The organism is Sphingomonas faeni (genome assembly GCF_003053745.1).
Lineage (GTDB): Bacteria > Pseudomonadota > Alphaproteobacteria > Sphingomonadales > Sphingomonadaceae > Sphingomonas > Sphingomonas faeni.
Window position 1 is genome coordinate 113,439 of sequence record NZ_QAYE01000008.1, and the last position, 57,122, is coordinate 170,560.

51 protein-coding genes and 2 tRNA genes (2 of these 53 cut by a window edge) are annotated in these 57,122 nt (G+C 65.2%); 24 read left to right on the plus strand and 29 right to left on the minus strand.

Going from position 1 to position 57,122, the window contains the following annotated elements:
- Positions 1 to 322: the end of a TonB-dependent receptor gene (locus C8J25_RS14985; protein ID WP_107955355.1), read on the plus strand. The gene continues 2,210 nt to the left of window position 1, outside the view; 322 of the gene's 2,532 nt are visible here — the last part of the coding sequence; the start codon falls outside the window, past its left edge; the stop codon is at positions 320 to 322.
- 63 nt (positions 323 to 385) lie between these two features.
- Here C8J25_RS14985 and C8J25_RS14990 read toward each other — a convergent pair whose 3' ends face one another.
- From C8J25_RS14990 to C8J25_RS15000, 3 genes are all read right to left on the minus strand, one after another.
- Positions 386 to 1,726, minus strand: coding sequence for a sensor histidine kinase (locus C8J25_RS14990; protein WP_107955202.1), 1,341 nt, complete (start codon positions 1,724 to 1,726; stop codon positions 386 to 388).
- Positions 1,723 to 2,403, minus strand: a complete 681-nt coding sequence (locus C8J25_RS14995) for a response regulator transcription factor (protein WP_208622614.1) — start codon at positions 2,401 to 2,403, stop codon at positions 1,723 to 1,725. Before C8J25_RS14995 ends, C8J25_RS14990 begins: the two co-directional genes overlap by 4 nt.
- A 349-nt stretch (positions 2,404 to 2,752) precedes the next feature.
- Complete coding sequence (locus C8J25_RS15000) at positions 2,753 to 3,727, minus strand: quinone oxidoreductase family protein (RefSeq protein WP_107955204.1); 975 nt, start codon at positions 3,725 to 3,727, stop codon at positions 2,753 to 2,755.
- 106 nt (positions 3,728 to 3,833) lie between these two features.
- Between C8J25_RS15000 and C8J25_RS15005 the strand changes: the two genes are divergently transcribed.
- A complete protein-coding gene (locus C8J25_RS15005; RefSeq protein ID WP_107955357.1) occupies positions 3,834 to 5,294 on the plus strand; it encodes an aldehyde dehydrogenase family protein in 1,461 nt (486 codons plus the stop codon).
- Positions 5,295 to 5,329: 35 nt separating this feature from the next.
- Here C8J25_RS15005 and metH read toward each other — a convergent pair whose 3' ends face one another.
- The 4 genes from metH to C8J25_RS15025 all read right to left on the minus strand — a co-directional run bounded on the left by metH (position 5,330) and on the right by C8J25_RS15025 (position 11,235).
- A complete protein-coding gene (metH, locus tag C8J25_RS15010) occupies positions 5,330 to 8,038 on the minus strand; it encodes a methionine synthase (protein ID WP_107955206.1) in 2,709 nt (902 codons plus the stop codon).
- A 128-nt stretch (positions 8,039 to 8,166) separates the two neighbouring features.
- Positions 8,167 to 9,225 (minus strand): homocysteine S-methyltransferase family protein, encoded by a 1,059-nt coding sequence (locus C8J25_RS15015; protein ID WP_107955208.1) that lies wholly within the window; start codon positions 9,223 to 9,225, stop codon positions 8,167 to 8,169.
- 115 nt (positions 9,226 to 9,340) lie between these two features.
- Positions 9,341 to 10,285, minus strand: a complete 945-nt coding sequence (gene metF, locus C8J25_RS15020) for a methylenetetrahydrofolate reductase (protein ID WP_107955210.1) — start codon at positions 10,283 to 10,285, stop codon at positions 9,341 to 9,343.
- On the minus strand, positions 10,282 to 11,235 hold the full coding sequence (locus C8J25_RS15025) for an ArsR/SmtB family transcription factor (RefSeq protein ID WP_107955212.1): 954 nt from the start codon (positions 11,233 to 11,235) through the stop codon (positions 10,282 to 10,284). The genes metF and C8J25_RS15025 overlap by 4 nt, the downstream gene beginning before the upstream one ends.
- A 192-nt stretch (positions 11,236 to 11,427) precedes the next feature.
- On the opposite strand from C8J25_RS15025, the gene C8J25_RS15030 reads away from it, so the two are divergent.
- From C8J25_RS15030 to C8J25_RS15040, 3 genes are all read left to right on the plus strand, one after another.
- Positions 11,428 to 11,799 (plus strand): hypothetical protein, encoded by a 372-nt coding sequence (locus C8J25_RS15030; protein ID WP_107955214.1) that lies wholly within the window; start codon positions 11,428 to 11,430, stop codon positions 11,797 to 11,799.
- Between the two features lie 117 nt (positions 11,800 to 11,916).
- Positions 11,917 to 12,114: a hypothetical protein gene (locus tag C8J25_RS15035; RefSeq protein WP_244187133.1), complete on the plus strand. Its 198-nt coding sequence runs from the start codon at positions 11,917 to 11,919 to the stop codon at positions 12,112 to 12,114.
- Complete coding sequence (locus tag C8J25_RS15040; RefSeq protein ID WP_107955218.1) at positions 12,111 to 13,058, plus strand: aldo/keto reductase; 948 nt, start codon at positions 12,111 to 12,113, stop codon at positions 13,056 to 13,058. The genes C8J25_RS15035 and C8J25_RS15040 overlap by 4 nt, the downstream gene beginning before the upstream one ends.
- 134 nt (positions 13,059 to 13,192) lie before the next feature.
- Here C8J25_RS15040 and C8J25_RS15045 read toward each other — a convergent pair whose 3' ends face one another.
- On the minus strand, positions 13,193 to 14,575 hold the full coding sequence (locus C8J25_RS15045; protein WP_107955358.1) for a helix-turn-helix domain-containing protein: 1,383 nt from the start codon (positions 14,573 to 14,575) through the stop codon (positions 13,193 to 13,195).
- A 192-nt stretch (positions 14,576 to 14,767) separates the two neighbouring features.
- On the opposite strand from C8J25_RS15045, the gene C8J25_RS20785 reads away from it, so the two are divergent.
- From C8J25_RS20785 to C8J25_RS15055, 3 genes are all read left to right on the plus strand, one after another.
- Entirely contained in the window at positions 14,768 to 14,932 is a 165-nt protein-coding gene (locus C8J25_RS20785) for a hypothetical protein (protein ID WP_164913371.1), read from the plus strand.
- 257 nt (positions 14,933 to 15,189) lie between these two features.
- The gene (locus C8J25_RS15050) at positions 15,190 to 16,176 is read left to right on the plus strand and encodes a cation diffusion facilitator family transporter (RefSeq protein WP_107955219.1); all 987 of its coding nucleotides are present in this window, start codon (positions 15,190 to 15,192) and stop codon (positions 16,174 to 16,176) included.
- A gap of 56 nt (positions 16,177 to 16,232) precedes the next feature.
- A complete protein-coding gene (locus C8J25_RS15055; protein ID WP_107955220.1) occupies positions 16,233 to 16,865 on the plus strand; it encodes a hypothetical protein in 633 nt (210 codons plus the stop codon).
- Here the strand turns inward: C8J25_RS15055 and C8J25_RS15060 are convergent.
- Positions 16,862 to 17,416, minus strand: a complete 555-nt coding sequence (locus C8J25_RS15060; RefSeq protein ID WP_107955359.1) for a DUF4893 domain-containing protein — start codon at positions 17,414 to 17,416, stop codon at positions 16,862 to 16,864. The two genes, C8J25_RS15055 and C8J25_RS15060, sit on opposite strands and share 4 nt — an antisense overlap.
- Before the next feature lie 172 nt (positions 17,417 to 17,588).
- The gene (locus tag C8J25_RS15065) at positions 17,589 to 18,374 is read right to left on the minus strand and encodes a 3-hydroxybutyrate dehydrogenase (protein ID WP_107955221.1); all 786 of its coding nucleotides are present in this window, start codon (positions 18,372 to 18,374) and stop codon (positions 17,589 to 17,591) included.
- A gap of 100 nt (positions 18,375 to 18,474) precedes the next feature.
- Between C8J25_RS15065 and ypfJ the strand changes: the two genes are divergently transcribed.
- Complete coding sequence (ypfJ, locus tag C8J25_RS15070; protein WP_107955222.1) at positions 18,475 to 19,389, plus strand: KPN_02809 family neutral zinc metallopeptidase; 915 nt, start codon at positions 18,475 to 18,477, stop codon at positions 19,387 to 19,389.
- Between the two features lie 156 nt (positions 19,390 to 19,545).
- Here the strand turns inward: ypfJ and C8J25_RS15075 are convergent, their stop codons facing one another.
- Positions 19,546 to 19,827, minus strand: a complete 282-nt coding sequence (locus C8J25_RS15075; RefSeq protein WP_107955223.1) for a DUF427 domain-containing protein — start codon at positions 19,825 to 19,827, stop codon at positions 19,546 to 19,548.
- An 11-nt stretch (positions 19,828 to 19,838) separates the two neighbouring features.
- Complete coding sequence (locus C8J25_RS15080) at positions 19,839 to 20,195, minus strand: ArsC family reductase (protein WP_107955224.1); 357 nt, start codon at positions 20,193 to 20,195, stop codon at positions 19,839 to 19,841.
- 118 nt (positions 20,196 to 20,313) lie between these two features.
- Here C8J25_RS15080 and C8J25_RS15085 point away from each other — a divergent pair, with 118 nt between their 5' ends.
- Genes C8J25_RS15085 through C8J25_RS15105 form a run of 5 tightly spaced genes read left to right on the plus strand, consistent with a single transcriptional unit; the run spans position 20,314 to position 25,631 of the window.
- Complete coding sequence (locus C8J25_RS15085; protein WP_107955225.1) at positions 20,314 to 20,781, plus strand: DUF1203 domain-containing protein; 468 nt, start codon at positions 20,314 to 20,316, stop codon at positions 20,779 to 20,781.
- A gap of 49 nt (positions 20,782 to 20,830) precedes the next feature.
- Entirely contained in the window at positions 20,831 to 22,876 is a 2,046-nt protein-coding gene (locus C8J25_RS15090) for an NAD(+) synthase (RefSeq protein ID WP_107955226.1), read from the plus strand.
- A gap of 54 nt (positions 22,877 to 22,930) precedes the next feature.
- Entirely contained in the window at positions 22,931 to 23,791 is an 861-nt protein-coding gene (locus C8J25_RS15095) for a CDP-alcohol phosphatidyltransferase family protein (RefSeq protein ID WP_107955227.1), read from the plus strand.
- Between the two features lie 15 nt (positions 23,792 to 23,806).
- Positions 23,807 to 24,898, plus strand: coding sequence for an inositol-3-phosphate synthase (locus C8J25_RS15100; RefSeq protein ID WP_056050788.1), 1,092 nt, complete (start codon positions 23,807 to 23,809; stop codon positions 24,896 to 24,898).
- 1 nt (position 24,899) lies between these two features.
- Positions 24,900 to 25,631: a phosphocholine cytidylyltransferase family protein gene (locus C8J25_RS15105; RefSeq protein WP_107955228.1), complete on the plus strand. Its 732-nt coding sequence runs from the start codon at positions 24,900 to 24,902 to the stop codon at positions 25,629 to 25,631.
- 182 nt (positions 25,632 to 25,813) lie between these two features.
- Here the strand turns inward: C8J25_RS15105 and C8J25_RS15110 are convergent, their stop codons facing one another.
- From C8J25_RS15110 to ettA, 3 genes are read right to left on the minus strand one after another with little or no spacing between them, the layout of a single operon-like run.
- A complete protein-coding gene (locus tag C8J25_RS15110; RefSeq protein WP_107955229.1) occupies positions 25,814 to 27,013 on the minus strand; it encodes a sensor histidine kinase in 1,200 nt (399 codons plus the stop codon).
- A gap of 2 nt (positions 27,014 to 27,015) precedes the next feature.
- Entirely contained in the window at positions 27,016 to 27,558 is a 543-nt protein-coding gene (locus C8J25_RS15115) for a CYTH domain-containing protein (RefSeq protein ID WP_107955230.1), read from the minus strand.
- A gap of 4 nt (positions 27,559 to 27,562) precedes the next feature.
- The gene (gene ettA / locus C8J25_RS15120; protein ID WP_107955231.1) at positions 27,563 to 29,242 is read right to left on the minus strand and encodes an energy-dependent translational throttle protein EttA; all 1,680 of its coding nucleotides are present in this window, start codon (positions 29,240 to 29,242) and stop codon (positions 27,563 to 27,565) included.
- A 123-nt stretch (positions 29,243 to 29,365) separates the two neighbouring features.
- Here ettA and C8J25_RS15125 point away from each other — a divergent pair, with 123 nt between their 5' ends.
- The 3 genes from C8J25_RS15125 to C8J25_RS15135 all read left to right on the plus strand — a co-directional run bounded on the left by C8J25_RS15125 (position 29,366) and on the right by C8J25_RS15135 (position 31,401).
- Positions 29,366 to 30,769, plus strand: coding sequence for a M20/M25/M40 family metallo-hydrolase (locus C8J25_RS15125; RefSeq protein ID WP_107955232.1), 1,404 nt, complete (start codon positions 29,366 to 29,368; stop codon positions 30,767 to 30,769).
- Positions 30,770 to 30,923: 154 nt separating this feature from the next.
- Complete coding sequence (locus C8J25_RS15130) at positions 30,924 to 31,190, plus strand: hypothetical protein (RefSeq protein WP_031393308.1); 267 nt, start codon at positions 30,924 to 30,926, stop codon at positions 31,188 to 31,190.
- A 135-nt stretch (positions 31,191 to 31,325) separates the two neighbouring features.
- Positions 31,326 to 31,401, plus strand: a tRNA-Ile gene (locus tag C8J25_RS15135).
- A gap of 113 nt (positions 31,402 to 31,514) precedes the next feature.
- Here C8J25_RS15135 and C8J25_RS15140 read toward each other — a convergent pair.
- The 6 genes from C8J25_RS15140 to C8J25_RS15165 all read right to left on the minus strand — a co-directional run bounded on the left by C8J25_RS15140 (position 31,515) and on the right by C8J25_RS15165 (position 39,915).
- Entirely contained in the window at positions 31,515 to 32,558 is a 1,044-nt protein-coding gene (locus C8J25_RS15140; protein WP_107955233.1) for a rod shape-determining protein, read from the minus strand.
- Positions 32,559 to 32,824: 266 nt separating this feature from the next.
- The gene (locus C8J25_RS15145) at positions 32,825 to 34,603 is read right to left on the minus strand and encodes a DUF885 domain-containing protein (protein ID WP_107955360.1); all 1,779 of its coding nucleotides are present in this window, start codon (positions 34,601 to 34,603) and stop codon (positions 32,825 to 32,827) included.
- A gap of 16 nt (positions 34,604 to 34,619) precedes the next feature.
- The gene (locus C8J25_RS15150; protein ID WP_244187134.1) at positions 34,620 to 36,734 is read right to left on the minus strand and encodes a prolyl oligopeptidase family serine peptidase; all 2,115 of its coding nucleotides are present in this window, start codon (positions 36,732 to 36,734) and stop codon (positions 34,620 to 34,622) included.
- 69 nt (positions 36,735 to 36,803) lie between these two features.
- Positions 36,804 to 37,790 carry a DUF2891 domain-containing protein gene (locus C8J25_RS15155; RefSeq protein ID WP_107955362.1) on the minus strand — a complete coding sequence of 329 codons (987 nt, stop codon included), beginning with the start codon at positions 37,788 to 37,790 and terminating at the stop codon, positions 36,804 to 36,806.
- Positions 37,791 to 37,819: 29 nt separating this feature from the next.
- Positions 37,820 to 38,233 carry a YybH family protein gene (locus C8J25_RS15160; RefSeq protein ID WP_244187135.1) on the minus strand — a complete coding sequence of 138 codons (414 nt, stop codon included), beginning with the start codon at positions 38,231 to 38,233 and terminating at the stop codon, positions 37,820 to 37,822.
- A gap of 8 nt (positions 38,234 to 38,241) precedes the next feature.
- Positions 38,242 to 39,915: an EAL domain-containing response regulator gene (locus C8J25_RS15165; protein WP_244187136.1), complete on the minus strand. Its 1,674-nt coding sequence runs from the start codon at positions 39,913 to 39,915 to the stop codon at positions 38,242 to 38,244.
- A gap of 124 nt (positions 39,916 to 40,039) precedes the next feature.
- Between C8J25_RS15165 and moaA the strand changes: the two genes are divergently transcribed.
- The 5 genes from moaA to C8J25_RS15190 all read left to right on the plus strand — a co-directional run bounded on the left by moaA (position 40,040) and on the right by C8J25_RS15190 (position 44,308).
- Positions 40,040 to 41,068, plus strand: coding sequence for a GTP 3',8-cyclase MoaA (gene moaA / locus C8J25_RS15170; RefSeq protein ID WP_107955234.1), 1,029 nt, complete (start codon positions 40,040 to 40,042; stop codon positions 41,066 to 41,068).
- A complete protein-coding gene (locus C8J25_RS15175; protein ID WP_107955235.1) occupies positions 41,065 to 41,844 on the plus strand; it encodes an NAD kinase in 780 nt (259 codons plus the stop codon). The genes moaA and C8J25_RS15175 overlap by 4 nt, the downstream gene beginning before the upstream one ends.
- A gap of 88 nt (positions 41,845 to 41,932) precedes the next feature.
- Positions 41,933 to 42,007 (plus strand) — tRNA-Asn (locus C8J25_RS15180).
- A 158-nt stretch (positions 42,008 to 42,165) separates the two neighbouring features.
- Positions 42,166 to 43,431 carry a tyrosine-type recombinase/integrase gene (locus C8J25_RS15185; RefSeq protein WP_107955236.1) on the plus strand — a complete coding sequence of 422 codons (1,266 nt, stop codon included), beginning with the start codon at positions 42,166 to 42,168 and terminating at the stop codon, positions 43,429 to 43,431.
- Positions 43,432 to 43,441: 10 nt separating this feature from the next.
- On the plus strand, positions 43,442 to 44,308 hold the full coding sequence (locus C8J25_RS15190; RefSeq protein ID WP_146173343.1) for a helix-turn-helix domain-containing protein: 867 nt from the start codon (positions 43,442 to 43,444) through the stop codon (positions 44,306 to 44,308).
- 226 nt (positions 44,309 to 44,534) lie between these two features.
- On the opposite strand, the gene C8J25_RS15195 is transcribed toward C8J25_RS15190, so the two are convergent.
- The gene (locus tag C8J25_RS15195; protein WP_107955238.1) at positions 44,535 to 45,761 is read right to left on the minus strand and encodes a tyrosine-type recombinase/integrase; all 1,227 of its coding nucleotides are present in this window, start codon (positions 45,759 to 45,761) and stop codon (positions 44,535 to 44,537) included.
- Between the two features lie 26 nt (positions 45,762 to 45,787).
- Here C8J25_RS15195 and C8J25_RS20310 point away from each other — a divergent pair, with 26 nt between their 5' ends.
- Together C8J25_RS20310 and C8J25_RS15205 are read left to right on the plus strand one after the other, a co-directional pair.
- Positions 45,788 to 46,471: a hypothetical protein gene (locus C8J25_RS20310; RefSeq protein WP_146173344.1), complete on the plus strand. Its 684-nt coding sequence runs from the start codon at positions 45,788 to 45,790 to the stop codon at positions 46,469 to 46,471.
- A gap of 148 nt (positions 46,472 to 46,619) precedes the next feature.
- Entirely contained in the window at positions 46,620 to 47,414 is a 795-nt protein-coding gene (locus C8J25_RS15205; RefSeq protein ID WP_107955240.1) for a hypothetical protein, read from the plus strand.
- A gap of 590 nt (positions 47,415 to 48,004) precedes the next feature.
- Here C8J25_RS15205 and C8J25_RS15210 read toward each other — a convergent pair.
- The 7 genes from C8J25_RS15210 to C8J25_RS15240 form a co-directional block, all read right to left on the minus strand.
- Complete coding sequence (locus C8J25_RS15210; RefSeq protein WP_167397730.1) at positions 48,005 to 48,820, minus strand: DNA adenine methylase; 816 nt, start codon at positions 48,818 to 48,820, stop codon at positions 48,005 to 48,007.
- A 308-nt stretch (positions 48,821 to 49,128) separates the two neighbouring features.
- On the minus strand, positions 49,129 to 49,674 hold the full coding sequence (locus C8J25_RS15215) for a lysozyme (protein WP_107955241.1): 546 nt from the start codon (positions 49,672 to 49,674) through the stop codon (positions 49,129 to 49,131).
- On the minus strand, positions 49,664 to 49,912 hold the full coding sequence (locus C8J25_RS15220; protein WP_107955242.1) for a DUF7940 domain-containing protein: 249 nt from the start codon (positions 49,910 to 49,912) through the stop codon (positions 49,664 to 49,666). Before C8J25_RS15220 ends, C8J25_RS15215 begins: the two co-directional genes overlap by 11 nt.
- 39 nt (positions 49,913 to 49,951) lie before the next feature.
- The gene (locus C8J25_RS15225; protein ID WP_146173345.1) at positions 49,952 to 50,332 is read right to left on the minus strand and encodes a hypothetical protein; all 381 of its coding nucleotides are present in this window, start codon (positions 50,330 to 50,332) and stop codon (positions 49,952 to 49,954) included.
- A gap of 141 nt (positions 50,333 to 50,473) precedes the next feature.
- Positions 50,474 to 53,161, minus strand: a complete 2,688-nt coding sequence (locus C8J25_RS15230) for a hypothetical protein (protein WP_146173346.1) — start codon at positions 53,159 to 53,161, stop codon at positions 50,474 to 50,476.
- A gap of 224 nt (positions 53,162 to 53,385) precedes the next feature.
- The gene (locus tag C8J25_RS15235; protein WP_107955245.1) at positions 53,386 to 56,601 is read right to left on the minus strand and encodes a hypothetical protein; all 3,216 of its coding nucleotides are present in this window, start codon (positions 56,599 to 56,601) and stop codon (positions 53,386 to 53,388) included.
- On the minus strand, positions 56,598 to 57,122 hold the 3' end of the coding sequence (locus C8J25_RS15240) for a phage tail length tape measure family protein (RefSeq protein WP_107955246.1). Its footprint extends 4,464 nt past the window's final position; only the last 525 of its 4,989 coding nucleotides appear in the window; the start codon falls outside the window, past its right edge — the gene reads right to left on this strand; its stop codon occupies positions 56,598 to 56,600. The genes C8J25_RS15235 and C8J25_RS15240 overlap by 4 nt, the downstream gene beginning before the upstream one ends.

Genomic DNA, 57,122 nt, shown 5'->3' on the forward strand with positions numbered 1-57,122 from the left:
GAAGTTCCACCTCGACGGCAACTACTCGCAGGCGACGCAGACCTTCGATCAGTTTGCGACCAAGAACGACCCTGCGTTCATCGCCAACGCCCGCCTCGCCTTGGCGAACATCCACGTCGGCGGCAGCAACGCGGTGACGATCTCGGCCTGGGTCCGCAACTTGTTCGACAAGCAATACGTGTTCCGCCGCGATCCGTCGAACAGCCTGCCGGGCGCACCGACGACCAACCTCACATCGGGCAGCGTCAACAACGTCCTCGGCGACTACGGCAATTTCAACGCGCCGCGCACCTACGGCATGGAGGCTTCGGTCAAGTTCTGATCGCGGTGACCGTGTAGAAAGACGAACCCGGACCGGCGTCGAGCCTGTCCGGGTTTCGTCGTTTCAGCCCTTGGGCAGCGCAATGACGACACGGAGTCCGGGGGCCGCGTCTTCGAGCAGGATGGTGCCGCGGTGAAGCCGGACTATCGCCTGGATCAGGGGCAGTCCGAGGCCGTGCCCGTCGTTGTGGCGGCTAGCGTCGAGCCGCCCGAACCGCCGCAACGCCAGCTTGCGCTGATCCGCCGGAATGCCGGGGCCGGTATCCGTCACCGTGAGCGTGGCAGTCTTGCCGGTGGTCGTGACGCCAATCTCGATGCGGCTGCCGGGTGGGGTGTGGCGAAGCGCATTCTCGATGAGGTTCACGAGCATCTGGCCGAGCAGTTGGCGATCGCCAACGATCTCCGCCACGGGCGATGGTTCCAGCGTCAGCGTCCGGTCGACATCGACGACTACCGGCTGCATCATCGTCGCGATATCGTCGGCCAACGCCGCAAGATCGAGCGTCGCGAACGCCGCGCGCCGATCGCCGCCTTCGATCTCGGCGATCCGCAGCATCGCCGCAAACATCTCGAGCAGTTCGTCGCTCATCGCGATCGCGGTTTCGAGATCGTCGCGTTGGCTGTCCGTCTGGGCCCGACGCAACGCCAGCGCCAACTGGCTGCGCAAGCGTGCCAAGGGCGTGCGAAGATCGTGGGCGATATCGTTGGAGACGTTGCTGATGCTGGCCATCAGCTCCGAAATACGGTCGAGCATGCGGTTGAAGGCCATCGCCTGGTGCGCGAATTCGCCGCCCGATCGATCGACCGGTACGCGCCGCGACATGTCACCGTCGATGATCGCGTCGACCGTCCGCCGGGTCTCGCCGATCCGCCGTCCGATCGTGATGACGAAGAACAACAGGCCACCGATGACGACCAGCAGGATCGATCCGAAGCCGACGAGGTAGATCCGGACACGTGCCGCATTATAGTCGTCGAACGGTTCGGTCTCGGCGATCGTCACCAGCGTCATGCCGTGCCCGACGTCGCGGACCAGCGCACGCCCGGCGGACAGCCCAGCGATCTGGTCCTTCAACGCGACCGTCGAGAACCCCATCGGCAGGCGGCGCGGCAAGGCGATGTTGCCGCCGAGCCTGCGACCGGTCGCGTCGAGCAGCAGGAAGCCGATATCGCCGGTATCACGTTCGCGGGTCGCGGCGTTGATCCGCCGGACGAGCTCTTCGGGGCTGCGGTCGCCGGAGATGCCGGCGGCGGCATCGCTCACGACCAGAATGCGACGATCGACCAGCCGCTCGATCGTGCGTTGCGTCGCGGTGTAGATCGCGAACCCGGTGCCGAGCGTCGCGACGAGGAACGCGATCAGGAACGCGAGCGTCAACGCGCGCAGCGACCGCAGCCGGGTCATCCGCGCAGCATGTATCCAACGCCGCGCACCGTGCGGATGGGATCGTCTCCGCCCGCCGCGGTCAATTTGACGCGCAGGTGGCGGACATAGACGTCGACGATGTTGGTGGTCGGTGCGAAGTCATATCCCCAGACCCGCTCGACCAGCATCGCGCGCGTCAGTACCGCATCGGCATTGGCGACGAACTCGGCCAGCAGCTTGAACTCGAGCTTGCCAAGATCGAGCGCGATGCCGTCGCGCCACGCGCGGAACTTGGTAGGGCTGACGACGATATCGCCGGCGTGGATCGTGTCGCCTGCGCTACCGGTCCAGCCGCGCCCGCGCATCAAGGCGAGCAGGCGTGCGTTCAGTTCGACCGCGGCGATCGGCTTGACCACATAGTCGTCCGCACCAGCCTCCAGCCCCTCGACCTTCTCGACCGAGCGACCGAGCGCGCTGAGCATGATGACCGGCATCGTGATGTTCGCGCTCCGCAGCCGCTGCAGCACGGAGATGCCGTCGATCTTCGGGAGCATCCGATCGAGAATCACCGCGTCGAACGCCTGGCTGTCCACTGCGGCGAGCGCATCGCGGCCATCGGGTGCGACCGTCACGCCGTGATCGAACCCGCGTAGTTCCTCGGCCATCGCCTGCGCGAACACGGCATCGTCCTCGACCAGCAGAATGTTCAGGCTCATCACGGTCTCACTTGGGCAAGCGTCTGTCCTATCGTGGATCGTCGCCCGTACAAGCGTCTTGCGGGCTCAGGCGGAGGCCACAATGCCGTCCGTCGCCAAGCGAGAGCGTCGCATTGGTTCACGCGAAGGCGCGAAGGCGCGAAGAGATGAGAAGAATGGGTTCACGCGGAGACGCGGAGACGCGGAGAGTTCTCCGGGACCAACGGTCCCTTCATCATCGCCGCAAGATGATGAACGAGACGCCCGTACCGCTCGCAACACCTCCGCGTCTCCGCGTCTCCGCGCGAACAAATCTTCTTTGCGCCTTAGCGCCTTCGCGTGAACACACCTTCTTAAATCCGCCCACCCGTTACGGCAGCAGGATCGTGCTCCCCGAAGTCTCACCCGCCTCGATCGCGCGATGGGCGGCGGCCGCCTCTTCGAGCGAAAAGGTCCGGCCGATCTCCGGTGTGACCGCGCCGCTGTCGAGCATGGCGAACAGGCGGGCGATGCCGGCCTGCCTCTCGTCCGACGTGACGTAGTAATCGAACAGCGTCGGCCGCGTGACGAACAGCGAGCCTTTCCGCGCAAGGACGCCGATATTGACGCCGTCGACCACCCCGCCCGCATTGCCGTAGCTGACGATCAGCCCGCGCTTCGCCGCGCTATCCAGCGACGCGTCCCACGTCGCACGACCGACACCGTCGAGCACCACAGGCACGCCCTTGCCGTCCGTGATCTCGCGGACTCGCGCGGCAATGTCCTCGGATTTGTGGAGGATGACGTGATCGGCGCCGGCTTTACGCGTCCGTGCGGCCTTGACCTCGCTGCCGACGCTGGCGATGACGGTCGCGCCGATCGCCTTCAGCCAGCCGACGAGGATGTGGCCGACTCCGCCCGCCGCGGCGTGGACGAGCACGGTCTGGCCCGCCTGCACCTTGGCGCAGCGCTCGACCAGGAACTCGGCGGTGCAGCCTTTGAGCAGGATCGCCGCGGCGGTTCGGTCGTCGAGCGTATCGGGAAGCTTGAACAGCTGGTTCGCGGGCACGTTGCGCTCGGTCGCGTAGGCGCCGCGCGAGGGGCCGAAGGTGCCTACGCGGTCACCGGGCGCGAAATCGGTCACGCCCTCGCCGACCGCCATCACCACGCCCGCCGCCTCGCTGCCGAGCCCCGAGGGCAGGTCGATCGGGTACACGCCGCTGCGGTGGTACGTGTCGATATAGTTTAGCCCGACCGCAGTGTTGCGCATCCACGCCTCGCCCTTGCCCGGGGGTGGCAACTCGACGTCGCGCCATTGAATGACTTCGGGGCCGCCGGTCTTCTCAATGAATGCCACTCTCGCCATGCCGGCCTCCTGATGAATTTCCCGGTCAACCTACGGCATGCGTTTCGGGTTGCAACCGATCTCCGGCGAGCCCATTCCTGCGCAAGACAAGATGCGGAGAGGCACGATGAAAAGCTATCTGAACCAGTACATTGACGGCGCATGGGTCGAGAGCGAGGGCGGCACCGTCTATCAGGTGATCGACCCGTCGACGGAGCAGCCCTGCACCGAGATCACGCTGGGCACCGCCGCCGACGTCGACAAGGCCGTGGCTGCGGCGCGCGCCGCGTTCGAAAGCTGGAGCCAGACCAGCGTGCAGGAGCGCCTCGACGTGCTCGGCCGGATCATGACCGAGTACAAGGCGCGGATGCCCGATCTGGCCAAGGCGATGTCGCAGGAGATGGGCGCACCGATGGCACTCGCCTCGATGGCGCAAGCGCCCACCGGGCTCGCGCACTTCTCGGCGACCGCGAAGGCGCTGGGGGCGTTCGAGTTCTCCGAAACGATCGGCAAGGCGACCGTCGTGCACGAGCCGCTTGGCGTCGTCGCGATGATCACGCCGTGGAACTGGCCGCTGAACCAGATCTGCGCGAAAGTCGCGCCTGCGCTGGCCGCGGGCGACACGATGATCCTGAAGCCGTCCGAGGAAGCGCCGTCCTGTGCGGTGATCCTGGCGGAGATCATGGACGCTGCGGGCGTGCCGGCGGGTGTGTTCAACCTCGTCAACGGTGACGGTCCAGGCGTCGGCGCAGCATTGTGCGCGCACCGCGATGTCGACATGGTGAGCTTCACCGGGTCCACGCGCGCCGGCATTGCGGTCGCTCTCGCAGCGGCGCCGACCGTAAAGCGCGTGCATCAGGAGCTTGGCGGCAAGGCGGCGAACCTCGTGCTTGAGGGCTCGGACCTAGCGGCAGTGTTGCCGCCCACCGTGGCGGGCGTGCTCGCCAATTCGGGCCAGAGCTGCATCGCGCCGACCCGGCTGCTGGTGCATGCGAGCCAGGTCGCCGAGGCGACCGCCATCGTGAAGTCGATGATGGAGCAGACCAAGGTCGGCGATCCCGCCGAGATGGGCCAGCACATCGGCCCGGTCGTCAACAAGGCGCAGTTCGACAAGATCCAGGGGCTGATCCAGTCGGCGATCGACGAAGGCGCGACCTTGGTTACGGGCGGTGTCGGGCGACCGGACGGGCGCAATGCGGGGTATTACATCCAGCCGACGCTGTTCACCGACGTCCGCCCGGACATGCGGATCGCGCAGGAGGAGACGTTCGGCCCGGTCGCGACGATCACGTCGTACGCGGATCAGGACGAGGGCATTCGCATTGCCAACGCGACCGAATACGGGCTGTCTGCGACGATCTCGGGCGATCCAGCGGCGGCGGCGAAAGTCGCGCCGCGGTTGCGCGCGGGGCTGGTGACGATCAATTCGTGGAGCCCGGACATCGGCGCGCCGTTCGGCGGGTACAAGCAGTCGGGCAATGGTCGCGAGAACGGGCGCTATGGGCTGACCGACTTCATGGAGGTGAAGACGATCACTGGCCTTCCGGGTGACGTGCGCCAGGGGAAGCCGGCCGAAGCTGGGGCTTAACCCCGTCTCCCTCCCTCTCCCGATGGGAGAGGGAGTTAGTCGAGGTTTGGACGGAGCCAGCGTTCGGCGGTCTTGAGGTCCGCGCCACGGCGTGCAGCGTAGTCCTCGAGCTGGTCGCGCCCCACGCGGGCGACGCCGAAATACTCTGCTTGCGGGTGGCCGAAATAGAAGCCTGATACCGCTGCGGTCGGGAACATCGCGAAGCTCTCGGTCAGTTCGAGGCCGGTCGCGGTCGGCGCGTCGAGCAGGTCGAACAGGATCGGCTTGAGGCTGTGATCCGGGCACGCGGGATACCCCGGCGCAGGGCGGATGCCGCGATACTGTTCCTTGATCATCGCCTCGTTGGTGAGCTGTTCGTCGGGTGCGTAGCCCCAGAGATCGGTGCGGACATGCTTGTGGAGGCGTTCGGCGAAGGCTTCGGCGAAGCGGTCGGCAAGCGCCTTCAAGAGGATGTCGTTGTAATCGTCGTTGTCCGCCTTGAAGCGGGCGGTGTGGTCGTTGATCCCGTGGATGCCGACCGCGAAGCCGCCGAACCAGTCGTCTTGGGTGTCGACGAAATCGGCGAGACACATGTTGGCGCGGCCTTCGCGCTTGGCAATCTGCTGGCGCAGCATGGGGAGCCTTACCTCCTTCTGCTCCCTCTCCCCTGCGGGGAGAGGGTCGGGGTGAGGGGCTGTTCCGGGCGCAGCACTGCTTGGCTGCCCCTCACCCCAGCCCTCTCCCCGCAGGGGAGAGGGAGCAGTGACCACCACGTCATCGCCTTCACGCCGTGCCGGCCACAGCCCCGCGACGCCGCGCGGGGTCAGCCACTTCTCCGCGACAATCGTATCGAGCATCGCCTGCGCATCCGCATACAGCGAACTCGCGCTTTCGCCGACAACCTCGTCGGTCAGGATCGCCGGGAAATTCCCCGCCAGTTCCCACGCGCGAAAGAACGGCGTCCAGTCGATATAGTCGCGCAGATCCGACAAGTCCCAGTCCGCAAACACGTGCACGCCAGGCTTCACCGGCGCGGGCGGCTTCATCGCGAAGTCCGCCACGAACCCGCGCGCGCGCGCCGTCTCCAGCGGCAAAAGCTCGCTCTGTCCCTTGTTCGCACGCGAGATCCGCACAGCCTCGTATTCGTCCGCGGTCTTCGTCACGAACTCGTCGCGGATCGTGTCCGACACCAACGTCGACGCGACGCCCACCGCGCGGCTCGCATCAAGCACATGCACGACCGGGCCATCATAGGCCGGCGCGATCCTGAGCGCGGTGTGCACCTTCGAGGTCGTCGCGCCGCCGATCAGCAGCGGCATCGTCATCCCTGCCCGCTTCATCTCCTCGGCGACCGTCACCATCTCGTCGAGCGACGGCGTGATCAGACCCGAGAGCCCGATCATGTCCGCATCGTTCTCGTTCGCCGATTCCAAGATCTTCGACCACGGCACCATCACGCCGAGATCGACCACGTCGAAGCCGTTGCACTGGAGCACCACGCCGACGATATTCTTGCCGATATCATGCACGTCGCCCTTGACGGTCGCCATGATGATCTTGCCCTTGCCGCGCGCGCCGGGCTCCTTGGCCGCCTCGATATACGGCAGCAGATGCGCGACCGCCTTCTTCATCACGCGCGCCGACTTGACGACCTGCGGCAGGAACATCTTGCCCGAACCAAACAGGTCGCCGACCACGTTCATGCCGTCCATCAGCGGCCCTTCGATGACCTCGATCGGACGCCCGCCATTGCCCGCGATGATCAGCCGCGCTTCCTCGGTATCCTCGACGACGTGCAGGTCGATACCCTTGACCAGCGCATATTCGAGCCGCTTGTTGACGCCGAGCGAGCGCCATTCCGCCGCCGCCTTCTCCGCGACCACGTCGGTGCCGCGATAGCGTTCGGCGAGCGCGACGAGGCGGTCGCCGGCCTCGGGATCCTTGTTGAGCACGACGTCCTCGACCGCCTGGCGCAGCTCGGGATCGATGTCGTCATAGATGTCGAGCTGGCCGGCGTTGACGATCGCCATGTCCATACCCGCGGGGATCGCGTAGTACAGGAACACGCTGTGCATCGCCCGGCGCACCGGCTCATTGCCGCGGAACGAAAAGCTGAAGTTCGACAGCCCGCCCGAGATATGGACGTGCGGGCAGCGTGCCTTGATCTCCTTGCACGCCTCGATGAAGTCGACGCCGTAGTTGTTATGCTCCTCGATCCCCGTCGCGACCGCGAACACGTTGGGATCGAAGATGATGTCCTCGAGCGGGAAGCCGATCCCGACGAGCAGCTTGTAGGCGCGCTCGCAGATCTCGACTTTCCGATCCTTGGTGTCGGCCTGGCCGACCTCGTCGAACGCCATGACGACCACCGCCGCGCCGTACGCCATGCATTTCTTGGCCTGCGCCAGGAACTGCTCCTCGCCTTCCTTCATGCTGATCGAGTTGACGATCGGCTTGCCGCTGACGCACTTCAGCCCGGCCTCGATCACGCTCCATTTGGAGCTGTCGACCATGAACGGGATGCGCGCGATGTCGGGTTCGGCGGCGATCAGCTTCAGGAACGTCGTCATCGCGTGGTGCGCGTCGAGCAGCCCCTCGTCCATGTTGACGTCGAGCACCTGCGCGCCGCTCTCGACCTGCTGGCGCGCGACCTCGACCGCGGCGGGGTAGTCGCCCGCCATGATCAGCTTCTTGAAGCGCGCCGAGCCGGTGACGTTGGTGCGCTCGCCGATGTTGACGAAGGAGGTGGAGGAGGAGGTGGTCATCGGTTCGCTTCTTCTAGCCCCCTCTCCCCTCCGGGGAGAGGGTTGGGGTGAGGGGTAGTTCCAGGCGGTAGCGCTCGTGGCGCCCCTCACCCCGGCCCTTCTCCCCGACGGGGAGAGGGAGCGGTGGCCTAAGCGGCCATCGTGAATGGTTCGAGGCCGGCGAGCTTGGTCCGCACTTCAGGCCGAGCCACAGCCCGCGGCTCGAGCCCGCGGACACCGTCGGCCATCGCCTTGATATGCGCCGGCGTCGAGCCGCAGCACCCGCCGAGCACGTTGACCTGCTTGGCCACCGCCCACTCGCCGACCAGCCCGGCCGTCGTCTCGGGCTGCTCGTCATACTCGCCGAGTTCGTTCGGAAGCCCCGCGTTCGGATACACCATGATCAGCGTATCCGCGATCGCCGACAACGTCTTTACGTGCGGCCGCAGCTGCTCCGCGCCGAACGAGCAGTTCAACCCGATCGTGATCGGCTTGGCGTGCCGCACCGCGTGCCAGAACGCCTCGACCGTATGCCCCGAGAGGTTGCGCCCGCTAAGATCGGTCAGCGTCATCGACATCATGATCGGCACGTCGCGCCCGAGCGCGTCGCCCGCCTCGATCGCCGCCATGATCCCGGCCTTGGCGTTGAGCGTATCGAACACCGTCTCGATCAGGATGAAGTCTACGCCGACCCCCTCGCCGCCCTCAAGCAGCGCGTCGATCTGCTCGCGGTACACCCCCTTGAGATAATCGAAGTCGATCTCGCGGAAGCCGGGATCGTTGACGTCGGGCGACAGCGACAGCGTCTTGTTGGTCGGCCCGATCGCGCCCGCCACGAAGCGCGGACGGCCGTCCTTGGCCTCGTACTCGGTTGCGAGCGCCCGCGCGATCCGCGCGGACTCGACGTTGATCTCGCGCACAAGATGCTCGGCGCCGTAATCGGCCTGCGAAATGACGTTCGCGCTGAACGTGTTGGTCGAGACGATGTCCGACCCCGCCTCGAGATATTCGCGGGTGATCGTCTCGGGGACGTCCGGCTTGGTGATCGCCAGGATGTCGTTGTTGCCCTTCTGGTCGTGGCTCAGGCCGAGCGACCCTGCGTAAGCCGCCTCGTCGAGCTTCCAGTTCTGGATCTCGGTGCCGAACGCGCCGTCGGTGATCAGGATGCGCTTGGCGGCTTCCGCGTTGAAACGTTCACGTGGTGTCATCGTCAATCTCCTCCCCTCCCGCTGGCGGGAGGGGTCGGGGGAGGGAAGTGCCGCAAACGAGACGGTCGGGTTGGGCCACGCCCTCCCCCGACCCCTCCCGCCAGCGGGAGGGGAGTTACGCCGCGGCGACCTTTTCAGTCGGCTTCGCGCGCACACCGAGCATGTGGCAGATCGCGTAGGCCAGTTCCGCGCGGTTGAGCGTGTAGAAGTGGAAATCCTTCACCCCGCCCGCATATAAGCGCCGGCACATCTCCGCCGCGATCGTCGCCGCGACGAGCTGCCGAGCCGAGGGATGATCGTCAAGCCCCTCGAACAGCCGGTCCATCCACGCCGGGATCTCCGCGCCGCAGAGCCCCGCGAACTTCCGCGTCTGCGCGACGTTCGACACCGGAAGGATTCCCGGCAAGATCTGCGCAGTGATCCCGGCGGCTGCGACCCGGTCGCGGAACCGAAAATACGCTTCTGGCGAGAAGAAGAACTGCGTGATCGCACGGGTCGCACCGGCATCGATCTTGCGCTTCAGATTGTCGATGTCGGCGTCATGTCCGCCCGATTCCGGATGGCATTCGGGATAGGCCGCGACCGAGATCTCGAACGGGTGCAGCTTCCGCAGACCTGCGACCAGAGCCGCCGCATTCTCATACCCGCCCGGATGCGCCTGATACGGCTGGCCGAGCGTCGGCATGTCGCCGCGGAGCGCGACGATGTGACGCACGCCCGCCGCCCAATATTCCTCGGCGACCTGGTCGATCTCGGCCTTGGTCGCCTCGACGCAGGTCAGATGCGCAGCGGCGTTCATCGACGTCTCGCGCTGGATCCGCGCCACTGTCGCGTGCGTCCGCTCGCGGGTCGAGCCACCAGCGCCATAGGTCACCGACACGAAGTCCGGGCCAAGCGGCTCAAGCGTACGGATCGCCTCCCAGAGCTGCGCGTCCATCTTCTCGCTCTTCGGCGGGAAGAATTCGAAGCTGATGCCCACATCGCCCGCAAGATCCGCGAACAGCGGTTCTTCGAGCGCGCGGCGCGCTTCGGCCAGTTGGGGGATCGAAATGTTCGTCATGCCGCCTTCACCTCACGCAAGCTCGCGCCGATCTTTCGACCGAGCCATAATTTCACCGTCAACTCGCCGCCCTCGAGCGTTTCCACGCGCGCCGTCTGCAAGCCCGCCGCCTCGAACCACGCCGCCATCTGCTCGTCCGCGAACCCGAGACGCGTATGCGCATCGCGCACCCGCAATTCCTCGCGGTCGTGGCTCGCGAAGTCGGCGATCAGCAACCGTCCGCCAGGAGCCAGCACTCGCGCCGCTTCACTCACCGCCGCACCCGGCTGCTGCGCGAAGTGCAACACATGATGCAGGATGGCGACGTCCGCTGCGGCATCAGCCATCGGCAACGCGTACAGATCGGCCTGGCGCAGTTCGGCATGCGTCATGTCATGCAGCTTGGCCCGCGCGAGCCGCAGCATCTCCGAACTGCGATCGATCCCGAGCGCGACCGTCGCGCGTCCGCCGAACAGTTCGAGCATCCGCCCGGTGCCCGTACCGATGTCGATCAGCGTGCCGACCGGCGCGTCGCCAAGCACGATGGCCATCGCCGCCTCGACCTCGCTGTCGGCGACGTGCAGCGACCGGATCGCGTCCCACTCGTCGGCATGCCCCTCGAACCACGCCGCGGCACTCGCTGCCCGGTCCGCGCGCACCGCCGCAAGCCGCGCTGCATCCGCTACCGCCCAGTGATCCGGCTCGGCCTTCGCCCAGACGTCGAGTGCGCCCGCGACCGGCTCGACCACGTCCGCAGACCCCAGCGCGACGAACACCCAGCTGCCTTCCTTGCGACGCTCGGCAAGCCCGGCGTCGCACAGGATCTTCACATGGCGCGAGACACGCGGCTGGCTCTGCCCGAGTACCTGCGCGAGCTCGCCGACAGACAGCTCCATCCGCCGCAACAGCGCGAGGATCCGCAACCGGGTCGCGTCCGCCAGAGCACGGAAGATTTCGAGCGCCATCGTCATGCGAGGACATATAAAGAATTCTTTATATGAGGTCAACGCAGGCGTGCGCGTCCTCGATATCGGCATATGTGCCCGCGACTTATCGCATCGCGCGAGATCGTGACGGATCGGAAACGCTTTGTCCGCGTTCGATTGCGCTATGGGCTGGGCATTACCCGGTCCACAAGACGACATCCACGGGAGTAGATACCTATGAAGAAGTTCCTGATCCCCGCCCTCGCCCTGACCGCCGGCCTCGCAGCCTGCAGCAACAACGCGCAGGACCAGACTGCGCAAGCCGCCAACGCGATCGCCGCCGATGCGAGCGCGACCACGGCCAATGCCGTCGACGACGTCAGCGCCGCCAGCGATCGCGCGCTTGGCTCGGCCGAGCGTTCGCTCGACAATGCCGGTGCCAAGATCGACAACTCGACCGATCACCTCGACGCCAAGGCCGACCGCGCCGGTGACCGGATCGAAGCCGGTGCAGACCGTGCGGGTGCTGCCATCAGCAACGGTGCGGACCGTGCCGCCGACGCCACCGGCAACGCGCTGACCCGCGCCGGCAACGCGATCAAGGACTAAGCCTTGCCAAGGCGCCCCCACTTATCCGTCACCCCAGCTAACGCTGGGGACTCCCGGTTCGGATCACGACGACCGTTCCGGGGGAACGCTAGCGTTCGCTGGCACGACGGCGTGATGGTGGGGGCGCTGCTTGCTATCTCAGCGCTCGCGGCGTGTTCGCCCGCGAGCGAACCCGGCGCAGTCACCGCCGACGAAGCGCACCAGTTGAACGAAGCCGCCGCGATGCTCGATGCGAACAGTGTCGACCTGAACGCGGTCGCCGCCGCTCCTGAAGATACCGAACTCCCCTCGAATCAAAGCGATCAGACCCGATGACCCTCCGCCGCCTCGGCTCGACCGATCTGAAGATCGCCCCGCTCGTCCTCGGCGGCAACGTGTTCGGCTGGACCGCCGACCGCGCCGCCAGCTTCGCCGTGCTCGATGCATTTGTCGCGGGCGGCGGCACGATGATCGACACCGCGGACGTCTATTCGGCCTGGGTCGACGGCCATCAGGGCGGCGAATCCGAAAGCATGATCGGCGAATGGCTGAAGGCCAGCGGCAAGCGCGACGATGTCCTGATCGCGACCAAGGTCGGCATGCTCCCCGGCGAAGGCGGCGAGAAGCTCGCCCCCGCGCGCATCGCCGCCGCCGCCGAAGCCTCGCTGAAGCGCCTCGGTACCGATCGCATCGACCTCTATTACGCGCACCAGGACGACGAGTCGCAGAAGCAGGAGGCTGTCCTCGAAGCGTTCGGCAAGCTGGTCGATGCGGGGAAAGTGCGCGTGATCGGCGCATCGAACTTCCATGCCGCTCGCCTGAAGTCGGCGGTCGAGGCTGCCAAGACGTCGGACCTGCCGCGCTATCATGTGCTCCAGCCCGAATATAACCTCGTCAGCCGCACCAAGTTCGAGGGCGAATTGCAGGATTACTGCGTCACCGAGAACATCGGTGTGCTGCCCTATTACGGACTCGCCTCGGGCTTTCTCACCGGCAAGTACCGGACGAAGGACGATCTGGGCCAGAGCGTTCGCGGCGGTCGGATGGGCGAGTTGCTCGAAGGTACCGGCAAGGCAGTTCTCGACGCGATGGACTCGGTCGTCGAAGCCACCGGCGCGACCCACGCGCAGGTAGCGCTGGCGTGGCTGATCGCACAGCCCGGCGTGACGGCGCCGATCGCAAGCGCCACGAGCGTGAAGCAGGTCGAAGACCTGTTGCCTGCGATGACGTTGGAACTGTCGAAGGACCAGCTGGACGCGCTGATGGTCTCTGGCGCCTGACCACTTGATCCTCCCCCGGCAGGGGGAGGTGTCGTTGAAGGTGACGGAGGGGGAGGACACGGAACGGTAGTTTCCCTTTCCTCCCCCTCCGTCAGGCAAGCGCCTACCACCTCCCCCTTGCGGGGGAGGATCGTTTAATCCCCCGCAAACGTCAGCGCGGACGTCTTTCGCTCCCGCTCGTTGATCAGCAGCGCCCGGCCGGCCGGCGCGACCGAACGCTGCGGGCAATCGTTGCGGAAACAGGCGCGACAGCCGAGCCCGATCGGCATCGCCCTCCCCGCCAGATCGAAGCCACTCGCCGCCGCCAGCACACCCGCCTGCGCCGCCGCGACGCCGAGGCCGATCGCGAACTCTGCATGCACTGCGCCAAAGCGGCTGCCCTGCGGCGTCACGGTGCGCGCCATCGTCAGCCAGCGCGCACCGTCCTCCAGTTCGACCAGCTGCACCATCAGGCTGCCCGGGCGGTCGAACGCATGATGCAGCCGCCACAGCGGACAGCGCCCGTCCGCCTCGACCAGCGCCGCGCCGCTGGCGCCGGGATAGCGCTTCGACGCCTGCCCCGCGCGGTCGATCCGGATCATGAAGAAGGGCAAGCCGCGTGCGCCGACGCGCTGCAACGTCGTCAGCCGGTGCGCGACCTGTTCGAAGCCAGCACCGAACCGGCGTTGCAACAGCTCGATGTCGTACCCCGTAGTCTCGCATCCACGGAGGAACCGGGCGTAGGGCATCATCAGCGCGGCGGCGAAATACCCGAGGAGGTGACGGCGATAGAGCCTTTCCGCCGCGCGATCGGTGAACCCTGCGCCTTTGGCGAGCGCATCGATCTCCGCCTTCGCCTCGATCTGGCCGAGCTGGAACGCGACCGCGAACGTGCGCGAGGCCGGGTCGAGCATCTCGCTCAGCTGCAACTGGCGCGCGTGCAGATCGAGGCGGCGCAACGTGTCGGGGAGCACGTCGGCGGGCAGCACCCGGATCGTCAGGCCGTGCTTGGCGCGTAACCGCTCGGCGATAGCGCCGTAGAGATCGCCTGCGCCGAGCCGCAATTCGTCGGCCAGCGCTTCGGCCGCCGCGTCGAGATCGGCAAAATGATTGCGCCAACGCTCGATCTCGCGACGGACGAGCGTGACCGGATCGTCGCCCGCCTCGACCACCGCGCCGCCGCCGATTCGGTCGAACACGCGGGCGAACGCCGCCGCACCGCCGGGGGCACTGGCGAGCCATTCCTCGACTTCGTTGCGGTCGATCTCCAGGTCGGCGAACATCGGGTCGGCCAGCCGTCGCCGGATCGCATCCGCGCCGCCACCCGGTTCGCCCGCCGCGAGCGAGCGCGGATCGAAGTCGAAGCTCTCGGCGAGCTTGATCAGCAGCGTCGCGGAGATCGGCCGCTGGTTGCGCTCGACGAGGTTGAGATAGCTCGGGCTGATCGCCAGCATGTCGGCCATCGCCGCCTGCGTCAGCCCCGCCCCGCGCCGCAAGCGACGGATTGCATGCCCCGCCAGCAATTTCCGTTCCGCCACCAGCAAACCCTCCTGTCACGATGTTTACAGAACGACACTGGTTGCACAAGCTCGGCGGACAGCACGACGTTGTTGCGGCTCGGGACGGACTTCCAACGTACCGACCTCGAACGCTATTGCCTGTGCATCGCCTCTCTCGGCGCACGATCGGTGTAAAGAGAGAGACAAGACGATCATTGAAGGAGGCAAGCCATGCAGACGACCACCGAACAACCCCGCGCCCGCGCCGTCTTCTCGACCAACGATTTCGCGCTGATGAAGGAAGTGCTCGGCGAGATGATCAGCAAGACCTCGATCGACGACGAACGGCTGACGCGGATGAGTGCGCTGTACCACCGCCTCGGCCGGCTCGGCTAAACCGCTTCACACAGTTTCCTGGGGAGGAAAGGATCCCGCCGGTGGCTCGTCCACCGGCGGGTATTCCTGTTTCTTCCGACTTCACCCCTCCCTGAAAGGGAGGGGTTGGGGGTGGGTCGGCCAGCTCGTGTCGCGCCGGGTCGAGAAATGCGGAAACCTACCCACCCCCAGCCCCTCCCTTTCAGGGAGGGGGGAAGGGAGATTTGCGTTCAAATTCCGCCCCTTTCCAACCGCATCCCCTCGTGTAGGACGGCCACATGGCCAAGACACTGACCGCTCGCATCAAGGACGACATCGTCCTCTATGGCGCCCTCGCCGCCAATCTCGGGATCGGCGTGGCGAAATTCGTCGCCGCCGGGATGACCGGATCGTCGTCGATGCTGACCGAAGGCTTCCACTCGGTGGTCGACAGCGGCAACCAGGTGTTGCTGCTCTACGGCCAGAAAAAGGCCAAGCGCCCCGCTGACGAAGCGCACCCGTTCGGCTATGGTCGCGAATTGTATTTCTGGGCGTTCGTCGTCGCAATCCTGATCTTCGCGATAGGCGCGGGCGTGTCGATCTTCGAGGGCTGGCGACACATCCAGGAGCCCGAGCCGCTTACCAGTCCGACCGTTAACTATGTCGTCCTCGTGATCTCGTTCGCGCTCGAGGGCAGCAGCTGGACGATTGCGGTGCGGGAGTTCTCGAAGTCGAAGGGCGACATGGGCTGGTGGCAGGCGATCCACCGGTCGAAGGACCCCGCCGGTTTCATCGTGCTGTTCGAGGATTCCGCGGCGCTGGCGGGACTCGTCATCGCCGGGATCGGCATCTGGGCGAGCCATGCGTTCAACGATCCGCGGATCGACGGTGCCGCCTCGATCGCGATCGGCCTGATCCTCGCGCTGGTCGCGGTGCTGCTCGCGCGCGAATCTAAGGGCCTGCTGATCGGCGAGCGCGCCGACCCGGCCGTGATCGCGACGATCCGCAAGATCGTGTCCGCGCATCCGGCGATCGTCTCGGTCAACCACGTCCGCACGATCCACACCGCGCCCGAAAGCATCTTCGCGGCGATCAGCGCGGACTTCGACGATTCGGTGACGATGGGCGACGGCGAGACGCTGATCGAGGCGATGGAGAGCGAATTGCGGGTGGCTATCCCGATGCTCTCCTCGATCTATATTCGACCAGAGAAGCGCGAGAACGCGACGCTTGCCGCATCCGCTTCGCCTGCCCCGGCGACCGCACAAAATACTACGCAAATCTGATCTAAATCAGACTCATCACACTGGTAAGGCTCGACATTCCAAAATAATATTGGGGGATGAGACCGCTACTTCGGCTGATCGCCCTGCTCTGCCTGTGCCTGGGATACGCGCTCCCCGCACAGGCGGCCGTCACCATCACCTTCTGGAGCCACGAGCTCGGCAACAGCTTCCCGCACGCGTTCTTCACGTTGCGCGGGATACCCGATGCAGGCGGCCCACCGGTCGACGCCAACGCCGGCTTCACCGCGAAATCGGTTTCGCCGGCGCTGTTGATGGGTCCGGTAGCAGGCAAGCTCGACATCGCCAGGCCGGGATATGTCGCGAGCAGCGATGCGCAATTCTCGGTCGTGATGAGCGACACGCAATACAACGCGGTGTTGCGGCTGGTCGACGCCTGGAGTGAAGGCAAGCCCGACAGCGTCTACCGCCTATCGGATCACAATTGCGTGACGTTCGTGAAGGAAGCGGCGCGGATCGTCGGGCTGTCGGGGCTGGACCAACCCAAGCTGATGAAGAAGCCACGTTCGTACCTGAAGGCCGTCGGCGCCGCGAATGCCGGTCGCGTCATACCGGTCGGGCTACACGGCAAGGACTATCTCGCTAGCCTGCCGCCGATCTCACCGTCACAGGCAACCGCCTCCAACACAACGGCGGTCGTTGCCACGGCGGCACCAGTACCCTCCCACTAAGGCGCGGGGATCAGTTCGACCACGTCGAGGACCGACTCAAATCGCGGATAGGGGAGGACGACGCGCCACCGCCGCGTGCCGATCCGTTCGATCAAGCCGGCCATGTCGCGATTGGCGTCGCGACCATAGCGCATCGGGCGCTTTTCATCGCCGAGCTCCATCGTACCCAGAAATATCGCGCGCGACGCGGTGTCGACGAAGACCGTGCCGACGGGGCGCTGCGATCCATCGACCTTGACCAGGCTGACGACATCGGTGTCGCCGTTCGAGTCTATTCGGCAAGCGAACCAGGCGGATGCGCTGTATGTCGGGCCGATCCCACCACGCGCGCCGAGCTTGAACGTGCGGCACTGATAACTTCCGGCGGGCGGCAGGGCGTCGGCGAGCGCGTGGTCCGGATCGAACAATATCGGCTCGGCGGCAAGGTCCTTCGCGTCGACCTGTGCCAGCGCGGCCATCCATGCACCGCGCCAGCCCCGCAAACGCGCGCGATCAGCGACCGTGGCGACACGCCGCCAGTCGGAGTCGCGATCGGTATCGAGCGGCGACATGGCGCCCGAGCCGATCAACGCCGCGCTCGATGCGCTCGAACCGTATCCCGCTAGTATGAGACAGGCCCCGGTGGCCAACCATGTCCGCTTCGTCGTCGACCGCGTATGCATATCCGAAGCTAACCCGCTAACATGCCGTATTACAATCATATTCTCGCACCACGGGGCACCATTATGCCGCCGTCCAGCCGCCATCCATCGACAAATTGGCCCCGGTGATCGCCTTGGCCTCGTCGCGACACAGGAACAGCGCGAACGCCGCGACCTGTTCGGGGGTGACGAATTCCTTGGTCGGTTGCGCGGCGAGCAGGACGTCGTTCATGACCTGATCACGAGTCATCCCGCGGGCCGCCATCGTGTCCGGGATCTGGTTCTCGACCAGCGGCGTCCAGACATAGCCCGGCGAGATGCAGTTGACGGTGATGCCGTCGGTCGCGGTTTCGAGCGCGATCGTTTTGGTGAGCCCGGCGATCGCGTGCTTGGCCATGACGTAGGCGGACTTGTTCGGGCTTGCGACCAGCGAGTGCGCGGACGCGGTCGAAATGATCCGGCCCCAGCCCTTGGTGCGCATGTGCGGCACCGCGGCGCGCATCATGTGCCAAGCGGACGACAGGTTTATCGCGATGATCGCGTCGAACTTGTCGATCGGGAAGTCGGCGATCCCGGCGACATGCTGGATGCCTGCATTGTTGACGACGATGTCGACGCTGCCGGTTTCGGCCGCTGCCCGCTCGACCATTGCGGCGATCTGGTCGGGTTTGGTCATGTCGGCGGCGTCGTGGAGCGCGATCGCGCTGCTGGCCTGCGCCAACGCCGCCCGCTCACGTTCGATCACATCGGCATCGCCGAACCCGTTGAGCACCACTGCCGCGCCTTCGGCGGCGAACGCCTTTGCGTAGGCGAGCCCGATTCCCGACGTAGATCCGGTAATGACCGCGGTCTTGCCCTTCAGGAACATGCATACTCCCCCATCTTGGCGCAGCGTATTCTGCCGCCGTGCAACCCTAGCGCCACCTTGCGCATTTCGTTCCCGAGAAGAAACGAAAAGGGGCATATCCATGCGGCTCGACGATTACGATCCGAACATCAACGTCGAGGACCAGCGCGGGTCGGGCGGCGGAGGCGGCGGTTTTGGCGGCGGCGGTGGCGGCCTGCTGATGGGGTTGTTGCCGATGATCGGCAGCCGCTTCGGGTGCGGCGGGATCGTCGTGGTGCTGATCCTGATGGCGGTGTTCGGTGGGATGGGCGGCCTTGGCGGACTGCTCGGTGGCGGACAGACGTCGGCACCGACGACGCAGAGCGAACCGCGCTCGGGCTCCGATACCAAGTCGAGCTGTTCGCTGAACGCCGAAAGCAAGGCCGCCTGCAACGCCTTCAGCTCGGCCGACAACACCTGGGAAGCGATCTTCCAGAAGAACGGCCAGCGGTTCGAGGCACCCAAGCTCGTGTTCTTCGACGGCAATGGCCGCTCGGGTTGCGGCGCCGCGCAGTCGGCGATGGGGCCATTCTATTGCCCGACCGACCAGGGCATCTATCTCGACACCAGCTTTTTCAACGAGCTGTCGACGCGCTTCAAGGCGAACGGCGACTTCGCACAGGATTACGTGATCGCGCACGAGTTCGGCCATCACATCCAGAAGCTGCTCGGTACCAACGCGCAGGTCCAGCAGGCGCAGCGCCAGGCGAGCGAGACCGAGGGCAATGCTCTGTCGGTACGGCTCGAATTGCAGGCGGATTGTTATGCGGGCGTGTGGGCGGCTGCGAACAAGACGCGGCTCGAGGCTGGGGATATTCAGGAGGGCATGACCGCGGCGCAGGCGATCGGCGACGACACGTTGCAGAAGCAGTCGCAGGGCCGCGTGGTACCGGACAGCTTCACGCATGGGACGTCGGCTCAGCGTCAGTCGTGGCTGAAGCGCGGGCTGGAGAGCGGAGATCCGCAGCAGTGTGACACGTTTTCGGGGGAGATCTGAGCTGAGCCTACTGATCCTCCCCGCCAGGGGGAGGTGGCAGGCGTTTGCCTGACGGAGGGGGAGGTATTCGAAACGCCTGTTCCGTATCCTCCCCCTCCGTCACCTTCGGCGACACTTCCCCCTGACGGGGGAGGATTTCAAAAATAGCGCGCGTCCTTACGCGACGACGACGCCCTTCCAGAACGCATAGCGATCCTTGATCTCGGCTGCTGCCGACTTCGGATCGGGATAATACCAGACCGCATCGACGTTGCGCTTCCCGTCGACTACAAGAGTCTTGTAACTCGCCACACCCTTCCACGGGCAGTTCGAGTGCGTCGCGCTATCCTCCAACAACGCCGGATCGACGCTGTCGGCGGGAAAATAATGATTGCCCTCTACCACGACAGTATCGTCCGATCGTGCGATCTCGTGGCCATTCCAACTTGCAACCGGCATGCTGATCTCCTTCAGGCGCTTCCCAGCCCCGCCGCCTCATACGCCTCGGGCTTGAACCCGACTAGCAGCGTCTCGCCGGTATCGAGCACCGGGCGCTTGATCATCGACGGTTGCGCCAGCATCAGCGCGGTGGCCTTCCCGGCGTCGAGATCCGCTCGGTCCGCTTCCGGAAGTTTGCGGAACGTCGTCCCCGCACGATTGAGCAACACCTCCCAGCCAACCCGGCCGATCCAATCCTCCAGATGCGCGGCGTCGATTTCGGCAGTCTTATAGTCGTGGAACGCATAGTCCACGTCGTGCGCATCCAGCCATGTCCGCGCCTTCTTGATCGTGTCGCAATTCTTGATACCGAACATCGTGATCGTCAAAATGGCCTCCGAAGCAAAACTGGAATCAGTCCAAGCGCAGCCGTTTGATAGCAAGCTGCGGGACGCACATGCACCCGATCCGGGACATGAAACTCGCTCATACCGAAGAGGAGCGATCATGTCCTTCCGCGTTCAGGGGCTCGACCCCGACCAGTTTCGACACCTGTTCGGCGCCTCCGATGCAAGCCACGCGCGAGCAGGCGCCCTGCGATACGTGGTCGACGCCAAGCCTGGCTTTCCCGATCGCATCGCGGTACGGGATCTGGAGATCGGCGAAACCGCGATCCTGATCAATTACGAACATCAGCCGGCCGACACGCCCTACCGCTCGCGCCACGCGATCTTCGTATCCGAGGCGGAGACGGAACCGCTGGACCTGCTCGACGCCATCCCCGAGGCGATCCGCATCCGGCCGATATCCCTGCGCGCCTTTGGATTCGACGACGAAATGATCAACGCCGACCTGGTCGCAGGCACGGACCTGATCCCGCTGATCGAGCGCTTCTTCGCGGTGCCGGACGTGGCGTATCTGCAGGCCCATTACGCCAGACGCGGATGTTACGCCGCGCGCATCGTTCGTGCCTGACGTGCGCAAGCCGGTGGCGTGACCGGCTCGGGGCGTTTATCGGTGTGTCATGACGCATCCATTCTACGCGATCCATAATCACGGGCTGATCCGAGTTGCCGCCGCGACGCCGCGGGCTTCGGTGGGGGATACCGGGGCCAATGCCGAGGCTACGATCGCCTTGGCGCGCGAGGCAGATGCGAAAGGCGTCGACCTCGTCGTTTTCCCGGAGCTAAACCTCACCTCCTACGCGATCGACGATCTGCATCTTCAGACCGCGCAGCAGCGCGCGACGCTGGCCGCGATCGCGACGGTGGTCGAGGCGAGCGCGACCTTGCGGCCGGTGCTGCTGGTCGGCGCGGCGCTGGTGCGGAACGGGCGGCTGTATAACTGCGCGCTGGCGATCGCGCGCGGGCGCGTGCTCGGCGTGGTCCCGAAGACATTCCTGCCGAATTACCGCGAGTTCTACGAGAAGCGGTGGTTCGCGAGTGGCGTAGGGATGACCGGACTGACGATCGACCTAAACGGCGGCGACGTGCCGTTCGGGACCGATCTGATCTTCGCCGCGCGCGATCTGCCCGGCTTCGTGTTCCATGCCGAGATCTGCGAGGACTATTGGGCCCCTACCCCGCCCTCGACTGCGGGCGCGCTCGCGGGGGCGCTGATCTGCTGCAACCTGTCCGCATCGAACATCGTCATCGGCAAGGCGCGCGATCGAGCGATGCTGGCGGCGGCGCAATCGGCGCGCGCGGTCTGCGCCTATGTCTATTCCGCCGCAGGGCCCGGCGAGAGCACCACCGAGGTCGCGTGGGACGGCCAAGGATTGGTCCACGAACTCGGCGAACAGATCGCGGAGTCCGCGCGGTTCTCGACCGAGCCCGAACTGGTCGTCGCCGACGTCGACTGCGAACGGATTACGGCGGAGCGCCTACGGACCGGCACCTTCAACGATGCGGCCATGTTCGCCGGCAATCCCGAGACACGCTTCCGACGGATCGCGTTCGATCACGAGCCGGTGCTCGCCGACAGTGGCCTCGAACGCGCCATCCGCCGGTTCCCGTTCGTCCCGAACGACCCGGCGCGGCGCGACGACGATTGCTACGAGGCGTTCAACATCCAGGTGGAGGCACTGTCGAAGCGCCTCGTCGCCGCGCACGCAGAGACGATCGTGATAGGCGTTTCGGGCGGGCTCGACTCGACGCACGCGCTGATCGTCGCGGCGAAGGCGATGGACCGGCTTGGACGCCCCCGCAGCGCGATCCTCGGCTTCACCATGCCCGGCTTCGCGACCGGCGAAGGGACCAAGGCAAACGCCTGGGCCCTGATGCGCGCGCTCGGCATTGCCGCCGAAGAGATCGACATCCGCCCCGCCGCCACGCGGATGCTGGAGGACATCGGCCATCCCTTCAGCGAAGGCGAACCGGTCTACGACATCACCTTCGAGAACGTGCAGGCAGGGCTTCGCACCGACTACCTCTTCCGCCTTGCCAATCAGCGGCGCGGGATCGTGCTCGGCACCGGAGACCTAAGTGAGATGGCGCTCGGCTGGTGCACCTACGGCGTCGGCGACCAGATGAGCCATTACGCGGTGAACAGCGGCGTACCGAAGACGCTGATCCAGTTCCTGATCCGCTGGTGTATCCGCACCGACCAGTATGACGCGGCGACCGACGCGATCCTGGCGACGATCCTCGCGCAGGAGATTTCGCCCGAGCTCGTTCCGGCGGGCGCGGATGGCGCATTGCAGAGCACCGAGTCGATGATCGGGCCGTACGCGCTGAACGATTTCTTCGCGCATTACGTGATCCGCTACGGCCTTGCCCCCTCGAAGATCGCGTTTCTCGCCTGGCACGCATGGCGCGATGCGAGCGTCGGCGCGTGGCCGGAGGACCTGCCGGCGGACGCGCACGTCGCCTACGACCTGCCGACGATCCGCCATTGGCTGGAGAAATTCCTCTTCCGCTTCTTCACGACCAGCCAGTTCAAGCGGTCGGCGATGCCCAACGGGCCGAAGGTCTCGGCAGGCGGTGCGCTATCGCCGCGTGGCGACTGGCGTGCGCCGTCGGATGGAACTGCCGAGATCTGGATCAAGGAATTGCGGTCAAGCGTTCCGTAAGGTCAGCCGCGCCGCCTTGCATAAATCGCCCATCCGGCGCATTATGAAAATCCTATGACAGTGGCTCCACCGGATGGATCGCGCGATCGCCGGATCGAGATCCCATCTAATCTTTGGCTGATTCACCCGGCAGGCCGTGCGCTTTTGCCGCTTGCGTTGGCGCGTGGAATTTCGGCCAATTCGGTGTCGGTAGCGGGGCTTTGCCTCGGCGGAGCAGCGGCGCTCGCCTACACGCAATGGGGAAACTGGGCGCTGGCGCTGGTCGGCCTGGTGCTGTCGATGGGCTGGCTGATCGCCGACGGACTCGACGGCATGGTTGCCCGCGCGACCAAGACCGCGAGCCCGCTCGGCAGGATGCTCGACGGATTATGCGATCACGGCGTCTTCGCGCTGATCTACATCTCGCTTGCGCTGACGATCGACACGCCCGAGGGCTGGGTCCTCGCATTCGCGGCTGGTGGCGCGCATGCGGTGCAGTCGAACATGTACGAAGGCGAGCGTTCGCGCTTCCATCGTCGCGTCAAGGGCGTGGCGCTCGAAGCGCTTCCCGTTCCGACCGGCAACGCGCTGGTCCGCTTCTATGATGGCGTCGCCAGCAGCATCGACCGGATCGCCATGCCGTTCGAGCGCACGCTCGGTCAGTCGGCGGATCCGGTCGCGCTCGGCGCCCTGTACGGTGCCCGCGCCGTCGCGCCGTTGCGCTTCATGGCCTTGCTTACCGCGAATGTCCGGGTATGGGCGATCTTCGTCGCCTGCTTCGCGGGCAACCCACGCATCTTCTGGTGGTTCGAGATCGTCCCTTTGACGCTCGTCGCCATCGTCGGGCTCGTCTGGCACCGTCGTGTCGAGCGGGCTTTCGTTCGTAATACTTCCGCAACGCGACCAAAGACCGCGTCGCGCATGCATCTTTCGTAAGGAACAGGGTCAGTAATGAATAGCATTCGGATCGCCGTGGTCGGCATCGGCAACTGCGCGAGCTCGCTCGTCCAGGGCCTCGAGCATTATCGCGAGGGGGCAAACGACCAGGTTGGCCTGATGCATTTCGACATGGGTGGCTACAAGCCGAGCGACATCAAGGTCGTCGCGGCCTGGGACGTCGATCGCCGCAAGGTCGGCAAGGACGTCGCCGAGGCGATCTTCGCCAAGCCCAACTGCACCGCGGTGTTCGCACCCAATGTCGGCAACACCGGCACGATCGTGAAGATGGGCAAGAAGTTGGACGGCGTTGCCGACCACATGGCCGACTTCAAGGACGACCGCACGTTCCTGGTCTCCGACGCCGCCGAGCCGACCCGTGAAGAGGTCATCGCCGAGCTGAAGGCATCGGGCGCCGACGTTCTGATGAACTACCTGCCGGTCGGTTCGCAGGAAGCGACCGAATTCTACGCCGAATGCGCGATCGAAGCGGGCGTGGCGTTCGTCAACAACATCCCCGTCTTCATCGCGTCGAACCCGGTCTGGGCGAAGAAGTTCGAAGACGCCGGCGTCGCGATCATCGGCGACGACATCAAGGCACAGCTCGGCGCGACGATCGTCCACCGCGTGCTGACCGACCTGTTCGCCAAGCGCGGCGTGAAGCTGGATCGCACCTACCAGCTCAACACCGGCGGCAATACCGACTTCCTCAACATGTCGAACCATCGCCGTCTCGAGTCGAAGAAGATCTCGAAGACCGAAGCGGTGCAGTCGGTTGCGGCCGAGCGCATGGACGACGACAACGTGCACATCGGTCCGTCGGACTACGTGCCCTGGCAGAACGACAACAAGGTCTGCTTCCTGCGGATGGAAGGCCAGCTGTTCGGCGGCGTTCCTATGAACATCGAGCTGCGTCTCTCGGTCGAGGACAGCCCCAACTCGGCGGGCGTCGCGATCGACATGATCCGTTGCGCCAAGATCGCCAAGGATCGCGGCATCGCCGGCGTGATCGACCCTGCCTCGGCGTATTTCTGCAAGCACCCGCGCACGCAGATGACCGACGATCTCGCGCAGATCGAAGTCGAGCGGTTCATCAAGGCCGCCTGACATGATCGATACGCCCCGGATTCAAACGGCGATCATCCTCGCCGCCGGGGAAGGCAGCCGCCTTCGCACCTCCGCCCCGTACAAGCCGCTTTGCGCGGTCGCGGGGCGGCCGTTGATCGCCCACGCGCTCGAGGGGCTGGCCGAGGCTGGCTTTGCGCGTGCGATCGTGACGGTGAGCTACGGGCGCGAGGCGATCGAGGCGTATCTCGCGAGCCGGCGTTGGCCGTTGAAGGTCGAGACGGTTCTCGCGGATCACCGCGAACCCAACGGCGTTTCGGTACTGGCAGCGCGCGATGCGCTCGGCGGCAGTGAAGCGATCCTTGCGATGTGCGACCACCTCGTCAGCCCCGAACTCTACGCGCGCATGGCGAAGGCCGGCGCTGGTGGCGGACTCCGGCTCGGCATCGACCGGCGCCTTGGGCATGACTGGGTCGACCCCGAGGACGTCACCTGCGTCGCGACCGAAGGCGATCGCATCGTCGCGATCGGCAAGGGTCTCGAGCCGCACGACTGCTACGACACCGGCGTCTTCGCGATCGGCCCTGCGCTGTCGGATGCGCTCTCCACCTTGGCGAGCCCGTCTTTGACGGAAGGCGTCCGCCTGCTGGCCGCACAGGGCCTGGCTCGGATCGTGGAGTGCAGCGACATCGACTGGATCGACGTCGACGACGCCCCCGCCCTGGCCAAGGCCGAGGCGTGGATGGCGACCAAGGCAGATGCCGTAGCGGCGTAAGCCACCGTTCTCCTGCAAACGCAGGAGCCCAGGATACCAGCCGAAACGCCTCTGACCCTGGACTCCTGCGTTCGCAGAAGAACGATAAAACCCCGTCATTTTGACGAAAGTCAGGATTCAGAGTTACAAGTGGTGCCCTTTGGGCTCTGGGTCCTGACTTTCGTCAGAATGACAGGATCTCGTCAGGATGACGAGGCTTCCTCGACCCGAGGATCGGGCACGTCCAGCGTCGCGCATGTCCCTATCGCAGCGTTCTCGATCGTCACAGTCCCGCGTAACTGCCGCGCGAGGCTGCCGATCATCCGCATCCCGAGGCTTTTGCGCGACGCCGTCTTCAAGTCGAAGTCCGCCGGCAACCCGCCGCCCTCGTCCGACACCGTCAAGACGATGCGCCCATCCCCGCTCCGCACCGTGACCAGGATCACGCCACCATCGTCGCCATACGCATATTTGATCGCGTTGGTGACCAGCTCGGTGACCAGCAACCCCATAGGGATCGCCACGTCAGCGCTGATCAGGATCGCCTCGATATCGCAGTCGATCCGGTGGGTGAGCGATTGCTCACCCAGCCCCGTAGCGATCCCGCAGACCAGATCGTTCAGCGCAACGATGCCAACCTGATCGCCACGCCATAGCTGGTCGTGCGTCTGCGCGATCGCGGTGATCCGCGCCTGCGCATCGCCGAGCAGCCGGCGGATCCGCGGATCGTCGTCCTCCTGCATCTGGAGATTGAGCATCGCAGAGACGAGCGCGAGGCTGTTCTTGACCCGGTGGCTCGCCTCCCGCGTAAGCAGTTCCTGATGCTCCATCGCCTCGCTCAGCCGCTGCTCCGCCTGCTGTCGCTCGATCGCCACGCCGATGAGGTTGGCAAACCCCTGCATGAACGCGAAATCGGCGGGCTCGAACTTGCCCTCGTCGGGGCTGTCGACCTCGAGCACGCCGAAGCGCTTGCCCGACGTCTCGACCAGCACGTTGATCGCGCGGCGGATATTGTGCTGCGCCATGAACTCCGGCGTCCGGAAACGCTGCTCGTTCTCCAGATGGTTCGAGATCACCGGCAGCCCGGTCTCCAGCGCGAACCCCGCCGGCGAGCCGAGGTCGGTACGCATCTCGGTCGACCCGACCACCCCCGGCGCCCAGCCGATCCCGGCGCGGACCAACAAGGTGTTCTGTTCGGGACGGTATTCGAGGAACTTGCAGTATTGCGACCGCATCCCCTCGCCGCACAACTCGGTCGCGCGCTGCAACATCGGCTGCAGATCCCGCGCCCGCAGCGCCTCGATCCCGAAATCGGCAAGGATCGACTGCTGGCGAAGACGATATTCCAGTTCGCCTGCGCCGGGTGGCCGATCGCCGCCGGGAGATTGTTCGATAACCGTCATACTCACTCGATGTTACTGGCAATAAGTCTCGTCACGCCCGCCGCATCCAGCCGGCTCAATCGCCCACCCTGAAACCGAGGATCATGCGTGACGTCCGCGATTGCCCATTCGGGGCTGACGATCGACGTCAAAGCGGCCGCGTCGTCCTGCTCGATCTCGGCGAGTTCCAGCCCGGCGAGCGCTCCTTCGATCAAATCGATGCCGAAGTCCGCGCCCACCGGATACCGGCGTTTCCTCAACGATCGGGCCGGCACTTGCGCCAGCCGGTCATACTCGTCCCGATCGAGATACGTCGTGACCGTCGGCCTGCTCAGCACATCGGCAACGTCGTATTTCTTGCCGATCTTCAGGACCACGCGCCCCGAGCCGCTATCGGTCATGGCGCGCAGCCTCAGCCGCGTGCCCTCGATGTATCGGTCCTCGATCAGGATGTACGGCGCGTCGGCCAGATCGGGCCGACGTGCAGGATCGACGAGAAACCGGCGCTCGCGCTCGACATGCGCGTATTTGTGAGCGACCAGTTCCTCGTCGAGCCCCCGCAACATCGGGTCAGCGCGTCAGCTTCTTATAGGACAGCGCGGTAGGACGATCCGCCGCATCGCCCAGACGGCGGCGCTTGTCCTCTTCGTAGGATTCGAAATTGCCCTCGAACCATTCGACATGGCTGTTGCCCTCGAACGCCAGGATGTGCGTGGCGAGACGATCCAGGAAGAAGCGATCGTGGCTGATCACCACCGCGCACCCTGCGAAATTCTCGATCGCTTCCTCGAGCGCGCCCAAGGTCTCGACATCGAGATCGTTGGTGGGCTCGTCGAGCAGCAGCACGTTGCCGCCGCGCTTCAACATCTTGGCGATGTTGACGCGGTTGCGCTCGCCGCCCGACAGCTTGCCGACGTTCTTCTGCTGGTCCTGGCCCTTGAAGTTGAACGCTCCGACATAGGCGCGCGTCGACTGGTCGAACCCGTTGACCTTCATCGAGTCGAGGCCGTCGGAAATCTCTTCCCAGACGTTCTTCTTGTCGTCGAGATGGTCGCGGCTCTGGTCGACATAGCCGAGCCGCACGGTCGAACCCTTGTCGATCGTGCCGCTGTCCGGCGTCTCCTGCCCAGTGATCAGCTTGAACAACGTCGACTTGCCGGCGCCGTTGGGACCGATGACGCCAACGATACCGCCCGCGGGCAGCGTGAACGAGAGGTTCTCGAACAGCAGCTTGTCGCCGTAAGCCTTGGAGACGTTCTCAAGCTCGATGACCTTGCCGCCGAGACGCTCGGGCACCTGGATGACGATCTGCGCCTTGCCCGGCGAGCGGTTCTCCTGTGCGGAGACGAGGCGTTCGAAGTTGGCGATACGCGCCTTGGACTTGGTCTGGCGCGCCTTGGCACCCTGACGAATCCATTCGAGCTCGTTCTTGATCGCGGTCTGACGACCGGACTCCTCACGATCCTCCTGCTCAAGGCGCTTGGCCTTCTTCTCGAGATACGTCGAGTAATTGCCCTCATACGGGAAATACTTGCCGCGATCGAGTTCGAGCACCCAGCCAACGACGTTGTCGAGGAAATAGCGGTCATGGGTGATCATCAGCACCGCGCCCGCATAATCCTTCAGATGATTCTCCAACCACTGGACGCTCTCCGCATCGAGATGGTTGGTAGGCTCGTCAAGCAGCAGGATACCCGGCTTCTGGATCAGCAGGCGGGTCAGCGCGACGCGGCGCTTCTCACCACCCGACAGCTTGTCGACCGGCCAGTCGCCCGGCGGGCAACGCAGCGCTTCCATCGCAACCTCGAGCTGGTTGTCGAGCGTCCAGCCGTCGATCGCGTCGATCTGCTCCTGAAGCGTCCCCATCTCCTCCAGCAGCGCGTCGAAGTCGGTGTTGTCCTGGGGATCGCCCATCTCGGCGGAGATCGCGTTGAAGCGATCGACCATGTCCGCGACACCGCGCGCGCCGTCCTTGACGTTCTCCAGCACGGTCTTGGTGGCGTCGAGCTGCGGCTCCTGCTCCAGATAGCCGACGGTAACGTTCTCGCCCGGCCAGGCCTCGCCGGTATAGTCCTTGTCGATGCCGGCCATGATCTTGATCAGCGTCGACTTGCCCGCGCCGTTGGGGCCTACGATGCCGATCTTGGCGCCATGATAGAATTGCAGATTGATGTTCGACAGCACCGGCTTGGGCGCGCCGGGGAAGGTCTTCGTCATGTCCTTCATGACATAGGCGTATTGGCCGGCCACGGGGGTCTCCGTTCGGGTGTTCGTGAGGGAGGGATTGATCTGCGCATGTAAGGGCAGCCGCGAAGGTTGGCAACGCGCGAGCTGGGACCTAACGAAGGAGGCCGACACCAAGGGGAATTGCTGATGACGCGTATCGCACCATTTCTGGCGGCCTGTGCCGCAATCACCGCCGTTCCTCTTGCCGCGCAGCGCACCGCTGCGCCCGCGACCGCGGTCGATGCGAAGGTCGCGGCGCTGCGCGACAAGGCGCTGACCGACGACACCGCCTACAAGATCGTCGAGGGCATCACGACCGAGGTCGGCCCGCGGATGACGGGCACCGAGGCGGCGCCGCGGGCGCGCGCTTGGTCGGTCGCCAAGCTGAAGGCGCTCGGGTTCAAGAACGTGCGGATCGAGCCATACCAGCTGCCGGTCTGGTCGCGCGGCACGGAGAGTGGTGAGCTGGTCGCACCCTATGCGCAGAAGCTGCATCTGGTCGGCCTCGGCAATTCGGGTGCGACGCCGCCGGGCGGGCTGACCCTGCCGATCGTGTATTTTCCGACGTACAACGACCTGGCGCTCGCCGCCGACGGCAGCTTGAGGGGCAAGATCGCCTTCGTGTCGAACGCGATGCAGCCGACGCAGGACGGGTCGAGCTATGGATCGCAGGGTACCGCGCGCTTCGTCGGACCGAACGTCGCCGCCAAGAAGGGTGCGGCGGCGATCGTGATCCGGTCGATCGGTACCGATCACGGCCGCGGGCCGCACGCAGGCAACACCAATTTCGACGCGGGCGTGACGCCGATCCCCGCCGCCGCGCTGTCGGTCGCGGACGCCGAGCATGTCGAGCGGCTGGTGAAGCTCGGCAAGCCCGTGACGCTGAAACTGGTGCTTGAAGACAAGCAGGTCGGTATGCGCGAATCGGGCAACGTCGTCGCCGAAGTCCCTGGCACCGATCCCAAGGCGGGGATCGTGCTGGTCGGTGGCCATCTCGACAGCTGGGATCTCGGCACCGGCGCGATCGATGACGGGGCGGGCATCGCGATCACCGCGGCGGCTGCCAAGATCGTGATGGACGGCGGCCAGCGCCCACGCCGCACCATCCGCGTCGTCTGGTTCGGCGACGAGGAGAGCGGCGGCTTTGGCGGAGCCGCCTACGCCAAGGCACATGCGGGCGAACGCCATGCGACCGCCGCCGAATCGGATTTCGGTGCCGATCGCGTCTGGCGGTTCGAGAGCAGCCTGCCCGACGCCGCCAAGCCCATCGAGGATCGCTTGGCCGTCGCGCTCGCCCCGCTCGGGATCGTTCGCGGGGCCGACGCCCCTCATGGCGGCACCGATGTCGGCCCGGTGATCGCCACGGGGGTCGCCGGAATCGACCTCAACCAGTCGGGCCTGCGCTACTTCGACTATCACCATACGCCCGAGGACACGCTGGATCTGATCGACCCCGAACAGCTCCGTCAGAACGTCGCGGCATGGACCACGGTGATCGCGACAGTGGCCAATGCACCCGAGGAAATCGGGTCAATTGTGCCCCAGAAGTGACGAATTGCATGAACCAATCTGTCATCGTTCTGCCGCAAACCTTGCGGACAGATGAATTTAGCGGATTGACCGCCCGCCGGGGGCCGCTATTTGACGTGACTTCGCGACGGCAATCGGGTCGGCCGCGAGTGAAACTATGCTTGGGAGCATTCGAATGAAGAAGATCGTTCTGATCGCTGCTGCCGCCGGCCTGATGTCCGTCGCAGCCTGCAGCAAGTCGCCAGAAGCCGCCGCAGTTGAGAACAACGCGGACATGCTGGCTGACAACATGGAAATGCAGGCTGACAACATGGACGCCATGGCGGACAACACCTCGAACGCAGTCGCTACCGACGTGCTCGAGAACGCTGCTGACAACATGAACGCAGCTGCCGACAACGTCCGTGACGCTGCCGACGAGAAGACCGACAACATGAACTAAAACCCTGTCGGGCGTTCGCGCTCGATAGAGTATTAGTGTCGGAAAGGGCGTTCCTTCGGGAGCGCCCTTTTTCTTTGCCTTTTGCTTGTGCGCCCTTTTGCGGGCGGATCGCTTGCGCTAACGCAGGCGCCGGTGGGGCCTGTAGCTCAACGGTTAGAGCTGGCCGCTCATAACGGCTAGGTTGCGGGTTCGATTCCTGCCGGGCCCACCAACCCCTCTCCCTGTCCCCGAGCCGCTCGAAAAGCGATGCCGGGTTTATGACCGTCGCGGAGCGCAGTGCATCCGGCCGTTGCTGAAACTACGGCGCGCCGGCGTTCAGCCGACTCAGATTTCCGTCATCACGCCCTGATAGACTGGTTCTTCCATCGCGCGGCCCGCACCGATCGCGACGCAGGTCAGCGCGTTCTCGGCGACCGTGACGGGCAGCCCCGTCGCGTCCGACAACACTTCGTCGATCCGCGCGAGCAGCGATCCGCCGCCCGTCATGACGATGCCCTGATCGCAGATATCGGCGGCCAGTTCGGGTTCGGTCTTCTCCAGCGCGGTCAGCACGGTCTCGACGATCTGGCCGATCAGATCCGCCAACGATGCCGCGATATCCGCCTGCGTCACCTCGATCTCGCGTGGTACCCCTGCGCGCAGGTCGCGTCCCTTGACGCGCATGACCTCGCCGATTCCATCCTCCGGCATCCGCGCCATGCCGACCGCCAGCTTCACGCGCTCGGCGGTGGCTTCGCCGATCATCAGGTTGTGCTTGCGACGAATCATCGAACTGATCGCCTCGTCCATCTTGTCGCCGCCGACCCGCGCCGACGTGCTGTAGGCAAGCCCTCGCAGCGACAGCACCGCCACTTCGGTCGTGCCACCGCCGATATCGACGATCATCGCCCCGACCGGCTCGGTCACCGGCAGTCCGGCACCGATCGCCGCCGCCATCGGCTCTTCGATCAGATACACCTTGCGCGCGCCGGCGTTGGACGCCGCCTGGCGTATCGCGCGACGCTCGACCAAGGTCGCGCCGGACGGGATGCAGATCGCGATCTCGGGATGGCGTGGCAGTCGGCTGGGCCCGCCATGCGCCTTTTCGATGAAGAACTTGATCATCTGCTCGGCGACGTCGAGGTCGGCGATCACGCCGTCACGCATCGGCCGGATGGTCTCGATCCCGTCGGGCGTCTTGCCCATCATCAATTTCGCTTCGGCACCCACCGCGCGCACCTGCTGGACGCCATTGCGCGTTTCGATCGCCACCACGGACGGTTCGTTCAGGACGATGCCCTGACCGCGCAGATAGACGACGGTGTTCACCGTTCCGAGATCGATCGCCATGTCGTTCGACGGGCGGCTGAACAGGCGAGGAAGACGCATGGGCTGTGACAATCTGAAAGCGTGCGCCCGTTATCGTGGCCACTGTATGAAATCATATGCTGTCGGCGTAGTGCGATCCGCGTCAATCGCTCTGCGCCCGGACGGGCCAACCCAACGACGATCACGACGGCATTCTCGATACGGCATCATCGAATAGGGTCGCGGTGGCTCCGAACGGCGTACAGCGCCGGGCAAGACATGCCCCTCGCCGCCCGTGCCGATAAACGGATCGACCAGGGATATGCCTTACGCGCACCCTCCTGCCGTCATCCGATCGGCAGGTCGAACAGCAGTTCGCGGACGTAGCGCACTGGCGGCGATCCATGGGCGAGCAACGCGTCGTTGTAGCGCTTGAGATCGAACGCCGCGCCCTGCCGCTTCCTGGCCTCGTCGCGCAACGCCATGTGCTCCGAATAGCCGGTGAAATAGCTCAGCAGCTGAGTCGAACCAAGCGAGGCGCGGACCCACTTCCCTGCCGCCTCGCGCTCCTGCTGGAACGCGGTGTGCGTCATCAACTGCATCGCCTGCTCGCGAGTCATGCCCTCGGTGTGGATACCGATGTCGAGCAGCGAGTTCGAGATCGAGCGCAGCCGCATCTTGAGCACGGTGAGCTTGAACAGCGGATCGCCGTTCAGATAGCCCTCGTCCGCCATCATGCCCTCGGCATACACCGCCCATCCCTCGATGAACGGCCCCGAGCCGAGCACCGCGCGCAACGTCGACTGCGTCGCGTTGGCGTGCGCGAGCTGGAGATAATGCCCCGGCATCGCCTCGTGCACCGCGAGATCGTGGATCATGTAGTCGTTATATTCGCTGAGGAACGAGGTCGCCTGCGCCTCGGTCCAGTCGTCGGGGATCGGCGACACGGCGAAGAACGTGCCGAGGTTCTTCTCCAGCGGGCCGGGCGAATCGCAGTAGGCTACCGCGACGCCCTGCTGGAACTTGGGCATCGTGATGATCTTCACCGGGCTGTCGGGCATGCCGACCAGCCCCTTGTCGCGGACGAAGGTGGTCGCCTGCGCCAGAGCCTTGGTCGAGGCGTCGATCATGCCGTCGCGTGCCGGACGCTTGGCGTAGGTGAGTTCTAGCGCGAGCTGGATCGCGGCCTGTTGCTGCGCTTCGGTCGGCTTGTCGGGGAGCAGCAGCGCGCCCTTCTTGGCGCCGAAGATCTGCCGCGCGATCGCGTACATCTGCGCGCGCGTGTCGACGATCGCGGCCTGCGCGCGCCGCTTGATCTCGGCGCGGGTGAGGTCGGATTGCAGCGCGAAACCGAGCTTCTTGTCGTAGAGCGCCGCGCCGAGGCGGAAGTCGCCCTTGGCGCCGGGAACGAGCGTCTTGTCGAGCCAGACCTGGTGCTCGGCAACCGCCGCCTTCAGTGTCACGAGCGCGGCGTCGAACCGCTTGGCGTCCGCTGCCGACAATTCGCTCTTGTGCGGCGCGAGCATGCTCTCGGCGATGTCGACGATGCCGCTGTTCTGCTTCGCCACGGTCGTCGCGTAGATCGACGGCACGCGCGCCACCACGATGTTGGCGCGCGCCTGCGCCAGCAACGCGGGGAGCGCCGCCATCCGCGCGGTCGCCGCGTTCAGCCGCTGCGGCCACGGCGCGAAGTCCCGCGCAGCGAGCGAATAGAGCGAGCTGCCGGCGATGTCGTTATAGACCTGCGGATCCCACGCCCATCCACCGAGCGTCTCGGTATCCCAGATGTCGTAGCGCAGCGCGTTGTCGAGCAGCGCCGCATCGACCTGCTCCTCGCGCGACAGGGCTTTGCGGTCGATCCGCTGGAGATCGGCGAGCATCGCCTTCGAGAACGCTTCTCGCTTGGCACGTCCTGCGGCGGACATGTCGGTGATCTGCGTGTCGAACCGGTGATCGCCGAGCGATGTCGCCGACGACGGACTGAGGCGGGCGAGGCCATCGACGTAGCGCTTCGACAGCGACGCGAACGCGCTCGTCTCGGCTTGCACGGCCAGCACGGGCGCGGGGATCGACGAAACGGGCAGCGCGAGCATCGCGGCGCCGAGCAACAGACGGAAATTACGCATCATGCATTCCTGACGATCAGCGCTGTGGCGCGAGTTGTGCGTTCAGATAGACGGTGACGAGCGCCGCGCGCTTGGCGTCCTCGATCTTGTCGGCGCCCGCCGCGTGGCCGCCTTCCGGGTTCTCGTAATAGAAGAACGGGTCGCCATAGGCCTCCAGCCGCGCGGCGAATTTGCGCGCGTGGCCGGGGTGGACGCGGTCGTCCTCGGTCGAGGTGTAGATGAACGGCGTCGGGTATTTCACGCCGCGCTTCAGGTTCTGATAGGGCGAATATTGTGAGATGAACGCCCAGTCCGCGGGCTTGTCCGGGTCGCCATATTCGCCGATCCACGACGCGCCTGCCGACAGATGCGAATAGCGCTGCATGTCGAGCAGCGGCGATCCCATCACGATCGCGCCGTAGAGATCGGCACGCTGCTCCATCGCGACGCCGACCAGCAGGCCGCCGTTCGACCGCCCCGATACCGCGATCTTCCGCTTCGCACTGACACCGGTGCGGACCAGATCGTCGCCGACCGCGTGAAGATCGTCATACGCCTTTTGCCGGTTCTCGCGCAGGGGCATCTGGTGCCAGCGCGGCCCGTATTCGCCGCCGCCACGGATGTTGGCGAGCACGAACGCGTTGCCCTCCTCGACCCAGAACAACCCGGCCGGGCCCGAGCGGTACGGCTGGTCGACGAGGTAGGTCGGCGTCTGCGCGTTGCGGAACCCGCCATAGGCGTGGACCAGCGCGGGCACCGGGCCCGTCGTGCCCTTCTTGCGCACGAGGAAATACGGGATCTTCGTACCGTCCTTAGACGTCGCGAACCGCTGTTCGACCTGCATCATCGAGGCGTCGAACCGCGCGGGCAGCGTGTCGACCGCCACCGGCTTCGCGTTGGGGCGGACGGCATAGCGCGCGGGCGGGCTGAGGAAGCTCTCGACTACCGCAAAGGCGACATCGTCCTTGCCTGCGGTCGCCTCGAGGTGGATCGTCGATGCGGTCGGCAGCGCCGCGACGCCTCGCGTCCAGATGCCGTCCGCGCCGCGCGTCAGCGATACGAGCCGGCCCGAGACGTCGTCGAGCATCTTCACCCACAGCACCGACTTGCTCGAATCGACCTGCTCCACCGCCTGGGTCGCGGTCGGCACCAGCACGCGCTCGATCGTCGGCGTGCGTCCCGCCAGCACGTCGGCGACGCGGTACGCCACGACCGATCCGCTCGGGATCCCCTTCCAGTCAGACGCCAGCGTCGCGATCAACCGGCCATCGAGGACGGCGTTGATCTCCGCGTCATCGGGCAACGGCGACGGCACCAGCCGGCCATTCTCAGCGATATGACTGCGCTTCGAATGGAAGAAATCGACGTTGAGCGACACCAGCGGATAGCGCCGGTCGCCATCGGTGAAGACGCTGGTCTCGATCCCGACATCGTCCGGCGTCGCGCTCGTCACGGCGGCCGCGGCCGAGAGCGGCGTGCCGCGCTGCCACCGCTTGACGGTCCGCGGATAGCCCGACTTGGTGAGGCTGCCGGCGCCGAAATCGGTCGCGACGTACAGCGCGTCCGGCCCGGCCCAGTTCAGCCCGGTCTTGAAGCTCGGCACGACGAAACCGTCCGCGACGAACTTGCCGGTCGGGATGTCGAACTCACGCTCCTCGACCGCATCGCCGCCGCCGTTCGACAGCGCCACCATGCACCGATCGTACGACGGCGAGCGGCACGTCGCGCCCTTCCACACCCAGCTCTTGCCCTCGGCCTTACCCAGCGCATCGACGTCGATCAGCGTCCGCCATACCGGCTTGCCGCTGGTGAACGACGCGAGCGAGGCCACCCGCCAGAGGCCGCGCACGTTCGTCTTGTCCTGCCACAGGTTCAGCACCTGATCGCCGAGGATCTGGTCGGGCGTCGCGATCTGGCGATCCGCCTGCAACAGGTCGAGTGCGCGCTGACGGTAGCGCGCATAGCCGGGCTTGGCTTCGAGCGCGGCGAGCGACTGCGTGTTCCACCGCTTCACCGTATCGAGCGCACGCGTGCCGTGGATGTCCTCGAGATACGCATTCGGATCGGTAGCGGGTGGCGGAGCCGAATTCTGGGCCAGGGCGGTCGTGGAAAGGGCCAGCAAGGCCAGGAACGGCAGGCGTCTTTGCATCATCACTCTCTTATCGTTCAGTGATGCGACTGTAGGCAGCGCGGTCCGCTACGCCAGCCCCTTCTCTTCAGATCATTCAGCTTCCAGCGCGAGCAGCGCGAACGTCGCCAGCCAATGCTCGCCCATGTAATCGTCCGCGAGATGCGGCAGCGCTTCGGTGAGGTGCGCATCGGCGATCGCGCGCGCGGCGGCAGGATCGGGGAGTGCATAAGCGATCGTCCGCCAGCACCACGCGCGCGACAGGTTCACGCCGTCGAGATGCGCGAGGCGCCCGTCCGACCGGTCGCTGACGATCGCGGGGGAGCGCAGGCACGCCGTCGCGGGGCCGAACGGATCGGGCAGGAACGCCGCCAGCCACGGAGCGAACTCCGCCCCGAGCACGTCATTCATCAACGCCGCCTCGCACAGCGTCGCCGACAGGAAATCCTCCCCGCTTGGCTCGAACGGGCGGCAGTCGCGATCGTCGCCATACCAGTCGCGCGCGCGCGCCTCGATCAACACGCCGAGTGACGCGTCGTGCACCCGCGCCCAGCGCAGCGCATGGACCAGCGCGAACGCGGTGCAGTCGTGCTTGCCGCTTCGCACCGGGTAGATCAGTTTCGGCAGATACGCCGCAAACCGCGCCGCAAACGCGCGTGCCAACGGCTCGACCGCCGCCGCCCAGGGCCGATCTGGCCGCCGCGCCAACTCGTCATGCAGCGCCAGCAGCCATCCCCAGCCATAGGGCCGCTCGAACCCGCCGGTGCCCGGCCGATCGAGATACGCCACCTCTCCCGCGATCAGCGCGGGCACCAGCATCCGGTCGGCCAGCGCCTCGACCGCGGCGGCCTCCGCCATGTCCGGATACAGCCGCGCGAGGCGCATCACCTGCCACCAGCCATGCACGCAGCTATGCCAGTCGAAACTGCCGTGAAACACCGGATGCAGCGTCTTCGGCAGCGCCAAGTCGCCGGGCCCGTCGAGCACTTGGTCGAGCTTGTACGGCCATTCGCGGGTCAGATGCCCCAGCGTCAGCACGGCAAATCGCGCTGCGGTCGCGTGGTCGAGCCGCTGTGTCATCGTGTCATCCCACATCGTTCGCCGGACATTCAGCTGCTGTGATCCGAAATGATCTTCCACGCGCCGCCACGCCGCTCGAATACCAAAGTCGTCATGCCCGATTCGCTGGTCGACGCCCCGGTCAGCGTCCACCGTGCGAACAGCATCGCATGCGCCGGATCCAGACCGCGCATCTCCAGGAACGCGAACGACAGCTTGCCGCGCGCATTGCCCGTGCCGCTGAAGCTGGACCGGTATTTGTCCGCAATCGCCGGCTTGCCGCGAAGCAGTCCCTTCGGCGTCACGAACACCGCGTCGTCGGCATAGATGTCCATGAACCGCGCGAGATCGCCCGCGTTCCAGCCCGCCGCGCTCGCTTCCATGCCCTTGCGGATCGCGATTTCAGCGGGCGTCTGCGCGATCGCGGGCGCTGCGATCGCCACGATCGCGAAGGGTAGCATCATGGGTCGCATCATTCTCTCGCCATCAGTTCGAGCAACGCCGCCTCGCCGACCGGCTCGGACAGCAGGAAGCCCTGGTACAGGCTGCATCCACCCGCGGCGAGCAGTTCGAGCTGAGACGGTCGCTCGACCCCCTCGGCGATCACCGCCAGCCCCAGCGAACGGGCCATCGTGATCGCGCCGGCGACCACCACGCGGTCGCGCGCGCTGCCATCGATGTCCCGGACCAGCGACTTGTCGATCTTCACGTAATCGAGCGGCAGCGACTTCAGATAGGCGAGACTGGAATAGCCCGTGCCGAAATCGTCGATCGCCACCCGGCACCCTGCCCCGCGCAGTTCCGCCAGCAACGCGGACGCCGCCGCGAGGTCTTCGATCAACCCCGTCTCGGTAATCTCGACCGTCAGGCGCCCGCGCGGGAACCCGCTCTCGTCGATCCGCGCCAGGAACAGCGCGGCAAACCCCGGCCGCGTGATATCCGCCGCCGTCAGGTTCAGCGACACGCGCAATGTCCCCAGAACCTCCGGCCAGGCGACCGCACGCGCCAGCACCAGCCGCTGGATATGGTCCGACAACGCAATGCCCAGATCGGCGCGGTCTGCGGCATCGAACAGCGTATCCGCGCCGAGCGGCCCCAGTGCCCGATGGTTCCAGCGTGCCAGAGCCTCGACCCCCGTGATCTTGCCGCTCGCGATCTCGACCTGCGGCTGCCAGCGCAAGTCGATCTCGTCGCGCTCGATCGCATGGTGCAGGTCGATCGCCAGCGCGTCGATCGGTGCGACCCCGTCGGGCAGCGCGACGTGCAGCACCGATCCGTCGCTCGCCTTCGCCTCCGCCAGCGCCTCGCTCGCGCGGCGCAGCAACGCCGCCGCATCGTCGCCCGGCTGGCGTTGCGCCACGCCGAAGCGACAGCCGAGCACGGCGCGCGTATCGGCCACCGCGAACGGCCGCGCGAGCGCCGCATCCAGCGCCGTGATCGCCGCCGTCACTGCCGCCCCGGCCGCTTCGATCACCAGCACGAACTCCGACCCGCCGAGCCGAGCGACCATCGCATCCACGCCGATCGCTTGGCGCGCGACAGTCTCCGCGCGCAACACGGCCGCTTCGATCAGGCCATCCACCGCGGGACGGCCATGCGCCGCATTGACGATGTCGAGGCGCGACAGCGCGACCAGCACCACCGCCACCGGCCGCTCCTCCGCGATACGGCTGACGATCCAGCGCCGCGCTTCGCCGGTCTCCCTGTCATAGTGCGACGCGCCCGGTATCCCGCGTCGATCGATCGCGCCGCCGGATGCGCGTGCGGCATGGCGCCCTGCGAACCGCAGCGCCTGGACGAGTTCGCCTTCGCTCGCCGGACTCGCGAGGAATTGCGTCGCGCCCGCATCGAAAAACTCGCCGATCGCCTCGACATCGCCGCGCGATACCAGCACCAGCAACGCCGCACCGTTGGTGGCGACCAACCCGCCCAGCCTGCGCGTCGCCGACAGTCCGTCGTCGAGCGCACCGCGCGCATCGATCAACGCGACCGCTGCGCCGCTTGCCAGGAACCGGCTCTCCAACCCTTCGGCATCGCCCGCGACCGCCGCCTGCCACCCCGCACCGGCCCCTGCGCTCGCCAAAATCTCCGTGATCTCATCACGTTGACGGAACGATACCGCGAACAGCGTCGTTGCGATCTGCATGTCTTCCATATCCGTCGCACCTCGCTCGATCGGTGCGAGCCTAGCCGCCGTATCGTCGCGCGCCAATCCAATACCAGCCGATCCGGCCTTGTTAGTGGGACAGTCAGGTCTTAGCTCGGAGGAGATGACGATCGCGCCCACCCTCGAGCAAAAGCCGCTGCGCGATACGCATGGTCGCACGATCAAGTATCTGCGGATTTCGGTGACTGATCGCTGCGACCTGCGCTGCCGCTACTGCATGTCCGAAAAGATGACGTTCCTGCCGCGCAGCAAGCTGCTGAGCCTCGAAGAGATCGCAATCATCGCCGAGCGTTTCATCGCACGGGGCGTGACGAAGATTCGCTTGTCGGGTGGCGAGCCGCTCGTGCGTCGCGACGTCGCCGAACTGGTACAGCGCCTGGGTCACAACATCGGTGCCAATGGGCAAGGGGGCGGCCTGGAAGAGCTGACGATGACCACCAACGGCACGCACCTAGCGCAGCATGCCGAGGCGATGGTCGATGCCGGCATCCGCCGCGTCAACGTCAGCATGGACAGCCGCGATCCCGAGCGCTTCCGCTACATCACCCGCCACGGCGACGTGTCGCAGGTGATCGGCGGGATCTACGCCGCACGCGACGCGGGGCTCGCGATCAAGATCAACATGGTCGCGCTGAAGGGCTTCAACGAGAACGAGATCGCACCGATGCTCGCCTGGTGTCGCGACGAGGGCTTCGACCTGTCGCTCATCGAGACGATGCCGCTCGGCGCGATCGACGAGGATCGTACCGATCGCTTCCTGCCGCTGACCAAGGTGTTCGAGGATCTCGGCCAGCAGTTCACGCTCGCCCGCGACGCGCACAAGACCGGCGGCCCCGCACGCTACTGGAACGTCGACGGCACGCGCACGCGTCTGGGCCTGATCTCGCCGCTTACCGCTAATTTCTGCGATGGCTGCAACCGAGTGCGACTGACCACCGAAGGCAAGCTGTACATGTGCCTGGGCCATGATGATCAGGTCGACCTGAAGGCGGCCCTGCGCGAAGGTGGCACCGCTGGCCTGGACGAAGCGATCGACGCTGGCCTGTTCGCAAAGCCCAAGGCGCATGACTTCCGCATCGGCCAGGGCGAAGGCCCCGCGGTCGCCCGCCACATGAGCGTCACCGGCGGATGAGCCGATACGAGCGGCGGGCGCTGGTCGCGTCCAATACCCCGCCTGCTCGTGCCGCCGAAGCGGAACTCGCCGACATGGGTGATTGGGTGCCGGTCGAGGACGCGGACGTCATCATCGCGCTCGGCGGCGACGGGTTCATGCTGCAGACGCTGCACACGATGCTGGAGCGCCGCAAGCCGCCCGTCCCTGTGTTCGGCATGAACCTGGGCACCGTCGGCTTCCTGATGAACGAATGGCGCCACCACGGCCTTACCGACCGGCTGGAGCGCGCGAAACCGTTCAAGGTCATCCCGCTCAGTATGACCGCGATAGGCGTCGACGGCCGCACGCACACGCTTCCCGCGATCAACGAGGTCTCGTTCCTGCGCGAGACCCGCCAGACCGCCAATCTCGAAGTGACGGTGAACGACCGCGTCGTCCTCGCCGAACTCGCCTGCGACGGCATCCTCGTCGCGACACCGGCCGGCTCGACCGCATACAACCTTTCCGCCCACGGCCCGATCCTGCCGCTCGGCTCCGGCATGGTCGCGCTGACCCCGATCAGCCCGTTCCGCCCACGACGCTGGCGTGGCGCGATCCTGCCCGACAAGGCCCGCATCCGCATCCGAGTGCTCGACCCCGGCAAGCGCCCCGTCTCCGCGGTCGCCGACCAGCGCGAGATCCGCGACGTCGCGCAGGTCGACATCTGCATGGACCGCGCCCGCGAACTCACGCTGCTGTTCGATCCCGAGCACGCGCTCGACGACCGCATCACGATGGAACAGTTCGTCGCCTGAACGCGGTTTATCGCGGACTTTGCATTTTTGCGGCGAAACCCGCTTGCATCGTCCGACCGGCCGTTTATAGAGCCGCCTCCGGCAACGTTCCCTGATAGCTCAGCGGTAGAGCTCTCGACTGTTAATCGAGTGGCCGTAGGTTCGAATCCTACTCAGGGAGCCATTTCCTCGTTCGCGGGGGTGCCGAGAAGCCCGCGGAGGCTTGCAAGCCCGCGGAAATCCTTACATTCGAAGTTCGGTACGGTTCGAAGCCGTTCGGGGGCATCCGGCCTCAAGTGGGGGCACTTTGGGGACACCAGTTTTCCGCGCTAGGGGCACCGTATGCTGACCGACGCGAAGTGTCGGAATGCACGGAAAGCCGAGAAGCCGCAGAAGCTCGCCGACGCGCACGGCTTATATCTCTTCGTTACGACCACCGGCTTCCGATCGTGGCGGATGAAGTATCGATTCGGCAACAAGGAGAAGCGGCTGACGTTTGGCGGCTATCCGGACGTGTCGCTCGAGGATGCGCGGGAAATGCGCAACGCGGCGCGGTTGCTGCTTCGGGCCGGGATCGATCCGGCGATCGAGCGGAAACAGCGGGAGGCGACGGTGACCGCCGAATCGCTTCGGTTGTTCGAACCGATAGCGCGCGCTTGGCACACAGCACAGACGCCGACCTGGTCCCCGCGCTACGCGGCGAAGGCGCTAGCGAGTATGGAGAAGGACATCTTCCCGGCGCTCGGCAAGGTGCCGATCGGCTCGATAACCGTGCCGATGGTGCTGAAGGCCCTGCGGGCGGTCGAGGAGCGCGCGGCGATCGAGACTGCCCACCGGCTGCGCCAGCACATGTCGGAGATCTTCCTTTACGCGATTGGCGCCGGTTTGACGGAGACCGACCCCGCGCACGTCGTGAAGCCTGCGCTGCTGCCTATGGTCAAGGGACGTCGACCAGCAGTGCGATTGGCGAGCGAGGCAACGGCGGTGCTGGCCAAGGTCGAGGCAATGGACGCCTTCCCAGCGACGAAGCTGGCTTCGCGGCTGCTGGCGCTGACGGCGGCTCGTCCTGGCGTCATACGAATGGCGGCGCCGCAAGAATTCGAGGGGCTCGATTCGACGTCACCGATCTGGCGGGTACCCGCGGAGAAGATGAAGTTGACGGTCGAGCGGAAGAACGACGCGGACTTCGAGTTCGTAATACCTCTGTCGTCGCAGGCGGTTCAGATCGTCCGCGTGGCGCTGCAGCGCTTCGGGAACGGGCCCCTGCTCTTCCCGAGCGTCAGCAGTCCGAAGAACCCTCTCAGCGACAATACGCTGTCGAAGCTATACCGGGATGCTGGTCAACGCGGCCGGCACGTTCCACACGGCTGGCGTGCGACGTTCTCGACCGTGATGAACGAGCTGGCAGCGGCCGAGGACCGAACCGGCGATCGCGCCGTGATCGATCTGATGCTGGCGCATCTTCCGGCCGGAATGTCCGCCTCGGAAGCTGCGTACAATCGAGCGATGTACATGCCACGTCGACGCGTCATCGCACAGGCGTGGGCCGACTTACTCGTTGTCGACCTTCAACCAGCTCAGCTGCTGGCGGAGCGCGCCGCGCCGTAGCAGGTGCGGCATGATGCGCGGCGGCGGAGGAGCCACAAGCGGTCAGGCTGTCCGTAACCTTATCCGCGGCACCAGCGCGCGATTCGCTGAGAAGGCACGCGGGGCCGATCATGGCGAAGGCCGTCGCGTACCGCGGCGCCACAGCTATGACGTCGACGATCTACGCGCCCAGCCGTGGAAGAAAGTCGGCGACGGATCGCACGCGCAGGGCGTGATTCATCGCGAGGCACTGATTCAGAGTGCGAAGGAGCAGCGCCGGCAGGATTGGAAGGAGCTGCCCAATCGCCGGCTGCGCGAGGTCCGCGAGTTGCGCGACACGCTCGCGGCCGAACTGGCAGCGCTTGTCGCCCAAGGGCAGTCCCCGATCGGCCGGCCTGCGACGCTCCGGCACGAGATCGAGCGGTTGGACGCGACCCTCGCGCGCGCCGACGGCCGGCTGACGCGCATCGACGTTAGCGTCCTCGAGGCGCTGCTCGCGAAAATCGACTTCGCGACCGGCGCGCTCTTCCCGTCGTACGATACCATCGCCGAGTGGGCAGTCTGTAGTCGCAACGCGGCGATCGAAGCGATTAAGCGGCTGAAGAGCCGCGGCTTCGTAGATTGGGTGCGCCGGAGCATCCGGACGAACAACGACGGTGAGTTTGCCCCTCAGCGCGAGCAGACTTCGAACGCCTATTATTTCGACCACAGGCGCAGCATGGCGCCCCGAACATGGCAGCGATACATGCAGATCCTCGTCGCCAAGCTTCGGCGCCTGGGGGCCGTCCCTGCCGCCGTATCGCCTGGCGCCTTGCCAGTGCCCCGCGAAGTCCAGGACCCTGCATTGCGCGCCGCTCTCGCAAGCGCCGCTACGTCATTTGATAACGCGAGTACATGAAATGTGCTCTATCCTGCATTCAGGTATGAGGAATAAGGAACGTCTCCGCTGAACGCGGAGCCGGCGCTAGTTTGATATTCCCCCAAAGCCGAAACGGCATGCCTCAAGGACCCGACCGCCAAGACCCGGCTGTCGGGACGTGGCGGCTTGCGCCGCCCTGGGCTATCGATGGGGGAAGTGTGCGAAAGTCGTTGTTCTTTTCTTGCGTCGCGTACGCGGCGCTGGATCAGAGGTCGACCAACAGATCCGCCCACTCCTGGAACAAGTCGCGCTGACGCTGAAGGCGCTCGCTTCGATCGTACGCAGCCTTGACCTTGTCCTTCGGCGTATGCGCCAAGGCCCGCTCGACGTCGGCACCGTCCGCGCCCCGCTCATTCATCACCGTTGAGAACGACGCGCGCCAGCCGTGCGGGACATGCCGCCCCTCGAAACCGGCGCGATCGTACAGCCCGCCGATCGACTTCTCCCCGATCGGTTTGCCAGCGCCGGCAGACCGATCGAAGATCAAACCATGCATATTTGCATCGTCCTGATGCATATTCTCGCCGCCATGATGAATATCCGCGCGGATTTCGCGCAGCAGCGCGACTGCCTGGCGCGACAACGGCACCAGGTGGTCGTTCTTCGTATCGAGCTTCTTCGCTGCCTTCAGCTTCATCCGCGCGGCTGGCACCCGCCACAACGGCGCCGCGCCATCAAGATCCTCGATCTCATTCCAGCGCGCGCCGCGTACCGCGGCGGAACGGACTGCGGTTAGCGCCAGGAATCGCGACGCGCGTTTCACCACCGGCGCGACGTCGACCAGCTCGGCCGCGGCGAGCAGCTCGCGCGCTTCCTCGACCTCGAGCAATGCGGCGTGATGCTGTGCCGGCGCGGGCGGCGTGAGCGCGCGGCTGACGATCGCCGCGGGATCCTGGTCGACCAGGTCCTCCGCCATCGCATAGGCAAATACGGCCGAGATCCGCTGACGGACGCGGCTCGCTGTCACCAGGCTGCCGCGCTCCTCGATGACGCGCAGCGCGTGCAGGATTACGGGCACGGTCACCGCCCCGATCGGCATCGCGCCGATCGCCGGGAACACGTCGCGCTCGAGGCTCGCCAGGACGTCGCCGGCATGCACTTCCGTCCAGCGCGGTCGCATGTGCGTATGCCATTGGCGCGCGACGTTCTCGAAAGCACGTGCTTTGCCAACCGGTGCGGCAGTGGAGATCCGCGGATCCTCGCCGCGGCCGAGCAGCTCACGCACCTGGTCACACCGAGCCCGGGCCACGTCTAGCGACACTTCGGGAACGGCGCCGATCGTCAGCAACTGCTCTTTGCCGCCGAGGCGATACTTAATCCGGAACGACTTCCGGCCGGTCGGCGCGACGTAAAGGTGCAGGCCGCCTGTATCAAAGATCTTGTAACTGGTAGCGCGAGGTCTCGCCGCTTTGACCGCTTGATTGGTCAGCACTATCGTTCTCCTCGGGGGATATAAGAATGGACGTTCAATGGCCGGTCTTGTTGGCGTTCACGAAGCCAGCACTGACGTTTTTAGGGGCTGCGGCATGGCCGCTTTCCGGCGCATTCATCGCGATGCGGTTTCGAGATCCGATCAGTAACGCGATCGGTCGCGCGAGACGCGTTTCGGCATTCGGGATCGAGGCTGACATGCCGGCCCTTCAACAGCCGACGTCAACAACTGCTAATTCGGATCTGCTCGATCACGGTAGGACTGCAACGGTAAGTCCGGAGCCACCCTTCGATCCCGTACTGGCCCCAATCGAACAACACCTTCTATCAGCGATCGAATATGAGCCGCTAAAGATCGATCAGAAGTTGAAATGGGCAGTCAGAATGGCGGCCGTTCAGGCGATGCTTGCCCGCCATGAGCAACATTACAGGATCATCTACGGTTCGCAGCTCGCGTTCCTTAGACATTTGAATGTCGCAATCGTCGCCCCTGTCCAGAATGCTCGATACTTTTTCGACACGTTCGGGACTAAGCCACCGCCAATCCCAACCTACACCTATGAAAACTGGCTGTCGTTTCTGATAAACACGTTCGACATCGAGAAGTATGTCGCGCCTGATGGTCAGGAGATGTTTCGTCTGACGCCGACCGGAAAGGCGTTCCTGATGTGGGCGACGGAACAATCGGTCCCCGATCAAAAGCCTTTCTGACTCTGGCTGCGGCGGATAAGTCCTCCGCCGCAATCACCGTTTCGTGCGGTCTGATAGTACCTCGGCACCACAAATTTTAGCTCTCGATATCCCTCCACCAACCTACCGTATTGCCGGACGAATTTTATGTAGCGATAGGTGCGGTACGATGATGACTACGATCCTATCGTTGCTCCTGCTGCTTTCCCAGGTGGGGAAAAGTTTATCAAACACGAAGGTCGATTGGGGCTCTGTCCCAGATTGGCTCGGCGGAACTGCGACCTTCGCCGCTGTGGTCGTCGCATTGTCGGCCAATCGCATGATCAACGCTCAACAGCGCGCACAAGCGGCAACCTCGCGTAGGATCAACGCCGAGCAAATTACACTCAAACTTTCCTCAATCGGCGACGATCTAATGGTTTTGCGGCGGCATACCGTTGAACGCATTCGGACTGTCGATATCCAAAACAATGATGAGGCGACTCGAATATCATACATGGACGCGGTTTTAGGGCATTCAAACGAGGTCGTACCAAGGCTTAGCCCATCCGAAGCAAGCGCCCTGATTTCTGTTGGCGCATCGGCCCTGGCTATGAAATTCAATCTGCTCGCAAAGCGCTTGGCTGTTCATCAAATCACCTTTGCCGAGTATAGTAAAAGTCTCGACGTCCACGAAGCCGCTCTACCGGCACCGACAAACCTAACGATTGATGCAGGCGTCCTGAACGACACAACCCCGATAGACGCATCTGCAATTATTAGCATTCGTCGGCGATTAGCTAATTTAGAAAGCGTTTCCTCCGCCATTACCAAGCAGGTAGCGAGCGACGTGAGAGATGCAGCCGACCTAGCCGATGAGATCGGACCCTTTTTAAAAAAGATCGCCCCGGGACAGTCAGTGATCATTCCGGACACCGCGCCAATACGTTCTAGTCCAATGTTCCCGAAAACTCAGGAAGTGTAGCAGCGGAGTGGCTAGGACGCCGGAGGAACCCTCCGCCGCGATGGAGCCCTTCTGCGGGGCGTAACGAAGCCACTGCCCCGAATTACGATGTGCAATACCCTATGGCCGTAGGTCTGCGTTTTCGCCCGTGTCGGTTCTTTCGGACCCAGTTGGCAAGCTTCTCGGCACGGTGCATTATGCCCCGATGAAAACACCGCTCCCGAGAGATCCGCAAGCCGCCTTGGCGCGCGTCCGTGCACTCATGAAGACAGTAGTTCCCGAAGCACGATGTGAACTCCGAGATTACGATTTCCGCGTAGGCTGTGGGGACATGGACACGTGGGGGAATATTCAGGACGTCCAGTTCATGATCCGCGGAGAGACCGAAGAGGGTGTACTTCACTCTGCACAGGTTCTCGCAACCAAGCTCAAAACTGGTGGATCAACCGCGGGCTGATGAACATGTGCGGCGGATAAGCCCTCCGCCGCATTGACGGTTTTCCGCGGCCTACAACGGAGCATGTACCCCGTTTTAGGGTAGGCGATACCCCAGCAGCGCATACCCGAAAGCACGCGCCGTTGGGGTTTTCCGAGTCATAGCACGAAGCTGATCATGCCACTCGGTTGCGGATGATGAGCTCGGTGACCTTCTTCGCTCGGCCGGCTGCACACGTCGACAGCGTCCAGGTGGTCTCAACTTCGGCGATCGCGAAACGCGCAAACGTTTCTCGAATGAACGGCGTGTCGTTGATCGACATAATGAACTGCCCGCGGATGCCCGCGAGCTGCTCTGCCATCGCCAGATACTGATCGCGGCCGAACTCGATGCCGTAGCCCTTCGTCTCATCATAGGGAGGATCGAGGAAGAATAGCGCATGCGCACCGTCGTAGCGCCGGATGACGTCAGCATAATCGAGTTGCTCGATCGTCACCGGGGCCAGGCGATCTCGCAGCAGCTTCAGCTCGGCGCGCAGCTTGCCAAGGTTGATCCGCGAATCCTGGTCACGGCGCACGCCGAAATGCCGGCTATCGACCCGGCCGCCGAATGCGAGACGCTGCAAATAAAGAAACCGCACGGCGCGCTCGATGTCAGTGAGCAGCCGAGGATCCATTGCATTCTGCCGGTCGAACTCGGCGCGACTGGCGATCAACCAGCGCAGCTCGTCGACGAAGGGCTCGTAGTGCCGACGGACAACACGGAACAGGTTTGCGACGTCGCCGGAAAAGTCGTTGATGATCTCGACGGTCGGCCGGCGCGATCGGCGAAGGAAGACGCCGCCCATGCCGACGAACGGCTCGATATACGCCTTGTGGGGCGTGGTATCGATCATGGCGCACAGACGCGCCGCCAGGTTGCGCTTGCCGCCCATGTAGGGCGCAGGCGGGCGAGCAACGATAACAGGACTCATGTGGAGGTAGACCTTCATGACGAGGCACGGGCTACGCGCGCCATGATGGCCGCCGATCGACGATCGGCGGAGCCCCGGCCGGACGGCCGCGGGTAGGTGGAGCGGCGATCGCCGCGAAACTGTGGGAGAGGTTGCTGCGCGGCGAACCGTCCGGACGGACCGGGTGGTTAGCCGCGCAGACCCAGGGAGCTACGCCCCGCGTATTTCCCCGAAGGGTTTTGTATTTGGCGGGCCACCCGGCGAACCGGCGACCCTAGGTATCCACGCGCGTGGGCTGTCATCGCGGCTAAGCTCAGAGCAGCGCTCGAGCTATGCCACGACGACGATCAGGCGGGCAATCCCTTCAGGCAGATTGCCCGCTCGCGTTCGCGCCGTTTAACCAGGCCGGCGACGACGCGCCCGCCGGCTTTGACGAAGAGCGGGAAGCGATCGCAGCCCGCCCGCCATTGACCAGCATTCCAGAGCTTCGCGATGCTGGACTTGCAGACGCCGGCGGAACCGATGTTGTACGCGAGGCCGACGGCCGCAATCGTCTGGTTCGGGCGGCCGTAGAGCTTGGGGACGCACTTGATGATCGGCTCGGCGTGCGCGATCAACTCCTCCTCGAGCTTCGCGTTGCACTGCGCCTCGGTGAAGGTCATGCCCATCCGGACGCCCTTGGTGACGCCGTCGCACGCCGTCGGCACCTTTACGATGTCGAGATACGCTTTCAGGTACTGGCGGCCCGCAACATGGCGGACCGCGATCGAGCCGTCCTGCTGCACGGTCGCCTCGACCTTACGGCCGCTCTCGTCGGCCGGTATCGAGACGAACAGGGCCGCGGCCGCGACGACCGAGCCGATCACACCGGCGAGGGTTTTCTTATTCGCCATCGGTAGCCTCCCGCTTCTTGAGGATCCGCGCGACGAGCGTCGCGACGAACAGTACCGGCGTCACCCACCGGCTGACCGGGCTCGGCACGACGTCGCGGACGGCGTCCGGCAACGACTGCCAGACCTGCAGAGCAGTATCGGGCGCGGCCGCGGCCGCGGTCGTGGCGACGGCGCCGATCGCGGCGACGCGCACCGACGCCAGGCGCCAAGCATGGCGCCAGTTCGGGATCAGTTTCATGATGTTCTCCGAGATTGGCGGCAACCGGCCGCCGGCGGACTATTCGGCGTTCGGCGCCGGAATATGGATGGGACGCTGGCCCTCGAGCATGCGAACACGTTCCTTGATGCGCACAACGTCCGCTTCCATCGCGTCCGCTCGAGCGTCCTGCTTCGCGTTCGTCGCCTTGGTGTCCGACAGCTGGATCGACGCGGATCCCTGACTGGCCTGCAGATCGGCGATGCCCTTCTGCAAGGCGTCGACGTTCGCCGACATGCGGGTGACTGTCGTGCCGAGCGAGCTGACGCTCGCGCCTACCCACAGGCACAACGCGAGGATGATCGCGACAATGATCGTCGCCGCATGCTTTGCCAGCCCCCGCTCCTCGTGAGCAACGGCTGGCGGCCGCGTGGCCGCAATCAGCGAAGCGATATCGTTCAAGTCGAGGCCTTCTCGATCGCGGCTGCGGCTCACGCGCGCACCATCGATCCCGCGACCGCTAGGGCCGCTAAGTTGCAAATGTTCATGATGGGTGTTCTCCGCGGTGGCATCGGTAGTCGCCGGCTTGGCGAGGATGCTGCGTTAGTTAGGGTTCAGGATCTCGAACTCGGTGACGACAGGGCCAATCACCGTTCCATCAGCGAACGTCTGTGGGTTCGCGGCCGAGATCTGGTTGAAGTAGAACTTGTTATCGACGGTCGGCGCGAAATACGTCGTTCGATTAGGCGCTGTCGCATCGTCGTAACCTGCCAGCTTGCGAGCGCGAAACACATATCCGTTGCCGTAGCCGACCAGCTCGTTCGCCTTGCTGTTGAACTGATTGTACGTCGCGGTGCTCAGGTCCTCTTCGTACTGCCCAAGCCGAGGCGGCGATCGGCGCCCCTTGAGAACCATCCATTGTCCGGCTTCATTCGCGCGGAAAACCGGGAAGATACCGGCGTAAATATAGCTGAAGGTTTGCGTGCCGGCGATGACCATCGTCACCTCGAGCCGCAGCCCTTTCACCGTCCAGCGCCAGTGCGTGTAGACGTCCGCGATCTTGGTGTCGGGCGCTGCGTTATCGAACAGCGCAGACGTCTGGTAGAACGTCAGTTCTTTTGCGGTGATCGTTGCCGCAACCGCCGGATCGAACTCGATCCCGTCGGCGAATGCCCTAAATTCGCTCATCACCTGGTTACCGTGGCTGACGCCGCCCGAATAATCTGCTCGCCCTGGCTGCATCACCGCCGTCTCGATCTCTGAGGGGCGGGTCAGCTGCGCGACGACCGTTTGAAAGTAGCTCGCGTCGAGCGAGACGTCATACTGCCCCGCGTTGCGCCACACGTCGACCTTCGGCCCCTTGGAGAGATCGGTGTTCACACTCCGCAAGAAACGCCAGCCGGTCCAACGTGACTTCGCACCTGGAACGTAGATGTTCATTGAGCCAATGCCGCCGTTCGTTGGAGCGACCTTTGCGACGACCAGGGTATTGTCGCGGGTAATGCTCGTCGTGACAGCTGGCTCGAGGCGGTAGGCACCACCGCCATAGATCTGATCCAGGGGCGATGGTGACGCACCGCTCGTCGTGTGACTGAAGATCACCAGTTTATTGCCACTCTGCCAGCCGGAGTTCGCACCGGATGCTAGATTGGAAACGACGGTCGGTACGACGCGGACCGTGCTGCCGACAGCCTGGTCATCGAGGTTGGCGACGATCGCCTGCTGGGCGCCGAGCACGACGTCGGTCATCCCGTCGATCCGATATTCGATCGAGCCCGCGGCGTTCTCACGCCAGACCCGGCCCTGGCTGATCGAGACGGTCACGGTGCCGTTGCCATTGTTGACCAGCTTGTAGATCCGGCCGTCAACGATCCGGCGAGCGCGCAAGAGGCTCGTCGCGAGCGCGGTCGTGTCCGAGACCGGAACTGGCAGGTTGAGCGTGTATGGTCCGCCGCCGTAAATTTGGTCGACGGGTAGGCCGGTGTCCGTATTGGCATTCGAGAACAGCACGAGTTTGTTGCCGCTCTGCCAGCCACTGTTCGCAGCTGCGCCGGGAACACCGACATACGGGACAACCCGGCCGGCAGCGTTCAATGCGCTGTCGAGATCGACCATCAATGCCGTATTATTCGCCAGCTCGACATTGGTCGCCGCTTCGATCTTGTAGGTCGGCGCTGAGCCCCCGCCCTCGACATAGACGCGGCCCTGAGACGTCGAAATCGTCAACTTGTTCGGGGCTGCTGCTAATGCGTAGACGCGACCAACGATGCTGTATCGAGCGCGGCGGATATTCGCCTCGAGAGCGCTGGTGTCGACGGCCGCGACCGGAAGGTTCAACCGGTAGGCGCCGCCCCCGTAGATTTGATCGACAGGCTGCCCGGCCGAACTGGTCGTATGGGAGAATAGCACGACCCAGTTGCCCGTTTGCCACCCGATGCTGCCCACTGAGCCAAGGTTGACGACCACCGGAGTCAACCGTGCGTTGCTATCGAGTAGGCCGTCCAGATCCACGACCAAGGCACGGTTTGCCGTCAGCACGACGTCCGCGACACCGTTCACGCGGTAGGCCGGAGCGCCACCAGAATTCTCATCCCAGATCCGGCCCTGCGAAACCGAGATCTTGATCGAACCATCGAGATTGTTGGTGAGCGCATATACCCGACCGTCGACGATTCGCCGAGCACGGGAGATCAGAGGCACGGTACGCCGCGGCGTCATGAAGCGACTACCGTCGGTTGCTGGACCGGCCGACTGAACAGGCGCTTCGAGCGCCATTAAGATGATGATCTGCAGCGTCGCGCCCGCGCCTGCTATGCGCGCAATGTAGTGGCCGGCTTGCAGCTGCCCTTCGAGGAGGTTGGATCCGTCGCGCCCGTAAACCGGGATCGCGGCTTTACCGTCGATTGCGATCGTCACAGGGCCAGTATTTGTTTGGTTCGGCTGCAAGGTGACGAGCTGCCCGCTGGTCATCGCCCTCGGCGGGAAAGCGTTGGCGAGGATCGCGTTACCTGTCCCGCCATAGGCCACCAGACGATAGCCAGCGGCAGCAGCGACCGCTTCATCTCGCGCGGCGAGGATGGCGGTGCCGGCATCGACTACAGCCTGCGCGGCCGCCGCAGTCTGACCAGCCAAGGCGGCTTTCTCGCCTGCGAGGCCGGCCTTCTCGGTGGCGAGAGCCGTCGCGCTCCCCGACTGGGCGATTGCCGCATCGAGTGTCACCAGTTTCCCGCTGACCTGAGCGAGAAGCTGCTCGAGCACTCCGGCATTCGAGCCCCCGAGCGCGATCGCCATGAGGCGTGCCTGGCACGGAACGTAGATCGTCTGCCCGCTGACGTTGACGACCGGATAATATCCGAGGACGCCAGTCTTGCCGCCCGCCTCGTTGAAACTGTTCGGATCGTCAACGGTGCCGGCGAGCAGCATGATCTGCGCGTTCGCCCATTCCTCATAGGCGGCGAACAGCTCAGCATTCTTGCCGAGAAGTTCGAAGAGCTGGTCGTCGGTAAGCATAGCTCTCACTCCTCGGTGGTGATGATGGTGACGCGCTGCGAGACGTTGCCGGTGCCGCTGCCGGTCGTGAAACCGCGCGCAAGCGTTGCGATGAAGCGGCGATCGGCGACGATCCGATCGGGATCGGTGTAGGTAAGGCTGGTCGACCAGGTCGCGCTGAAGACGAGGTACCCGCCCTCTTGACCGGCGGGGATCGGGCGCTCGCCATAGACGCTGCCGGCGCCGGGACTGATCGCTGCTATTGCTACATCGATGCGGGCAGCGCCGCCGATCTCGCGCGCCAGTGTCAGAGTCGGCGACCCGGTCTCAACCCGGGTCCCTGACCAGGTGTAGCCACCGTCACTGGACGTCGCGCCATACGCTGCGACCGCATCGTCGAATTGCTTCGCGCCGGCCGTCGAGCCGCCGTAATTGACACGCCATTCCCAGACGTATGCCCAGCTGATGACGACCGTAATCTTGCCGCCGTCCGATCCGAAGCCACCGGTGTCGGCAATGACGTCGGGAGCGACACTGCTGCTCTGCCCGCCGTTCGTAAGCGTGCCCGCCGAAAGCGAACCGCCGAAATAGGCATCGCCCGACACGGTCTGCCAAACCTTGCCGTTCGCCCGCGAGCACAACGCGATCGGCATCGATGGCCCGAACCAGTCGATGAACTCATTGCCGACGCCGAAGCCGGTGCCGAGCACCTTCATGACCGAGCCGTTGTTGAAGATCAGCTTCGCGGTGCTGACGTTGATCGTCATCGCCGACATGGTGATGTCGCTGATTGCCCCCTGCGAGCCATCCGCCGCGGTGACGGTAATTCCGCTCCACACGCCGCCGGCAGTCACCGCCAGGCTCGCGCGCGCCGACAGGTTGCCGAGCGCGTCGGCCTGCGCGGAGAACAGCTGCTCGACCGACGCCGTACCTCCGCCGACCTTGTCGAGGCGCGCGGTGACGAGGCCTAATTGTTCAGCACGCGCTTCGGTCTCGTCGGCGATCGCCTCTTTGAAGTCGGTCACAGCCGCCCCGACGGTGTCGCCCAGCGCGTCGGTAAAGTCTGCGCTGAGATCCGTGATCGCTTTCGCGCGGGCTTCGGTCTCGTCGGAGATCGCCTCCTCGAGCGTTGTTATCGCGGCGCCGACCTTGTCGCCGATCGCCGTTGTGAAGGCCGTCGAAAGATCGCGAATTGCGGTCGCGCGGGCCTCGGTTTCGTCGCTGACCGCCTTCTTGACGTCCGTGATATCCGCAGTCGCATCAGCGAGATCGCCTTCGAACTTGGTGCCGAGATCCTCGATGCTTTGCGCCAGGGCCTGGTCACCGTCGGAAACGGCGATATCGAGGTCGCGGATCGTCGCGTTCGTATCCGCAAGCAAGCCGTCGTACGTCGTCTCGATGCCTTCAATGGCCTCGACCCGCGCCTCTTTCTCGTTCGCGATCGCCTTATCCAGGCGAGTTATGGCGGCCTCGGCGTCACCGTTCACGCCATCGAACTGCGCCTCGATCGTTTCGAATTTCTCGGACAGCGACTGTTCCGGCGTCACCAAGACGGTCGAGCTGTCGAGAATGAAGGCGGTACCGGTCGAGTTCTTCGCACCGAGGAGGGCGAAGGTTTTCGCGGTTGCCAGCTCGCCCTCGATGCGCTGCTCGGTCTCCTGCTGCACGACTACGCCGACCTGGACGCCATCGAGGTGCGTCAGGAAGTCCACGCGCGCCTTGCGACGCTGCTCGAGCAGCTGACCGGAATAGGCAGCCTGAACGGTTTGCCGTGCCTGCTTCAGTGCGCGATCGAGATCCACCCGGGCGGCATCGAGTTCCTTTTTGGTTGCTGCGATCTGCTCGAGGCCCTCGGTCGCGTTGCGCCGCGCTTCAGCGAGAAACTCGAGCACGTCGGCGACAGTATCGTCGGGCCCGAGCGGCGACGCCGGATCCGCGCTGTTCGTCGCGCCGTCGGCCGGCTTCGGCTTCGCCGGGTTCGTGTCCTTGACGTTCTGCCACTCGACGCCGAGCGGCTCGACCTTCGCCGCGGTGCTGAAGCCCTCGATCGAGAGCGACAACTTGCTGACGCCCTCGCCCGCCTCGATCGAGAAATCTTTGAAGAAGCCGTAGATCGTCAGGCTGTCGATGCCCGCCTGCCCGATCCACAGGGACGGCCGCGCACGCACAGCAGCGATGCGGTTCGCGACCAGGTCGAGCGCGTCCGTCCGGATCAACGCTTTCGCGGTCATCCGCTTTGCAGACGCACGCTCGACGATCGTCACCTCGCCAAAGTCGTCGACCTCTTTGCGGCTATAGTCGGTGATGCTCGACGTCGGCGACGCCTCGGTGATGCCGAGCGCGACCAGGCGGCCGAGCAGCAGCGTGCCGACCGATACCATGCCGGCGCCGGCGATCGTCACCGTCACCTGGTTGGTACCAGTGGGCAGGTCGAGGAACGTGATGGCGCCAGCGCTGGCGGCGATCGTGCGATCGTAACCGGTCGCCTGCACGCGCACCGTTGCTGCGACGACGTCGAGCAGCGCGATCGCGCGCGCGGCCGCGTTCAGGGTGACCGCGATCGAGCCGGCCGCGCTGGACGTCGTGCCGAGCGCCTGGTCGAACAACGCCCATCGGTTCGTCGGACCGATATCGATCCACTTGCCGGACGCGGCCGCGGGATCGTCGCCGGTGTTCGCTGCTACCGCGCTTTCGTAGATCCGGTGCGTTGCCGCCTTGATGACCTGGGCGCCAAGCGCATAGCTGACACCGGCCGACCATTCGGCGCGATCGGTTTCAGCGATCGTGCTGGCAGCGATCGTGACGTCCGTGATCGCGGCCGGTTGAATCAGCTGCAGCGTTGACGCCTGACCGGTCGGCGCCGGATCCGTACCGCCGTCGACCAGCTGCTCGGTCGCCGCCAGGCCCTCGACCGTCAGCGTGCAATAGCTCAGCGGCGGAACCGCGTGATCGATCTCGAACTCTTTATAGAAACCGCGAAATGACAGCGCGGCGAACTGATCGTCGGCGATCCATTGCGCCGGCGTCGCGCGGAGATCGGTTAGACGGCGCTGCAGCTCGTCGACGTCGTCGAACGGCACCGCCAGGCGCACCGACATGCGACGGGCGAACCCGCGCTCGACAACGGTCGTCACGCCGTAGTCGTCGGTCACGCGCCGGCTATAGTCGACGATGCCGATCGTCGGCGCGGTTTCGACGGTGCCGAGGTCGATCACGACCCCGGCGTCTGTGACGACCTTCACGCCGCGCTGGCCACGCTGATCGCTTCGCCACCGTTCGGCGCCGTCACCGCCTCGAGGCGGCCATCGATGCGCTTGGTATTGCCGGCGGTTGCCGCATGGCCCGAATTATTCTCGGTCCGGAGCAGGGTCACTTCCTCGCGGAGCGATTTAATCTCGCTCGCCAGGTCGTCATTCGCTGGCGCCGGCACCGTTGCCGGCTGCGATGCCGTCACGACATCGATGCCGCGATCGGATGCGGTCGACGGCGTGCTGCTGCCCTTCGTCAGCGCGGTCACGACGCCGTAGGTGGCCTCGAGGCTTGCGGCCGTCTGTGCCTGGACGCGCGCCAGCTCCTGCCGGCTGGTTGCCTGCTCGGCCGCTGCGGTGAGCAGCGCCTGGCTAAGCGCCGGCAGGCTCTTCGCCGCATCCTGGTCACCGCCGCGGGCGGCCGAGGTCGCTGCGTTGAATTGCCCCTGCAGGTTGGCAAAGCTGTTGCCGCCTGCCCCGTCGGTCAGGCCGCGGATCCGCTTCACCTCGTCCAT

Bases quoted from the DNA above. Each gene is read 5' to 3' on its own strand.
- metF (WP_107955210.1), bottom strand. From the start codon at position 10,285: ATGACGAACATTTCGATCCCCCAACTGGCCGAAGCGCGCCGCGCGCTC.
- C8J25_RS15175 (WP_107955235.1), top strand. From the start codon at position 41,065: ATGAGCCGATACGAGCGGCGGGCGCTGGTCGCGTCCAATACCCCGCCT.
- C8J25_RS20310 (WP_146173344.1), top strand. From the start codon at position 45,788: ATGGACGTTCAATGGCCGGTCTTGTTGGCGTTCACGAAGCCAGCACTG.
- C8J25_RS15205 (WP_107955240.1), top strand. From the start codon at position 46,620: ATGATGACTACGATCCTATCGTTGCTCCTGCTGCTTTCCCAGGTGGGG.
- C8J25_RS15065 (WP_107955221.1), bottom strand. From the start codon at position 18,374: ATGTTCCTGAAGGGCAAGACCGCGGTCATTACCGGATCTACGTCGGGA.
- C8J25_RS15005 (WP_107955357.1), top strand. From the start codon at position 3,834: ATGAAAAGCTATCTGAACCAGTACATTGACGGCGCATGGGTCGAGAGC.
- C8J25_RS15115 (WP_107955230.1), bottom strand. From the start codon at position 27,558: ATGTTGCGGGGGCTCGACGAGGAACTGGTCGCTCACAAATACGCGCAT.
- C8J25_RS14990 (WP_107955202.1), bottom strand. From the start codon at position 1,726: ATGACCCGGCTGCGGTCGCTGCGCGCGTTGACGCTCGCGTTCCTGATC.
- C8J25_RS15100 (WP_056050788.1), top strand. From the start codon at position 23,807: ATGAATAGCATTCGGATCGCCGTGGTCGGCATCGGCAACTGCGCGAGC.
- C8J25_RS15210 (WP_167397730.1), bottom strand. From the start codon at position 48,820: ATGAAGGTCTACCTCCACATGAGTCCTGTTATCGTTGCTCGCCCGCCT.
- C8J25_RS15050 (WP_107955219.1), top strand. From the start codon at position 15,190: ATGGCCAAGACACTGACCGCTCGCATCAAGGACGACATCGTCCTCTAT.
- C8J25_RS15230 (WP_146173346.1), bottom strand. From the start codon at position 53,161: ATGGCGATCGCGCTCGGGGGCTCGAATGCCGGAGTGCTCGAGCAGCTT.
- C8J25_RS15145 (WP_107955360.1), bottom strand. From the start codon at position 34,603: ATGCGTAATTTCCGTCTGTTGCTCGGCGCCGCGATGCTCGCGCTGCCC.
- C8J25_RS15215 (WP_107955241.1), bottom strand. From the start codon at position 49,674: ATGGCGAATAAGAAAACCCTCGCCGGTGTGATCGGCTCGGTCGTCGCG.
- C8J25_RS15075 (WP_107955223.1), bottom strand. From the start codon at position 19,827: ATGCCGGTTGCAAGTTGGAATGGCCACGAGATCGCACGATCGGACGAT.
- C8J25_RS15085 (WP_107955225.1), top strand. From the start codon at position 20,314: ATGTCCTTCCGCGTTCAGGGGCTCGACCCCGACCAGTTTCGACACCTG.
- moaA (WP_107955234.1), top strand. From the start codon at position 40,040: ATGACGATCGCGCCCACCCTCGAGCAAAAGCCGCTGCGCGATACGCAT.
- C8J25_RS15105 (WP_107955228.1), top strand. From the start codon at position 24,900: ATGATCGATACGCCCCGGATTCAAACGGCGATCATCCTCGCCGCCGGG.
- ypfJ (WP_107955222.1), top strand. From the start codon at position 18,475: ATGCGGCTCGACGATTACGATCCGAACATCAACGTCGAGGACCAGCGC.
- C8J25_RS15130 (WP_031393308.1), top strand. From the start codon at position 30,924: ATGAAGAAGATCGTTCTGATCGCTGCTGCCGCCGGCCTGATGTCCGTC.
- C8J25_RS15040 (WP_107955218.1), top strand. From the start codon at position 12,111: ATGACCCTCCGCCGCCTCGGCTCGACCGATCTGAAGATCGCCCCGCTC.
- C8J25_RS15190 (WP_146173343.1), top strand. From the start codon at position 43,442: ATGATGCGCGGCGGCGGAGGAGCCACAAGCGGTCAGGCTGTCCGTAAC.
- C8J25_RS15110 (WP_107955229.1), bottom strand. From the start codon at position 27,013: ATGACGGTTATCGAACAATCTCCCGGCGGCGATCGGCCACCCGGCGCA.
- C8J25_RS15220 (WP_107955242.1), bottom strand. From the start codon at position 49,912: ATGAAACTGATCCCGAACTGGCGCCATGCTTGGCGCCTGGCGTCGGTG.
- C8J25_RS15015 (WP_107955208.1), bottom strand. From the start codon at position 9,225: ATGACACCACGTGAACGTTTCAACGCGGAAGCCGCCAAGCGCATCCTG.
- C8J25_RS15160 (WP_244187135.1), bottom strand. From the start codon at position 38,233: ATGATGCTACCCTTCGCGATCGTGGCGATCGCAGCGCCCGCGATCGCG.
- C8J25_RS15025 (WP_107955212.1), bottom strand. From the start codon at position 11,235: ATGACGATGGCGCTCGAAATCTTCCGTGCTCTGGCGGACGCGACCCGG.
- C8J25_RS15055 (WP_107955220.1), top strand. From the start codon at position 16,233: ATGAGACCGCTACTTCGGCTGATCGCCCTGCTCTGCCTGTGCCTGGGA.
- C8J25_RS15000 (WP_107955204.1), bottom strand. From the start codon at position 3,727: ATGGCGAGAGTGGCATTCATTGAGAAGACCGGCGGCCCCGAAGTCATT.
- C8J25_RS15090 (WP_107955226.1), top strand. From the start codon at position 20,831: ATGACGCATCCATTCTACGCGATCCATAATCACGGGCTGATCCGAGTT.
- C8J25_RS15125 (WP_107955232.1), top strand. From the start codon at position 29,366: ATGACGCGTATCGCACCATTTCTGGCGGCCTGTGCCGCAATCACCGCC.
- C8J25_RS15095 (WP_107955227.1), top strand. From the start codon at position 22,931: ATGACAGTGGCTCCACCGGATGGATCGCGCGATCGCCGGATCGAGATC.
- C8J25_RS15150 (WP_244187134.1), bottom strand. From the start codon at position 36,734: ATGATGCAAAGACGCCTGCCGTTCCTGGCCTTGCTGGCCCTTTCCACG.
- metH (WP_107955206.1), bottom strand. From the start codon at position 8,038: ATGACCACCTCCTCCTCCACCTCCTTCGTCAACATCGGCGAGCGCACC.
- C8J25_RS15140 (WP_107955233.1), bottom strand. From the start codon at position 32,558: ATGCGTCTTCCTCGCCTGTTCAGCCGCCCGTCGAACGACATGGCGATC.
- C8J25_RS15165 (WP_244187136.1), bottom strand. From the start codon at position 39,915: ATGCAGATCGCAACGACGCTGTTCGCGGTATCGTTCCGTCAACGTGAT.
- C8J25_RS14995 (WP_208622614.1), bottom strand. From the start codon at position 2,403: ATGAGCCTGAACATTCTGCTGGTCGAGGACGATGCCGTGTTCGCGCAG.
- C8J25_RS20785 (WP_164913371.1), top strand. From the start codon at position 14,768: ATGCAGACGACCACCGAACAACCCCGCGCCCGCGCCGTCTTCTCGACC.
- C8J25_RS15030 (WP_107955214.1), top strand. From the start codon at position 11,428: ATGAAGAAGTTCCTGATCCCCGCCCTCGCCCTGACCGCCGGCCTCGCA.
- C8J25_RS15155 (WP_107955362.1), bottom strand. From the start codon at position 37,790: ATGACACAGCGGCTCGACCACGCGACCGCAGCGCGATTTGCCGTGCTG.
- C8J25_RS15185 (WP_107955236.1), top strand. From the start codon at position 42,166: ATGCTGACCGACGCGAAGTGTCGGAATGCACGGAAAGCCGAGAAGCCG.
- C8J25_RS15060 (WP_107955359.1), bottom strand. From the start codon at position 17,416: ATGTCGCCGCTCGATACCGATCGCGACTCCGACTGGCGGCGTGTCGCC.